At 65.6% G+C, this 41,293-nt stretch carries 20 protein-coding genes; 6 read left to right on the top strand and 14 right to left on the bottom strand.

Annotated elements, in window-relative coordinates; genetic code table 11:
* Positions 1 to 201: 201 nt before the first annotated feature.
* From AB0J47_RS39190 to AB0J47_RS39140, 11 genes are all read right to left on the bottom strand, one after another.
* Positions 202 to 354, bottom strand: a complete 153-nt coding sequence (locus AB0J47_RS39190) for a hypothetical protein (protein ID WP_364358721.1) — start codon at positions 352 to 354, stop codon at positions 202 to 204.
* Positions 355 to 947: 593 nt separating this feature from the next.
* Positions 948 to 1,568, bottom strand: a complete 621-nt coding sequence (locus AB0J47_RS39185; protein WP_364358718.1) for a hypothetical protein — start codon at positions 1,566 to 1,568, stop codon at positions 948 to 950.
* A gap of 121 nt (positions 1,569 to 1,689) precedes the next feature.
* Positions 1,690 to 3,228 carry an MFS transporter gene (locus AB0J47_RS39180; protein WP_364358715.1) on the bottom strand — a complete coding sequence of 513 codons (1,539 nt, stop codon included), beginning with the start codon at positions 3,226 to 3,228 and terminating at the stop codon, positions 1,690 to 1,692.
* 29 nt (positions 3,229 to 3,257) lie between these two features.
* Positions 3,258 to 5,519, bottom strand: coding sequence for a hypothetical protein (locus tag AB0J47_RS39175; RefSeq protein WP_364358712.1), 2,262 nt, complete (start codon positions 5,517 to 5,519; stop codon positions 3,258 to 3,260).
* A 449-nt stretch (positions 5,520 to 5,968) separates the two neighbouring features.
* Positions 5,969 to 6,445: a substrate-binding domain-containing protein gene (locus AB0J47_RS39170; protein WP_364358709.1), complete on the bottom strand. Its 477-nt coding sequence runs from the start codon at positions 6,443 to 6,445 to the stop codon at positions 5,969 to 5,971.
* A gap of 70 nt (positions 6,446 to 6,515) precedes the next feature.
* Positions 6,516 to 7,160 (bottom strand): hypothetical protein, encoded by a 645-nt coding sequence (locus tag AB0J47_RS39165; protein ID WP_364358706.1) that lies wholly within the window; start codon positions 7,158 to 7,160, stop codon positions 6,516 to 6,518.
* On the bottom strand, positions 7,157 to 8,335 hold the full coding sequence (locus AB0J47_RS39160) for a cytochrome P450 (protein ID WP_364358703.1): 1,179 nt from the start codon (positions 8,333 to 8,335) through the stop codon (positions 7,157 to 7,159). Before AB0J47_RS39160 ends, AB0J47_RS39165 begins: the two co-directional genes overlap by 4 nt.
* 26 nt (positions 8,336 to 8,361) lie before the next feature.
* A complete protein-coding gene (locus AB0J47_RS39155; RefSeq protein WP_364358700.1) occupies positions 8,362 to 9,024 on the bottom strand; it encodes a glutathione S-transferase N-terminal domain-containing protein in 663 nt (220 codons plus the stop codon).
* Positions 9,024 to 12,011, bottom strand: a complete 2,988-nt coding sequence (locus AB0J47_RS39150) for a beta-ketoacyl synthase N-terminal-like domain-containing protein (protein WP_364358697.1) — start codon at positions 12,009 to 12,011, stop codon at positions 9,024 to 9,026. The genes AB0J47_RS39155 and AB0J47_RS39150 overlap by 1 nt, the downstream gene beginning before the upstream one ends.
* Positions 12,008 to 17,314, bottom strand: coding sequence for a type I polyketide synthase (locus tag AB0J47_RS39145; protein WP_364358694.1), 5,307 nt, complete (start codon positions 17,312 to 17,314; stop codon positions 12,008 to 12,010). Before AB0J47_RS39145 ends, AB0J47_RS39150 begins: the two co-directional genes overlap by 4 nt.
* On the bottom strand, positions 17,307 to 23,888 hold the full coding sequence (locus tag AB0J47_RS39140) for an acyltransferase domain-containing protein (RefSeq protein WP_364358691.1): 6,582 nt from the start codon (positions 23,886 to 23,888) through the stop codon (positions 17,307 to 17,309). Before AB0J47_RS39140 ends, AB0J47_RS39145 begins: the two co-directional genes overlap by 8 nt.
* A gap of 1,064 nt (positions 23,889 to 24,952) precedes the next feature.
* Here AB0J47_RS39140 and AB0J47_RS39135 point away from each other — a divergent pair.
* The gene (locus AB0J47_RS39135; protein ID WP_364358688.1) at positions 24,953 to 25,174 is read left to right on the top strand and encodes a hypothetical protein; all 222 of its coding nucleotides are present in this window, start codon (positions 24,953 to 24,955) and stop codon (positions 25,172 to 25,174) included.
* Positions 25,175 to 25,410: 236 nt separating this feature from the next.
* On the opposite strand, the gene AB0J47_RS39130 is transcribed toward AB0J47_RS39135, so the two are convergent.
* Both AB0J47_RS39130 and AB0J47_RS39125 read right to left on the bottom strand, forming a co-directional pair.
* A complete protein-coding gene (locus AB0J47_RS39130; RefSeq protein ID WP_364358685.1) occupies positions 25,411 to 26,679 on the bottom strand; it encodes a family 2 encapsulin nanocompartment cargo protein terpene cyclase in 1,269 nt (422 codons plus the stop codon).
* A 625-nt stretch (positions 26,680 to 27,304) separates the two neighbouring features.
* The gene (locus AB0J47_RS39125) at positions 27,305 to 27,673 is read right to left on the bottom strand and encodes a hypothetical protein (RefSeq protein ID WP_364358682.1); all 369 of its coding nucleotides are present in this window, start codon (positions 27,671 to 27,673) and stop codon (positions 27,305 to 27,307) included.
* 579 nt (positions 27,674 to 28,252) lie between these two features.
* Here AB0J47_RS39125 and AB0J47_RS39120 point away from each other — a divergent pair.
* The 3 genes from AB0J47_RS39120 to AB0J47_RS39110 all read left to right on the top strand — a co-directional run bounded on the left by AB0J47_RS39120 (position 28,253) and on the right by AB0J47_RS39110 (position 31,094).
* The gene (locus tag AB0J47_RS39120; protein WP_364358679.1) at positions 28,253 to 29,002 is read left to right on the top strand and encodes a hypothetical protein; all 750 of its coding nucleotides are present in this window, start codon (positions 28,253 to 28,255) and stop codon (positions 29,000 to 29,002) included.
* A 434-nt stretch (positions 29,003 to 29,436) separates the two neighbouring features.
* Positions 29,437 to 29,820 carry a YciI family protein gene (locus AB0J47_RS39115; RefSeq protein ID WP_364358676.1) on the top strand — a complete coding sequence of 128 codons (384 nt, stop codon included), beginning with the start codon at positions 29,437 to 29,439 and terminating at the stop codon, positions 29,818 to 29,820.
* Between the two features lie 32 nt (positions 29,821 to 29,852).
* Positions 29,853 to 31,094 (top strand): RNA polymerase sigma factor, encoded by a 1,242-nt coding sequence (locus AB0J47_RS39110; protein WP_364358673.1) that lies wholly within the window; start codon positions 29,853 to 29,855, stop codon positions 31,092 to 31,094.
* Between the two features lie 43 nt (positions 31,095 to 31,137).
* On the opposite strand, the gene AB0J47_RS39105 is transcribed toward AB0J47_RS39110, so the two are convergent.
* Positions 31,138 to 31,647 carry a CAP domain-containing protein gene (locus AB0J47_RS39105; protein WP_364358670.1) on the bottom strand — a complete coding sequence of 170 codons (510 nt, stop codon included), beginning with the start codon at positions 31,645 to 31,647 and terminating at the stop codon, positions 31,138 to 31,140.
* 1,791 nt (positions 31,648 to 33,438) lie between these two features.
* On the opposite strand from AB0J47_RS39105, the gene AB0J47_RS39100 reads away from it, so the two are divergent.
* Both AB0J47_RS39100 and AB0J47_RS39095 read left to right on the top strand, forming a co-directional pair.
* The gene (locus tag AB0J47_RS39100; RefSeq protein ID WP_364358667.1) at positions 33,439 to 39,624 is read left to right on the top strand and encodes a type I polyketide synthase; all 6,186 of its coding nucleotides are present in this window, start codon (positions 33,439 to 33,441) and stop codon (positions 39,622 to 39,624) included.
* Between the two features lie 57 nt (positions 39,625 to 39,681).
* Positions 39,682 to 41,293, top strand: a 1,612-nt coding sequence (locus tag AB0J47_RS39095) for a beta-ketoacyl synthase N-terminal-like domain-containing protein (protein ID WP_364358664.1), incomplete at its 3' end; no start/stop codon positions are given.

The following is a 41,293-nucleotide window of genomic DNA, read 5'->3' as shown; positions in this document are numbered from 1 at the left end:
GAAGTTGCGTGAGTTGTTGGCGATGAGTGAGGAAGAGCGCCAACGGCCTTGGATCGAGCATCGCGAGCAATATCATGCTGCCGCGGGTTAGCGGGAGGCTCGTTGGGTGAGCTGCGGTGGACCTGATCGTGTCGAGGTGATGATCCGCAGGGCATGGAGGATCATCGTTGTGGCCGAGCGGGCACGGTCGGCACAGGGCGCTCATTGGTCTGACGCGTAGCCGCCGTGCCACCAGTGGCGCAGTATGGCGAGTTGCCGTTCGGTGAGGGGGCCGGCGAATTGTTCTTGGATTTTGTCGAGGTAGGCCAGTTCTTCGGCGGTCCATTTGCGGCGGTGCTCGGCGTTGTCGGTCAACGGTTGCTCGCTGGTGAGGTATCCGCTTGTTGCCGATCGTGGTGGCGAAGATCGCGCTGGCGTATTGCGTTTCGGCTTCGGCTCAGTGGTGGGCCCGCCATGTGCCGGGACATCGATCCGTATCCAGCCATTGCCGGACAACCTTTCCGAGGAAAACGAGGGGGCGGTCCGTGACCTGCGAGGCGGGTTCCGCGCAGTCATCGGTGACTTCGGAGAGGCGCAGACACGAGTTCGGCGGTGGCGACACGCTCGGTGATCAATCTCTCCTGATCAGGTCATCTTCTCGATCGCCCTCCTTGCATGCCGCAAGCTCGCTCAGGTAGCTGAATAGGGCTGCGGACGCTGCCCCCCGTTCCTGCACCGACGCGGTAAGGCTGAGCATGATCAAGGTGTCGCGCTGGAAGAACTGGTGATCGGAGTAGGGAACACCGAGCAGCAGGCAGATCACCAGAGCTCGGCCGTCAACCGCAGCAATTCATCTTGACTCGGTACACCCGCCGAACTCACCCCAACATTCTGCTCGAGGCCGGGAACTCACCGCACGAAAAATACCAACCACCTAGCGTGATCGAGCAGAAGCAGGGGCCCTTGGCTCAGCCAGTGCTGTGGCGTGACTTCGTTCTCCGAACCCATTGCGCGGTGGCCGCGATGGCCGAGAACATCGCCGTCGCACCGGCCAGCAGCGCGGTATCGGTGAGTTTCGCGGTCGAGAACTCGACCTTCCGTAGCCCTGGCACTGGATATTGTCCGTTGCCCGAGGCCCATCGGATCACGTAGCCGACTTGGGTCCCCGGGTCGGTGGGCGGACCGGAGCCGATCATGGAGCGCAGCTCCGGTCCACTCCCGTTGAGATAGACCAGCGTGAGCACGATGAAGAGCGCCACAGCTACTGCGGAAGCGGTCGTCAAACCGGCAAGGGCATTGGTGCGCGCCCGGATATTGATCAACACGGCGAAGATGGTCAGGAAGATCGCGATGGTGGCGAGGATGGCCCACTTGCCGCTGAGGTTGGAGTGGGCCGGTGGATTCTTCGACCAGAGACCCACGAGCGTGGTGGTGATGTGGGTTTGGCCGAAGGCATTGCTCCAGATCGTGCCGTCGGGGCCGCCCGTGGCGAGCCACGGCTTGAACAGCAGGGTGAATGTGATGCCGCTTCCGACTGCGGCGCACAGGTAACCCCAGTTGTCACGGAGCAGGGTCGCCAGTGGTTGCACCCTCGCGCGGAGTTTGGCGAAGTCGACCCGGCGTCTCCGAGTACCGCCCGCGGAGCTTGGCGTCGACCCTGCGTGTTGCTGCCGGTCTCGACTCGCTCGCCAAGGAGTTGGCTGCATCATCTCACTGATCCCTGTTCATTGGAGCGGTATATGACGTGCCGTCAGATATCGGCTCGCTGTTGGTAGGCGCAGATTGTTCCGATGGTTTCGCCACGGACAGCGGATCCGCGATGTCCTCCAGGGACCGACCTTCGGCGTTCACGCCGAAGAACCAGGCGACCAGACCACCGAAGATCATGAACCCGGCGCCGATGAGGTACCCCACTGTGAGCGGGAACCGGTCGGGACTCGGGTTGTCGGCGCCACCTACCAGATGTCCGAAGAGGAACGGCGCTACGACCCCGCCAGCGCCCTGCGCAATGGCGAAGAAGAACGAGATGGCTTGACCGCGCAATTCCAGCGGGAAGATCTCGCTGACTGTGAGATAAGCAGAGGACGCACCCGCCGAGGCGAAGAAGAAGATGACACACCAGAAGAGAGTCTGGGTGGTGGCGTCGAGAATGCCCGCATTGAATGCCCACGCGGAAACGAAAAGCAGGAAACCGGAGCCCAGATAGGTCGCGCAGATCATCTTCCGGCGACCGATACTGTCGAAGAGCGGGCCAAGTATCAATGGGCCGATCAAGTTACCGATCGCGAACGGGAAGAAATAGTATCCCGTGTGATCGGCTGGGACATCGTAGAAATTGATCAGCACCAAACCAACGGTGAAGAAGATCGCGTTGTACAGAAATGCCTGCGTGGCCATCATCGTGAAGCCGAGGAAGGAACGCGATGGGTAGCGGCCGAAGAAGATCCGAGCCATCTGGATATAGGAGAGCCGGTCGGTATCGACGATGTCGAGAGCTTTGCTGTCGTCGACCGGAGGCAGTTCGATGCCCTGCCCGCGGACTTGCGCTTCGATCTCATCGACGGTGCGTTCGGCTTCGGCGGCCCGGCCGTGGGTGAGCAGCCAGCGCGGGCTTTCGGGAATGTGGCGGCGCACGAAGATGATGATGAGTCCGAGGGCGGGTCCGATGAAGAAGCCGAGCCGCCATCCCCATTCGGTTGGCACGAATCGCTCGTTGAACAGGATCAGGCTGGCCGCCGCGCCCATTGCCGCGCCGCCCCAATAGGTTCCGTTGATCGCGATGTCCACGCGGCCCCGATACCTGGACGGCATGATTTCGTCGATGGCCGAGTTGATCGCGGTGTATTCGCCGCCGATTCCGGTGCCTGCGATGAAGCGGAACAGATACAGCGACCAGGAACTCCAGGCGAACCCGGCGAGACCACTGCCGATCAGGTAGATCGCCAGGGTTAGGATGAACAGTCGCTTGCGGCCTAGCCGGTCGGTGAGCCGGCCGAAGACGAGCGCGCCGACGACCTGTCCCGCCAGATACCACGACGCCATCGCGCCGACCTGCCCACTCGTCAGGTGAAGGGTGCCGTCATGCTGCAGGGGCCCGCCCATACTGCTGACGATCTGGATCTCGATACCGTCCAGAATCCAGGACACACCGAGACCGACGACAATGAGCCAGTGGAACTTCGTCCACGGTAGCCGGTCCATCCGGGCGGGCACGAGGCTCCGGATTACTTCTTTTTGCGATGTTGTCATTTGGCGATCACCCAACTTGTCGAATGAAATTAATTTGTCCACGGACCTATATTGGAACCTGCTAGCCGCAGATCGACATATGCGGCCCTATTCTTCCGCTGTATCGCTTGCTCGCGAATATTTTGATCGTCCGGGGTTCGGTAGTATTGTTCTCCCGTTGCAGATAGATCCCTGGAAAGCCGGTACGCAATGTATCTGCGGGTGTCCTCATCGGCTTGCGCAAACCTATTTGGTGTTACGACATTCTGAAATTCATCGTATGTCGCGTAGTTTCGCCGCACCGTATCCCAGACCAATGGATTGGTTTCCCAATCCGCATCACTGCGATTGCGCATGGGCCGGGGGCTGAGGCGGTAGAACAGTGCCGCGGATTCTGCAAATTGGGCATTGTGGGCGTTTCGCTCGGCGACGCCGTATTGCCGGGAGTTTTCGGCCAGGTCCAAGGCGGCGGCAACTCGTTTCAGTGGACCGTATTCCATCGGGTTGTCCTCGGCGGACTGCATGGTACGGGCATGAGCCTCGGCCGCCCATCTTCGACTTTCCCTGGGAAAGCGGGCGACAGCGAGGGCACCCATGGCGTCGGCGCGGTCGGCACCGAGACTGAGGATGGTCGTCATCGCTGCCGCAGCGGCTCGCGCGTTGGTGCCGTCGAAGTCGTCCACGGCAGCCCTGGCGGCCGCATCGTGCGCATTCTTTCCCAAGGTGAGTCGGGCCATCCAGCTTCCAGCGGCCCGCTGCGGTACGTTTCCCCGAAGCAATTCGTAATTCAGATAATTCATTTCTTGCATGTGCTTCGAGTAGTACGTCAAAGGCGATGACCGACCGAACATAAAGGACGCTACGGGGTTCGCGTTGAATTCGGCGATACCACGCAGTGCCGTTCCCATGGCGTGGCCCGGTGACAGCGAGTAGCGCAGGCTCGACTCGCCGATCCCGGTGGATGGGCCGCCAGCCGGGGCCGGCCTGCCCTCGAGCGCCGCACGAATCTTCTCGGCGGTCCGGCTCTGGCCACCGAGCAGGCTGAGATCGAGACGTCGCAGCAGTACGAAGCCTGCGATCAGCACGACCCCACCGACGAAGATCGCGGCCATACCGCTGTCGGGTGCCGATCTGAAGACATGGTCCAGCACAAGGGTGTAGCAACCGAGGTATGTGGTGTAGACCACCAGCGCTCCGGCATCGCCGACCATGCCGGCCAGATTGCGCACCAGAAATGCCTGAGTGGGGCCGTATATGAACCCGCCTGCGGCGAAACCGAAAACGGTGAGGATCGCGTGGAAGACCGACGACAGTGCGGCGAGCAAGATTTTGATCGAAAGGTAGGACATGAACAGCAGGAGAATGGTGCCGAAAATAAGAAGTGTCAGCCCGGTGCCGACCTGCCCTGGGCTCGGATTCATGATCTTGGCGTGGGCATAGGCGTCGCCGCAGTCGCGCATCCCGTGTGCGACCTGCGATTCACTGCCCGCCAGGATTCCGGACGACCAGGCCGTGCGACATCTCGGCGAATCGTCAATGACATGACCGAAATTCCATAACTGCAGCGGATGTCGAGCGAAATTGTCGGCCAAGGTGCTGTTCAGGTCGGCGACAATGGATCTGGAGTCCGGGTTGGAGTCGCCGTTGAGCCCCGCCGCGACCGAGATCCCGACGTCGCGCCCCTGGGCCAGCAGGCCGTTCGGCGACAGCACAGCGGCCAGCGGATGCGCGAGAAAGCCGACGCCGGCCACTGCGACCACCAGCATGACCACCACCTGTAGTACAGCCTTGGCGTGGTATCCGCGGACGACGAACCAAGCCACGAAGAATGCGCCGATCGATGCCGCCGCGGCCAGCACGATCGGGGTCGCGATCTGATCCCGTAGGCCGTCGGCGAGTGCGTTCAACGGCGTGCTGAGCCAATCGAGCCAGCGAAAGCTCACCACGAAGCCGGTCAGCCAGATCGCACTGATCACGATGACCATGAATACCGTGAAAAGCAGGCCCAGTATGGTCGCAAGCACCGCGTCCCGCGGGTGGAAAATGCTGCCCCCGTCGGTGGCGAACAGGTAGTCCGACAACGGAATTCCGGACGAGTCGCGGATATCCGTCCAGGCCAGCCCATCGATCGCGGATGTGCTCCTGCCGCCGGTAATCGTGTCCGCGCGCCCGACGGCAGCGCCGCCCGAGAGGGGCCAGATCGCCAGCAGAATCAGCAAGCTGATGAGGAGACGGACGGTGATGCGCCGGGGGCGGGTGGCGGCGGCCCAGACCCGACATCGTCGAAGTACGGCCCGTGGCGACCAGCTCATCGGATCCCATCCCTTGGACAGGTGACGAAGGGAGTCCGAATCAAGTCTCGGCAAGTGCTGTCGCATGTGGCTTCACCTCGCGCGAGTCTGGGGTGCCAGGTTGCATATTGGTTACGTCATCGTTGACGCACCATTAAACGTGCCGTTACTTGTTGGCTCAATGTATCGCGGCGTAACGGGTACTTTTGAGCAGTGGATAAGGGGGTCGTGAGAGCCCACCTGAGCCACGGCACACCAGTCGATTTGGATGCTCGTGTTCGCCCAGGCTGCCGCGCGGAAGGTGGCTGAACGAATTGGCTTGTGCGGGCGCCACGGCCGTGGTGGGTGCCGCTGCAACCGGCACGCCGGGCGATTGCTGCAGCACCGAACTGCCACTTCACCAGATCCGGCGCCGGTGCGGCCCCCGCGGAGCTTGCCCGGCGCATGAAACCGGCCAGGAGGCGAACAAACTATCGATCGGGAAGGATCTCTCCCGACCCTCGGGCGATGAGATGCACGGGCAAGGTGCTGGTCTGGGGCGCGGAGTCGTCTCCGTTGATACGTGCGAGGAGACGCTCGGTTGCGATTCTGCCCATGGCCGTGACGTTGGGGCCCACGACAGTGACCGCTGGGAGCAGCATGTCGGCGAGTTCGAAGTCGTCGAATCCGATCACCGCTCGCTCGTTGCTGAGTTGACGCACGTGCAGAGACCGGATGGTTCCGATAGTGCACCGATTGTTGAGTGCGAAGAAGACGGTCGGCGGGTCTGCCAGTTCGAGCAACTCATCGACGACAGTTTGTGCTTCGACAGTCTTCTCTACGCCGAGGCGAATGCGGTCTGTATCGGCACGAAATCGATAGTCCTCGAGCGCCGCATGGAAACGGCGCGACGTTCTGAGACCGTGTACAGGGATGCGGAGGCTCCGACCGCAGCGAGCCTCACGCACCGCGCATGGCTGCCGTGCTGCAGAACCATCAGCTTGCTGCAGCTGCCTGCCGGGCTGATGGGGACGCGGTTCAGCCTCGAGCGGGGGCGTGCCGCACGCTCCGCACCACGATCGCGCCGTAATCGCGGCTTGGCGGGTCCGGATAGTAGTTGGGGACGATGTGGCTTCGGTCGGGCACCAGATAGTTGTGCCCTCGGTACATCTCCAAGAAGGGATCGACCAGGCAGCCGCCGAGTGTGCGTAACACGTAGTCGGGGGCGTCTATCTCGCCGAAACGGCGGCAGTATGCGTCGTAGCCGGGGATCTTTGCTCCGGTGAGGACATAATCCAGTCCGTAGCGCTCGGCCAGCTCGACTGGGGTTTCCATCATCACCGCGTATGCTGTGCCGCCGCGTGCGGTGCGCTTCAGTGAGCCGGAAGCCAGGTAGATGGCGTTCGCGGTGTCAAGATCGATGACCGGATAGTAACCGTGACCGGTCACCGTGTCCCAATCGCTGAGTTCGGAAATGCGGTCCGCCTCATACCGCATGGGGAAGCCCATCAAGGTGCCGACGACCTCGCCGTGCTGTTCGAAGATCCAGAACCCCTCGGGATACGCACGAAGGCGAGCTGTCATCTGGTCACGGCTCGCTCGCTGAGATTCCTCCCAGTCTTGCTCGACAGCCATGATCTCGTCCAGGTCGTCCAACGTCGCCTGCCGCACCAGGATCGTCATCGTATCCCCCAGGTCACGGGAAGTTGCTCCAGGCCGTGCACGAATACGCCATCCTTCCATCGCAATGTATCGGGATCGACCGCGAACTCCAGTCGGGGGAAGCGCCGCACCACGGCGCTGATCGCGACCGTCGCCTCCAGTCTTGCCAGTGCGGCCCCGAGGCAGAAGTGCGGTCCGAGGCCGAACCCCAAGTGCCGGTTCGGTGTTCGGGTGATGTCGAACCGTTCGGGTTCGGGAAACTGCGCGTCATCATGATGTGCCGACAGCAGCGACGCGACGACCAATTCCTCGGCCGGAATGACCGTGCCCCGGAACTCGACATCGGTCAGCGAAAAGGCTCCGGTGCTGTTCTTCACCGGAGGGCAGTATCGCACCACCTCTTCGATCGCCGGTTCGATGAGCGCTGGTGTGGCACGCAGCCGCATCAGTTCCGCGGGATTCCGTAGCAGCGCCCACGCCGCGTTGCCGATGAGGTTTCCCGTCGTTTCGAAACCCGCGGCGATGAGCAAGAAGATCATGCTCATCAGTTCCACCGGCGACAGCCGGTCACGATGAGTCTGCGCCTCGATCAACGCACTGGTGAGGTCGTCGCGGCGCTGTCGGCGGCGTATCTCGAGGAATTTCTCGAGATACTGCTGGAACTCGATCGCCATGGTGCGCAGCGCGTCGAAATCTCCCTCCGACGGCGGAGCGATCAGGATCCTGGTCCACTCCCGGAACCGCTCCTGGTCTTCGATCGGTATCCCGATCAGCTCGGCTAGGACGGTGATCGGCAGCCGGAAGGCCAGTGCATCGAGCAGGTCCACCGACTCCTGCTGCTCGGCCTGGTCCAGCAGCCTGTCGGTGGCTGCGGCGACGTATGGACGGAGCTCGATGATCCGGTGCGGAGTGAACGCCTTGGCGACCAGGGCACGCAATCTTGTGTGCTCCGGGGGATCGGCGTAGAGCATGTGCTTGTCCAGTTGGTCGAATTCGGTCACCCGGAAGTACCTGGATCGCGCCGCGTCGGACAGCTTCCGCTTGTCCTTGCTGAAACGATTGTCGCGGAGCAGTTCGACGACGTCGGCGTAGCGGGTCACACGCCATTCGGGTGCTTGCTGGTGCGGGTTGAACAGGCGGATGATCGGCGCCTCGGACCGCATCCGCGCCAGTGTCGGCAGGGGATCGACACGCATCTGTTCACCCCACAGGTCGAACCGGTTCACTCGGGCCGCTCCAGCACTCGTCCGACCCGGCGCCAGGTGGGCCTGTCACTGATCTCTCGCCACCAGCGCGCAAGGTTCGGTCGCGCGTCGATCAGGTCTACACCGTTGGAGGCGACGAGATACTGCAAGTAGGGCAGCCAGGTCACTTCGGCGAGCGAGAACTCGGGTCCGGCGAGGAATTGCTGCCTGGCCAGCGTGGCGTCCGCGACGTCGAACGCGGTTGCCAGCTCACCGCGCGCCGCAGCGATGGCGTTCCGATCTGGTGGTGGCGGAAGGAATTTCGCGCCCGGGCTGCGGCGGATGATCTCGTACACAGGGCCGGCGCGGACGAGGTCCCACACCGGTCCGCTGACGTAGCTCTGCTCGATGCTGATCCACTGTTCCATCAGCCCGCGCAGCCTGAGGTCGTCCGGTGTCAGTGCCGGGCCCGGCAACCGATGGTCCAGATAGCGGATGATAGCCCGCGATTCGTACAGCAGGAACCCATCGTCCTCCAGTACCGGAATCTCACCGAACGGCTGGAGTTTCCGGTGCTCCGGCGACTTGTCCTGCCCTTGGAGAACACTCACCTCGACCAGCTCGGCGTGCTGATTCTTCTCGGCCAGGACCATCAGTACCTTGTGGGTGCATGCGCTGGTGGCCGCCCCGTACACCTTCATTATGTTTCGTCCTTCGTGTACTCCGTGAGCACTTTCAACAGATACCGGGTGACCGCCCTCGGGGTCTGATGATCGAAGGCGAGCGTCGACGGCAGCGCGAGTCCGGTTCGCGCCGCGAGTTCGTGTCGCAGCTGCACGGCCATCAGGGAATCCATGCCGAGTGCCATGAACTTGCCGTCCACCGGGACGTCCGAGGGCGAAGGTAGCTGGAGTAAGGCCGCTGCGTCCCGGCGTACTGCTGCCTCGATCGCGGCCTCCCGATCGCCGTTCGGCAACCCGATCAGTTCGTCGACCCAGTGCGCCGGCACGACGGCCACCTGTTCGCTGGGCGGTGCCGGTGCGTCGAGCCAATGACGTTTGCGCTGCCATGGATAGCGTGGCAACGTCGCGACCCGGCGCCGATCCGGGTACAGGCGGGCGAAGTCCACTGGATAGCCCGCGGTGTAGAGCTCGGCAATCGAGTTGAGCAGGCTGCGTTGTTCCGGGCGCTCCCTGCGCAACGTCGGGATTGCAGCTGCTGTGCCGAGACAGTTCGCGATATGGCCGGAGAGCACGGAATGCGGCGCTATCTCGAGGAAGATCTGCTGCCTATCGCGGGCTGCGGCGTGCACAGCGTCAGCGAATCGGACCGGCTGCCGGACGTTGTTCGCCCAATAGTCGCCGGTCAATTCGCTTCCGGCGATCCGGTCTCCGCGCACCGTGCTGTACATGGGGCACGTAGTGGGGCCGCACTGTACCGCGGCGAGTTCCTTCGCGAGCTTTGTGGCCATCGGGGCCATGGAAGGTGAGTGGAATGCGTAGCCGCCCGGCAACCAGCGGCAGTGGACGTCTCGCCGCTGGAGCGGGTTGAGCACGGTGTGCAACTCGTCCACCGAGCCGGACAGTACGACGGACCGGTCGTCGTTGATCGCTGCCACCACGACCGAAGTGTTCGATCCGGCAATAACGTTCGCGATCTCATCCGGCCCCAGCGCGACTGCAACCATCGCCCCCGAACCGTCGGCCGACGCCATGAGGCGTCCTCTCGATACCACGATCCTGATGGCTTCCGCCAGGCTCAGCGCACCCGCGACATGCGCGGCGGCGATCTCACCAACACTGTGCCCGATGACTGCGTCGGGCCGAATGCCCCACGACGCGAGCAGGGCCGACAGCGCAATCTGGCATGCGAACAGCGCGGGTTGGGCGATCTCCGTGCGGTGTAACCTCGATTCGCCTTCTGGCGCAGCCAGTTCCGCGAGCAACGACAACGATGTGTGCTCCGCGACCAATCGGTCGCATTCTTCGAGTGCGGCGCGGAAAATCGGTTCACTGCCCTGCAGCTCGCGACCCATACCGATCCACTGCGCCCCCTGCCCGGAGAAGACGTAGGTGATCGTGGGTGCCGTGGCTCGCGCCCGCGTGGCACCGTCGCGCACGAATGCGTGCAGGTGCTCGGCCAGTTCGGCACCGGAGGCGCCAACTACTGCGGTCCGCCATTCGTGATGATCACGCCGGGCTCCCGCCGTATAGGCGACATCGCACGGATCATCTTCCCGCTCGAGGACATTCGCGTGTGCGATAGCCAACTCGATCAGTGCCGTCGGGCTGCGCGCCGACAGCGGGAGCAGGACCGGTCCGCCCCGCGGCGGCAGCTGCTCGACCGTGGGCGCCTCGGCGACGACGACATGCGCGTTGGTGCCGCTCATACCGAACGAACTGACACCCACGATCCGCCGCTTCTCGCCCTCCGGCCACGCGATGGTCTTCGTCGGGATGACGAAAGGTGTTCCGGTCAGGGAAATCCTCGGATTGAGCGTGCTGAAGTGCAGGTTGCGGGGGATTTCCGCGTACTGCAAGGCCAGTACCGCCTTGATCAGTCCGGCGATGCCCGCGGCGGCCTCGAGATGTCCGATGTTGGTCTTGACCGCACCCAGTACGCAACCGCCACTGTTAGCGTCCACCTCGGCGAAAACCTCCGCCAGTGCCTCGATCTCGACCGGGTCTCCGAGTGCGGTGCCGGTTCCATGGGTCTCCACATACCCGATATCGACGGGGCGCACCTGGGCATCGGCGAACGCCTGGTGCAGCAGGTCCCGCTGCGCCAATGGATTTGGTGCGGTCAGCCCGGCCGAGCGACCGTCGGAGTTCATTGCCGAACCCTGCAGGACTGCCAGTACTCGATCGCCGTCGGCCAGTGCATCGGAGAGCCTCTTCAGCACAACGATTCCGCAGCCCTCGCCGCGGACGAAACCGTTCGCACGGGCGTCGAAGCTACGGCACCGGCCATCCGGCGACAGCGCTTGTAGATCGCTGATCATCTCGGTCACCGCTTCGTCCAGAACGAGATTCACCCCACCGGCCAGGGCGAGGGAGCTTTCCCCGGTCCGCAGGCTCCGGATCGCAAGATGTACCGCGACCAGCGATGATGAGCACGCGGTGTCCACCGCGAGACTCGGCCCACGCAGCCCGAGCAGGTACGACAACCGACCCGCGCCGAAACTGTGGGCCGTTCCGGTGCCGGTATAGCCGCTCATTGCGCCGGACCGCGCGCTGAGCAGCAGGTAGTCATTGCTGCTCATCCCTACGAAGACGCCGGTTCGGCTGCCGGCCAGCCGCTCGGTCGCCACTCCGGCGTCTTCCAGCGCCTCCCAGGCGACCTCGAGCAGCAGCCGATGTTGTGGATCCAGCGCGTCGGCTTCCCGTGGGGAGATCCCGAAGAACGCCCCGTCGAATCCGTCCACCGAGGGCAGGAAAGCGCCGGTTGCTCCAGCGTCACCGGTGGCACGGTCGGGTCGTTGGGACACTGTGTCGACACCGTCGGAGAGCAGCGTCCAGAATGCTTCGGGGTCGTCGGCGCCACCCGGGAAACGGCAGCCCATGCCGATTACCGCAATAGCTTCGGTGTGCTGTCGCCGCAGCCGCACGACCTCGGCTTCCATCGTGCGCAGCGCGGAAGCGGCTTTCACGAGCTGTGTGCGATAACGTTGCTCGTCGGCGATGTTCACGTGAACTCCCCCTCTTCGAGCCGGTTTATCGAATCGTCGATCTGCGCCAGCAGATCGTCCATGTCCAGATCTCCGAGTTCATCTAGTTGGCCGGTGGTCGCCTGCGGCTCGGCCATGCCGAGCGCGTCGAGTAGCTGTCCGGTCAGCGCGAGCACTGTCGGCGCGCTGTACAGCAGCGTCGCCGACAGTCGTACGCCTAGTGCGGATTCGAGCCGATTCCGTAGTTCGAGCGCCATCAGCGAGTCGACGCCCATAGTGGTCAGCGGCGCTTTCCGGTCGATCAGAGCTGGGTCGAGGTGCAGGACCTGGCTGAGTTGTCCGGTCACGACGGTGTCGATCAAACTCGGGCGTTCGGCAGCGGCGGCCACGCGCAGCCGGTCCGCGAACTCGGTGGGCCGTCCGCTGGTGTTCCCGCGGTTGTCGTCGTCGAGTTCGGCGTACAGCGACGCACCGGCCAGAGACGGGTAGAACGCGAGCCATTGCCGCAGATCGAGATTCGCCGCCACGACCTGGCTGGCGCTGCCGCCCAGCAGGCGACCCAGGATGTCCACACCTTGCGCAGGGGTGATGGTGCCGACCCCCCGGTGCGCGAGTCGCTGCCCTTCCGACTCGCGCCTCGCCATGATTCCGTCCTGCGAGTACAGACCCCAGTCCACGCACAATGCCGTTCTGCCACTGCATTTCCGATGCCGCGCGAGCCCGCCCAGAAATGCGTTGGCGGCCGCGTAGCTCGCCTGTCCCGGTGAACCGAGCACAGCCGACGCTGAGGAGTACATGACGAAGAAGTCCAGCTCCCGGTCCCCGGTCAGTTCGTGCAGGTTCCACGCGCCGCGGACCTTGGGTGCCAGGACCCGATCGAATCGTTCGGCATCCAGTCCCAGAATGGTCCGATCGTCGAGCACCATGGCCGTGTGCAGCACTCCGCGCAGTGGTGGCATCCGGTCGTCGATATCGGCGAGCACCCTGGCGACGTCCGCGCGCTGGGCGACGTCCGCGCGCGCCACCACCACCTCGACACCATCGCGCCTGAGCTCGGCGATCCTCGCCTGTGCGTCCGGACCCGGTTCGTGCCGTCCGGCCAGCACGAGGTGCTGCGCCCCCCGGGTTGCCAGCCAGCGTGCCAGGCCGATACCGAGCCCGCCGAGCCCACCGCTGATCAGGTATGTCCCGCCGGTCAGCGCCGGCTCGGCATTCCCGTAGTCGAACCGGGTCCGTACCAGCCTGGCGAGCTTCCGCCCTTCCTCGCGCAGCGCGATTTCGTCTTCGCGATCTGATGCGACGAGTTCGGGAAGGAGTTCCGCGGCGCAACGAGTGAGCGTCCACTCCGAGTCGAGGTCCACCCGGGTGCATTCCAGTTCGGGATGCTCGACGCTCAATGTCCTTGCCAGTCCCCACAGCGGAGCTTGGGACACCGCAACCGGTTCGCCGCCTACCTGCTGCGCTCCTCGGGTGACCAGCCACAAGCGGGGATGGTCCCGCAGGCCCAGGCGAGCGAGCGCGCGGACCAGGCGCACCGTGCTGAGCCCGGTGGTGTGCTGATCCTTGGTCAGGGTATCGGCGGTGACGTATTCGGTGTCGGTGGTATTCAGGCTCCACAGGTGCACCACACCGGCACAGCCCGGTTCGCTCTGGGCGACGTTGTCCAGCAGTGCGTTCCAGGCTTCATCGTCGGCAACGTCGATGTCGTCCTTGCCGACCAGGACGCAGGTTCGGCCGCGTTGTTCGAGCAGTGCGGCCAGGGCGCTGCCGACACCGGCGGAATCGGCGAGCACCAGCCAGGTACCGGCAGCCCCGTCGCGCCGATCCGGCGCTACGAGACGTTCCCCCGCGGCCCAATCCACCCGGTAGAGCCAGTCTCGGTACGGATCCGGTTCGGCGAGCTCGGCCACCGTGAGCCCCTCGACCTCGATCAGCACGGTGCCGTCCTCGTCGAGCACCAGCAGATCACCACAGTGTTCGGTGGACCTTGCGCGCGCGTGTACCCACACCCGTCGACCGATCGGCCCGTGCACTCGAAGCCGCTCGATCCGCGCCGGAACGATTCCTCCGGTCGGCAGCCGGTCGAGCAGTACACCGCCGAGGACCTGGAAGCAGGCGTCCAGCAGGGCCGGGTGGCAGACGTACCCCGTTGACGACTCCGCAAGTTCGATCGCCGCGATGCTCTCACCCGCACCGGTCCAGATTCGTTGCACGCCACGAAAGGCCGGGCCGTAGTCGATGGTTCGCCCGGCATATCGCGCGTAGTGCTCGTCCGCAGTGACCTCGGTGTGACAGCGGTCCCGCACCGAGGTCAGCGGCTCGGCCGTAGGTGGTCCGTCGTCGGCACGGCCGATCGTCCCATGTGCACAGCGCACCCACGGCTCGGAATTGTCCGCGCGGGCATATACCTGGAAGCCGTCGGCGTCCTCGATGAGTTGGAAGTGGCCGGAGCCGTCGCTGCCGAGAATTGTCATACGTTCGAATACGAGATCATTCAGAACCGATGATCGCCCGGTGGCGTACAGCGCCATCTCCACATAGCCCGACGCCGGGAACACGACCACACCGTCGACAGTGTGGTCGGCCAGGTAGGGGAGATCCAGTTTCCGCTCCCAGATCCGAGTCCCCGGCGAGGTCGCGAGGCTGACCGGCTCGCCGAGAAACGGGTGTCCGCGTTGCTCTGGGTGGACCGGAGTCCGGTCCACCCAGTAACGTTCGCGCCGCCAGGGATAAGCGGGTAGCGGTACGCAGCGCCCGCCGCCGGGGTGCAGCGCGGGCCAGTCGACCCGGCTGCCCCGGACATACAGCGCGGCAAGCGATCCGAGGAATATCTCACGTTCGTCGTGTCCGCGACGACCTGACGCGACGACCGTACCGCCGTCCTCTTCTATCGAAGTCAGTAGGATCGGGTGCGGACTCAACTCGACGAATATCGTCGGGCCCGCCGCAATCTGTTCGCGGACCGCCTCGGAGAACAGCACGGGTTCTCGTAGATTGCGGACCCAGTAGGCGGCATCCAGTTCGGCGCCGCCGCAGAAGCTTCCGAGCACGGTGGACCACATCGGCACCGCGGCGGCCTTCGGTTCCAGTACACCCAGTTCACGGCCGAGCTCATCGGTGATTGCGTCGACTTGCGGGCTGTGCGCGGCGACCTCGACCTTGATTCGGCGGCAGAACACCCCGGCATCGGTCAGCTGGGCCACGATCTCGTCCAGCGCGTCTGGAGCACCAGACAGGACCGTCGAACGCGCACTGTTGCTCGCCGCGATCGACACCCGGTCCGCCCACTCCGAAAGCGCCGCGTTCGCCTCCTCGAACGGCAGCTCCACCTGCGCCATCGCGCCGCGTCCGGTCAGTGTGCGCAGTAACCGGCTGCGGCGCACGATGATTCGCGCCGCGTCCGTCAGGGAGAGCGCGCCGGCCACGTGCGCGGCGGCCACCTCGCCCAAGCTGTGGCCGATGACCGCGTCGGGCTCGATGCCCTTCGATCGCCACAACGCTGCCAAGCCGACCTCCATCGCGAACAGCACAGGCTGGACGATGTCGATCCGGTTCAGCCGGGACTCGGACGGATCGGCGGTCAGTTCAGCAATGACCGACCATTGCGCTTCGTCGCGGATCGCGTCGTCGCACGCCTCGACAGCCGAGCGGAACACCGGCTCACTGTCGAACAGCGCGCGGCCCATACCGAGCCACTGCGAGCCCTGTCCGGGAAATACGAACACGGTCCGGTGCCGTTGGGCAGGTTCGGTACCCGACACCAGCTGCGGTTGTCCGTCTGCGGACACCACCAGTGCGGCACGGTGTTCGTGATGGTGTCTACGGACGGCCGCGGTGTAGGCGATATCGGCGATCTCGGCCTGCCTGTCGGCCAGCGTCGTCCGGAACGCTGCGACAAGTTCGATCAGCCCCTGTGCGTCGCGCGCGGAAATCGGTACCAGGGCGGACCCAGAGGTGGGCGTAGCTACGGGAGGTTCGACTCGCTCCGGCGGATCAGCGACGATGACGTGTGCGTTCGTCCCGCTGATACCGAACGAGCTGACTCCCGCCATCCGCGTCACACCGTCGCGTCTCGGCCACGGGACCGGTTCTCTCGGCAGCACCAGAGCGGTTCCGTCGAGGTCGATCCGGGGATTCAGCGTGTGCAAATGCAGGTTCGCCGGAATACGCTCCCAGCGCAACGCGAGCACGGCCTTGATCAACCCGATCACCCCGGCAGCCGCCTCGAGATGACCGATGTTGGTCTTCACCGCACCGAGCACGCAGTGTGAGCCGTCCTCCCTCGGCTTTCCGATCACATCGATGAGCGCGTCCACTTCGATCGGATCACCCAGGGGCGTTCCGGTGCCGTGTGTTTCGACATAGCCGATATCCGCCGCGTCGGCGCGCGCGTTGCGCAATGCCTGACGTAGCAACGCTTTCTGCGCGGACACGTTCGGCGCGGTCAGCCCGGATGAACGGCCGTCGGAGTTCACCGCGGACCCACGGATCACGGCGAGCACCGGATCGCCATCTGCCACCGCGACGGACAGACGTTTGAGGACCAGCATCCCGCATCCCTCACCACGGACGTAGCCATCGGCCAACGCGTCGAAGGTCTTGCACCGCCCGTCGTCGGACAGTGCGCGAGAGCTGGCCATCATGTCGGTCATGTCTCTGGCCAGCATCACGTTGACACCACCGGCCAGCGCCATCGTGCTCTCGCCGGATCGCAGGCTCTGCACCGCGAGATGCACCGCGACCAGCGACGACGAACACGCCGTGTCCACCACCATGCTCGGCCCCTGCAACCCGAGCACATACGACAGCCGTCCGGCGGGGAATGAGTGCCCGTTGCCGGTCACGGTGTAGATATCGCGCTTGCCGACGCTGAGCCGGTCGTAATCGGTGACGACGACGCCGGCGAACACACCGGTTCGCGAGCCGTTCAACTGCTCCGGCAGGGCCCGTCCCGCCTGTTCCAGCGCCTCCCAGGTCACTTCCAGCAGCAGGCGTTGCTGGGGGTCCATCGCCTCGGCTTCACGAGGCGATATACCGAAGAAGGCCGGGTCGAATCGGTCCACACCGGACAGGAAGCCGCCCCAGCGGCTCGCGGTGGCGCCGTCGTCGGCTGCCCACCGGTCCGGGGGCACGTCGCTGATCGCGTCGACGCCACCGTCGATCAGCCGCCAGAACTCGTCCGGGCTAGTGGCGCCGCCGGGCACCCGGCAACTCATGCCGATGACGGCGATCGGCTCGGTCTTCGCCAGCAGTTCGCGGTCCAACCGTGCCTGCAGCGTTCGGATGGCCGTCAGAGCCTGCTTCACCGACGCCTGCTCAGTCATTGCCCAGTTCCTGTTCGACCAGCCGGATACTGTCCAGCAGCATGGCCTCGGCTTCGGCGTCCGAGAGTAGATCGAGGTCCGTCATCAGGGATGGCTCGTCCTCCGATTCCGAATCCGGTTGCCGCGCTGAGGGTTGCGTCACCGCGAGTTCATCCGCAATGAACTCCGCGAGCGCGGCGACGGTGGAGTAGGTGAACAGCAGCGCGACCGACAACCGGATGCCGAGCGTGGACTCCAGCCGGTTGCGTAGCTCCACCGCCATGATCGACCCCATGCCCATGCCCTGGAACGTCGCCCTCCGGCTCAGGTTCACTGGATCTCGTTGCAGCGTCAGGGAAAGCTGGTGCGTCAGGTGCTCCTCGAGCAGCGCGCCTCGTTCGGAGACACTGGCCGCGGCCAGCCTGGCGGCGAATGCGGTAGGTCTGTCCGGGGCCCTGGTTTCGACCGCATCGAAAAAGGGCGCGCCGGCCGCTCCGGGGTACGACTCGAACCAGTGTCGGAGGTTCGGATTCATGACTGCGAGCCGACCGAGATTCGAGCCGATACCACGATCCAACGCCCGCGTGAGACTCCTCGCGGGCGCTTCGGCGATGCCTTGTGCCGCTGTGTCTGCCCGCGCGACATGCAAGCTCAGTGCGGGCAGGCCCAGGGCGCGGCGGTGGTGGGCGATGGCATCCAGCCGAGCACTGTCCGGTGCGTCACCCGGGCGACCGAACAATGCGGCGACCGAGGAGCAGAGGATAAAGAAATCGAGCCTGCGATCGAGTGTGTGCTGGTGCCACCGCCATGCGCTGTCACCATTCCCCGTGTGGATCAGCCCGCGCAATGGGCCTGCGGCGGTTTCGATCTCGGCGATCAGGGAGCTCATCTCATGATCGCCGAGATCGTCTGTGTCGACGGTCAGCACCCGGGCCCCCGGGACGTCGATCGGCCCGATGGCAGCGGCCCGGCCCAAGATCACGATGTTGCGCGCGCCGCAGTCGGTCATCCACTGGGCATACGGCTCGGCTGATGCCGTGGCCCCGCAGACAATCAGATATGTGCCGTCTGACTGCAACTGCGCCGCCCGCTCAGCGGCCTCGGGCACCCGAACCAGCCTGGCGACGAACCGGCCGTGGGGACGCAGGGCCACATCGGTATCCCGGTCGTCGCTGAGCAATTCTGTTGCCAGTGTGGCCACTTCATCGGGCGTCGGCCGCGCTGTGAGGTCCACTCGCGTGACGGACAGGGTAGGACAGTCGAGCCCTATCGCCCTGCCGAGTCCCCACAGGGACGCTTGGTCGACGCTGACCGCAGTGGTATCCGCGCCGACTGCCTGTGCGGCACGGGTCAGCAGCCACAGTCGTGGCCGATCCCGCCATCCCATTCCGGTCAAAGCCTCGGCCAGCGCACTCGCGCTGGAGGCGCCGAGACTGCCGATGTGCACCACCCCGGCAGGTGGTTGTCCGGGAAGAACGGTGCGCAGCGACTCGGTCGTGGCGGAGCTGAGTGCCCGGTCGGTCTTCAGATCGCAGGGAATGTTTCGCGCACGTAACGCGTCGGCGAGTTCGGTGCCGAGGGCGTCCTCACCCGCGAACACGATCCACGGCCCGATCCGCTCTCGCAATGATTCTCGGTGCGGGACTTCGCGCCATTCCACGGTGTAGAGGCAATCGGCAGCCGGATCCGGATCGGTGGGCGCGAGCGAACTCAGACGCACGCCCTCGACTTCCACCAGCACCCGGCCGTCGTCGTCGAGCAGGTAGAGGTCACCACCCGGACCGGCCGATCGGCCGTGCGCCCAGACCGGGCCGGTCGGCGCCCGATACACCCGCAACCGGCCGATCTCGGTCACCACATAACTGCCTGACGAACCGTTGCACAGGGCGATCAGCGCCTGCAGACCAGCATCGAGCACCGAGGGATGGACGCGGTAATCGGCACGGCGAGACGGTGTCGGCGGGATAACCCGCGCCAGCACCTCGTCCTGGCCCAACCACAACTCGCAGACCCCACGCAGGTGCTCGCCGATATCCAGTCCCGCCCTGGCCAGTGCCCGATAGTGCTCGGCGCCGTCCCGGCGCGTCGTGCAGCGCTTCCGGATCGAAGCCGGCTGTTCGTGCACGTGCGGCGTACCAGTGTCTGGGCCGACGGTGGCCAGCGCATGCCGCACCCAGTCCGGACCACGGCGGCTGAACATTTGGAAGAGTTCGTCCCGGGTGCTGATCACCGTCTGGGTCGTGGGCGACACCGCGGCGGTCAGCTCCAGCAAGCGTTCGAACGTCAGCCGAGTAACGGCGATATCGGTGGTCTCATAGGCCTCCGCGGCCGCAGCCAACGCCATTTCGGCGAAGGTGGCCGCGGAAAGCACAACGCTCCCGCCCACCGTGAGGTCGGCCAGATACGGCAGGTGTGCCGGGTCCAGAGCGCGGTGCCAGTACCAGGTTCCGTGCTCGACCGCCGAGACCAGACCGGGACCCAGCAGCGGGTGACCTTCGGCAGTGCGGGACAGGACAGCGCGCCGGTCCGCCGCGAGCCAGTACCGCTTTCGCTGCCACGGATACGCGGGCAGCGACACGACTCGACCGGTACCCAGGAGCCGATCGAAGTCCGGCGCGCAACCGGCCGCATACAGCGCGCCCGCGGCGCGCCGCAGCGACGACAGGTCGTCCTCGTCCCTGCGCATTGAACCGAAGACGTAACCATCGATGCCGCGGGCGGCAAAACATCGCTGGATATTTTCCATCAGGACCGGATGCGGGCCGATCTCCAGGAAAACTCGGTACCCGTCGGAGATCGCCGCGTCCACCGCATCCGCAAACCGCACGGTTTGCCGGACGTTTCGCCTCCAGTAGTCCGAGTCGAATCGCTGATCGGCAGCGAGCTTCCCGGAAACTGTGCTGTAGACGGGCAACCGGTTCGACTCGGGCGCAAGTGTGCCGAGTGCCTGGGACAAGTCATCCGCAGCCGGATCCATCTGCGCGCTGTGGAAGGCGTAACCGACCCGGAGTTCACGGAAAGCGACGCCGTGGCGACGCAGCCGTCCGAGCAAGTCCGCCAGTGCGGAGTCACTGCCCGAGACGACCGTCGAATACGGATCGTTGACCGCTGCGATCGCCACTTCCCCCCGGTATTCCCGCAGCATGCCGCGCAACCGCTCGGCAGGCAGTTCGACCGAAGCCATGCCGCCCTCCCCGGGCACCACCGCGGCGTGCATCGACCGGCTGCGGTGATATACCACCTCGACCGATTCGGCGAGAGACAGCGCCCCGGCCACATACGCTGCGGTGACCTCGCCGACACTGTGGCCGATAACCGCGTCCGGCACGAGTCCCCATGCCTGCCACAGCCGAATGACCCCCACCTGGATTGCGAACAGCGCGGGTTGCGCGACCGCGGTGAGGTGCAGGCGGCTGTGTTCCGGCGATGCGGTGAGCTCGTCGGTCAGCGACCAACGGGTCAGTGGCCGCAGCAATTCGTCGCATTCCTCGACGGCGGCGCGGAAGACCGGTTCGGTCAACAGGTTTCGGCCCATTCCGATCCATTGCGAACCCTGACCGGAGCACACGAACACCGTCCGGCGCCGCTCGCCATGCTCCACAGTGCCCATCCACGTGTTGCTCGGCATGCTGCCCCCGACTGTGGCGCGCAAGGAGTCGGCCAGCTCATTCGGCGACGAACCCGTCACAGCGAGGCGGTGTTCGTGATGGTCCCGCCTGGCGGCCGCCGTATAACACAGGTCACCCAGGGCGGTTCCATCGTCGCTGATGAGCTTGCGCGCCATGTCGTTCGCCGATGCGAACAGGGAATCACGCGATCGAGCGGAAAGCACCAGCAACTCCGTCCGGCCGTGGTCCGGCGCGGGGGGCCGGGCGGCGCCTCGGACGTAGAGCGCGCCAAGCGAATCGATCAGCGTCGAGCAGTCACGGTCGCCTCGTCGCAATGTCGGCAGCGCCCGGCCACCGTTCTGCTCGACCACCGGGGCGAGAATCGGATGCGGGTCGACGTCGATGAAGATGTGACTGTCGTCGGCAAGCAAGCATTCCATCGTGTTTCGGAATCGCCACGGCTCGCGTTCGGTGCGCACCCAGTGCTCGGCGACCAACTGCGTGCCCTCCATCCGCTCACCGGTGACCGAGGAATAGAACGGTATTCGGGTCTCGCCCGGCCGCACATTCGCGAGCGCGTCCCGCAAACCGGGCAGTATCGGATCCACATAGGGACTGTGCGAGGCGTAGTCGACCCTGATCAGAGCCGACCCGATCGATCGCCCAGCGAGTTCGTGCCGCATTGCCTCGATGGTCTCTCGGTTACCCGAGACCACAGTGGATTCCGGTCCGGCCTCGCCTGCGACCCACACCCGGCCCCTGTGTCGGGACATCAGTTCGTTCGTGTCCGCAACGGACAGATCTAGTAGGGCCATAGCGCCGTGACCGGAGAGGTTGCCCGCCAACGTGGCGCGCCGACACATGATCAACACAGCGTCGTCGAGGCTGAGCGCACCGGCGACGTGCGCGGCGGCCACCTCACCCATGCTCATCCCGGCGACGGCATCGGGCTCGACTCCCTTTGATCGCCACAGCTCGGTCAGCGCGACCTGCATCGCGAAAATTGCAGGTTGGGCGAGCTCGGTGCGCTCGATCCAGCTCTGGTCGGCCGAGGTCAGCAACTGGGTGAGGGACCAGTCGACGTGCCGGCGCAGCGCGGTCTCACACCGGTTGATCGCTGACCGGAATGTGGGCTCACGTAGCAGCCACGCGCCCATTCCGGTCCACTGTGATCCCTGCCCGCCGAACAGGAATGTGATTCTCGGCGGGTCTTTTTCGACTGTTCCCGTGCTGATTCCGGCTCCGGTGTAGCCGCTGTAGAACTTCTCGCTGGCAGCCGCGAGATCATCGGGGTCGCGCACCGACAGCGCGAGCCGGTGCGAGCCTTCTGCCTTCGCCGAGGGGGAAGCACACAACCGGGCCAGCGATGCCCGGTCCCGAACGGTCGCCAGGTCACGCACGGCGACACGAAGGCCGTCCTCGCTGTCCGCGGCGAGCGGCAGCAGGTGGATCGGAGCGTTTTCGCCGCTTTCGAGGATCACGTGACAGTTCGTCCCGCCGAACCCGAATGCACTCACCCCAGCGAGGAGGCGGCCTCCGGCGTCGCCTCGCCACTTCTCCGGCCGCGAAAGTATCCGCAAGCCCCATTCCTCGAAGGGGATGTGCGGACTGGCTTGCGCGAACTGGCCGGAGGGCGGCAGCGTGCGATGCCGCATCGCCAGCAGCACCTTGATCAGCCCGGCGATCCCGGCCGCCGGTTCGAGATGCCCGATCGCGCTCTTGACCGACCCGATCGGCAGCAGCCGGTCAGGCGCCCGCTCCGCGCCGAGCACAGTGGCCAGCGCGCTCGCCTCGATCGGATCACCGAGCGCCGTTCCCGTCCCGTGCGCTTCAACGTACCCGACCTCGGACGGCGCAACGCCCGCTCGCCGATACGCGCTGCGCAGCAAGGACTCCTGGGCCAGCAAGCTCGGCGCGGTCAGGCCATTGGTGAACCCATCGTGATTTACTGCGCTGCCCTTGATGACACCGTGAATCGGATTGCCGTCGGCCAACGCCCGGTCCAATGGCTTCAGCACGATCATCCCGGCGCCCTCGCCACGGCCGTACCCATCGGCGCGCGCATCGAACGCCTTGGAACGCCCGTCCGGTGCCAGCGCCCCGAGCCGTGCCAGCGCATGCACCGTATCCTGCGCCAGCATCAGACTCACACCACCGGCCAGCGCGATGTCACACTCGCCCGCCCGCAGGCTCTGCGCCGCGAGGTGCACGGCGACCAGTGACGATGAGCACGCGGTGTTCACCAGCAGGCTCGGTCCGCGTGCACCCAGCGTGTACGACAATCGGGCGGGAATGATGCTCGGATCGCCTCCGGCCAACGTGTGTTCGGTGACCAGATCCGGGTCGGCGCGAATTCCCGCCCCGTACTCGCCCCACATCGCGCCGACGAACACACCGGTCGCGCTGCCGCCGAGACCGCCTACCGGAATACCCGCGTCATCAAGGGCTTCCTGCATCAATTCGAGCATCAACCTTTGCTGCGGATCGACGTGTGGAGCCTCGCGCGCAGAGATGCCGAAGAACTCGGGATCGAACTTGTCTATCCCATCGATGAACCCGCCGCGTGGGGGACTGTCCTCGGCCCACCGCCCGTCCGGAGGTTCGGTGAGCGCGTCCGAACCGGTGCTGAGCAGTCGCCAGTACGCCGCCGCGTCCGGAGCTCCGGGGAAGCGGCAGGCGAGACCGACGATAGCGATCGGCTGTGGCTCCGAACCCGGTGCCTCATACTGTTGCAGTGGCTCCGACCTGGTCCCGATCAGCCAGCGTGCCAATGCAATCGGTGTCGGATGCGCCCACATTTGGGTCGGCGACACCGGTTGGCCGGTTGCCGCACTCAGCTCACCCGCAAGCATGGTCAAAGTCCGCGAATCGAGCCCGTAGCGGGTGAACGGCTCGCGTCCGTCGATCGCGGCGGGGTTCACCTGGCTCAGCTCGCCCATTCTGGCAATGAGCCAGTCCCGCACGTCCTCCATAGACCGGGACCGCATAGGCCGCCCACCTCCAACACGCAAAATCCTCATCATTGCGTGGCCGTGTGCTGCGCCGTCGGCACGCGCACGGATCATACCGTGGGTATATACCGAACAGTCTTCTTTGCGGTTGCTCCCCCTGACCGCCCAGGTGTCGAAGCGTCCGCAACGTTCAGCGCGGATTCATATGACAACCCTCGAAGCCGTGACAGGTGACGTATTGCCTCTGCCCGCGCGGTTCCCGGCAGTGAGAAACCAGTGAAGACAACATCGGCGTTCTGGGGCAACACTTCTCGACCTGCTAGTGGATCCGAGCGATTGCGGCTCGGCGACGGCATCCATTACTCGGCCACTGATCGAATCCGGCGTCCGCGCTACCGCCGCGGCCGACTCGGTGATGCGAAATATATTGTGGTGCAACACATCTGATATCTACTGACACCCCTGCTGGCGACTTCGAGACACGTGGACCACGGCTTGGTCACTGGCAGACCGAATGGTGCACCAAGCCGCCATCGCAGCCTCGATTGCCATCGGCTGCGGCTATTGCCTTGCAACGGTGAGCATCTCAATGCCATGAATAGGGTTGCTGGCGGCGTGCGTGCTGGCCGGGATCGACTTCGAGTCGGCGAACCTTTCGACCTGCACCCCGAGCCCACGATCGCTTCACATGGCGCTGAGCGCCCTTGCAGATAGAGCATTCTCACATCAAATGTTCCCAACAATGGCAAACATCGAACGGGTTCCCGTCCGCGGCAATGAAGGTCAGTCGTTGCGGGTGACGCCTGCCGCACCGTGCGGTCCGAGGAGCAATTCACTCGCCTAAACGGCGTCGGCGTCCTCGACACGGAATGAGCGTCGTGACCAGGGTCCGTGGCCCTTCCCAGCCGATACGCCGCTACGGCGCGCTGGCACATCTCGCCACGGTGTTCCGGTGCGGGTGTGCCACCGGATACCGTCGATGAGCTGTCGTTTTTCGGCGGGCATCCCGCCTTCTTACCGCAGGGCAGCAACGGTTCCAGCCACCAGTTACAACAAGATCAGCGAGCGCGCCCGCGCCGCCACCGAGAGAGCGGACCGCAATGCCTGATCCTAACGAATCGGTCAGCCCGCCCGCGTGCAAAGGCAAGACGATTGTCGAAGTCGTCGAAGCGTTCCAACGCAATTGGCCGCACCTCAAACCCCCGATCTTCCGTGCCGCGGACGTTCTGCCGCTGCTGCAGGGCAACGACCGCGAGTTCGCCGCCGCGTCGCTCCTCATCGACGGCGGACGCGTCCACTACCCGGACCGAGCCCCCGAATGACCCGATCCCGCCGCAGCGCGAAAACCACTGGCACCGCCACGAATCGGCGACCGCTGCCTACCTCGCCGAGCACGTCGACGACCGCATCGAACGCGCGAAGAACGGCGCCAAGGACCGCGGCGACTTCGCCGGAATGCGTATCCATGGCAGACGTCTGGTCGGCGACTGCAAGGAGGGTTGGTGGGATGTGTGCCGCGCAGGCGGTATCAGGAGGCTACTGCCAGGGTACGACCGACCTAGCGGTAGCGCGGGTTCGTGTTGTGCCATTCGAACGAGCCGCCCATCCAATCGCGAACGCCGCGCATGAACAGCTGGAGTTCGGGGGAGGGGATGGCGTGCAGGGCGCGATGGTCGGCTTCGAACTGGTGCACCATCCGGTTGTGCAGGTCGACGGTGACCTCGGTCGCTTCGGCCAGCGAGCACCCACGATCGGCGGCGATCTGCAGCACCATATTGCTGACGGGTACTTCGTCGGCGGCATCCTTCTTGATCGAGAACAGGTCGTTGACCAGGACGGCGGCGGTACCCGCCCGGAACACGGCCTGCCGGACCCGATCGTCGTAGAAGAGGTTCGCGGGCAGCTCGTACCCGGCGACGGGGTCGATCAGGGTCATCGAGGTGTAGAAGGTGTCGTGCTGGCGGGCGGCGAGATATTCCCACGCGGAAGGTGATTCGCCGGTGTGTCGCCACGCGGCGTAGGCGGTCCAGGACACGAACATCGTGAACGTCGCGTAGCAGGCGCGCTGCACCTGCCTCGGGGTGGCGTGGGCGCGCAGATTCGCGATCGCGGAACCGAAAGCACGCAGCACCTTGTCTTCCCGCAGCACCTCCTCCAGCGGAGTGGTGAACTCGCCCGCGTCGGGCAACGGATCCAAGGCCGCCATCGCCAAGGTGAGTCGTTGCGGCAGCCGGGTCGGGTCCGCGCCGAGCGCCGAATCGTCGGCGTAGTAGTCGTCGGCCATCCACCAAGCGGTGTTCATCTGGGCGGGGACCAGCAGTCGGTCGGGGTCGTCGGAATCGGTGTGGGTCAGCATGACCAGCCGTCCGTAGCCGGTCCGGCGCAGCTTCTCGAGCTCGTCGTCGGTGAACCCGATCGACTCCGCCCATGTGGTGAGGCGATCGTCGATCCGGTCGGCGAGATTGTCGTCGATCCGGGTAGCGGGCGGGCAGTACAGTGGCGGCGCGGAACCGTCACCCCAGGCAAGTTCTCGGTAGGGCTCGATCTCGGCCGTCGCGTGCCGGACCGGTATCCGAAACGCGCTCTCGCCCAGGGGAGTTCCAGTGTCGCGAAGGTGCCGTAAGCCGGTGCTGGGCAGTGTGGCCGCCGGCATCGCGCCGGGCGCGGGCGGTGGCGCTGGTTCGGGCTCGGCCCGGGTCATCGTCGAGAAGCGTGCGGCGAGTTCGGTGCCCAGGCCGTGAGGCCCAGCCAGAAGGTGCGTGAGTCGTTCGCCGGTGTCGGTAACCGTGTCGCGGTGGCTGGTCTGGTCGTTGTCGAGACTTGTCACAGCACTTCTCCCGTCGCAGGGGTCCATAGATGGAGACAGCACGATGCACTCAAACGACTATCGGCCGTCTCGCTCAGTGCCGCAGGCGATTGCGTGATTTCGGTCGATTCGACACGCTGATCTCCGACATCGGGCCTTCGTGCCGAGGTGAGAGCATTCGACCGCCCTCACGGGACCTGCCCATGAAGTTTGCAGCACTGTGCGGTCGAGCTTCTGACGGTGACTCTGAACGACTGACCGGAATGCGAGAAGCGAAGCGTCACTTGGCATATAGCGGTGTTCGACAGCGCAAGAGAATGATGGAATGAGCTGGTATCTCGGGAACTGTGCTGTGAGATCGGTGTGCCGGACGGGTTCGGATCGTCGAGTGGAGGGCAAACGTGAACTGCGAGAGCGTCCCACCGGGCACCTGGACCAGATCCTGGCCGGGATCCAGCCCTGGCACCGGTGTTGAGTAGCCGCCTATCGGCCGTTTGGTGAGGCGGCGTCCGCCATTCAGCAATGTGATAACCCGTTTCACTTCCGGCCAGCTGTCGGTGGTCCCACGAGCGGCAACGTAGTGGCCCCACGACGGGGCACCGACACTCCGTCAGCGAATCCTGCCTCGAGGTGCGTCATCTATGGACTACAAGACCTCGATCTGCGCGGGCTCGGGCAGCGTCTGTGGACGCACGTCCGTGTACCAGGCGTACTCGATTCCACTGAGCCTGCCGTGCTCGACCCATAAAATGACCTCGCCGATCGGTGCTCCGTTGCGGTCGGTGACGGCTCCATTGGCGAAGATTCCGTCCGTCGAACCGGATGCGGTCTCCACGCCAGAGGGCACCACCACATCGACGCTGGGCGAACCGACACCCCAGGTGGCGTTGACCTGTGTAAACGGAATCTGCGCCAGATAGTCGCCAGCACCGGCCTTGCCGGAGGACAGCAGTTTGGTGACGACTCCGGTTTCGAGCTCGGTCATGGCCCGCGGCTCAATCGGTGTACTATTCATCGGCTCTCCTCGGTTCTCGCGCCACGTCACGGAATGTACGCGGTGCCGATCTTGAAGACACCGTTGATCATGGGACCGCGAATTTCGACGGTCTGGCCGTTGATCGTGCGGACCAATGGCTTCGTACGTCGCCGTCCTCGCGCGCTGGCTATACCTGGGACGAGTGGCCTCTCATGCCGGATGGTGCGCATTTCTCGTGTGCGACAAGGCTGTTGATAGGTAGGCTCACACCCGGTACGAGATACGGGCATCGGGGCACGATGACGCCAGCGATCTTGGCAGCGGCAGCGGGAATATTCGGAATCGCGATTGGTCGTTTCTGGGGCACCAGAACAGAGTCCGCACGATTGCGCCGAGATGCCCTGCAGGTCAGGGCATCCTGTAGTGCCGAATTTCAATTCAGCCCGAAATATCTGGCTCGATAGGCTGGCGGCCATGAATCGTCCGGACTCGAACTCTCCGCTGACCTACGAGGAAGCGCTGCGAATCGCGCGCGATCTGGCCCAGGATCCCGGCACTCTGGTCCCCTACACCCATCAGGGGCTCGAGAATGCCCGCTACGGGCGAGGTTTCGCCTTCTTGCAGACGCTGCGCGGCGAGATGGACGGCTATGTCCTGGTGACCACGACCGGTTACGGCAGCGGGGTACTGTCGGTGGACGGAAGCACCATCGACACGGTGATCGCCGAACACCTGGCTCGAGCCGATCATGCCAACAGACAAATCCCCGACAGTGAACTCTCGGTGGCGCACCGAGTGGCGCTCGATGCCTACGATGCCGGCCTCACGCGCATCGACGAGATACCCGGGCGCGCAGCGATCGACACCGAGACAGCCGACTACGCCGAGTTCGTTCTGCTGGTCCTGTGGCGCAACCGCAACCAGGAAGACTCCGGTCGTAAAATCCTCGCCCGCAACGATTTCCTGTTGCAAAGCCCAATCCCTGGGCGTCGATACACCCAGCCCTGCCCGCATTGCGAGCGGCCGACGATCTACCAGGAACGCTACCCCCGCGCGGTCTGCGATCCCTGCCGGGACCGCACTACCGACCGCGCCGGGCGCCGAGTGACCGGTTTCAACGCCAGTTTCAGTGGCGGAATGATCGCCTACTACACCGACACGCTCGAGCGCTCGGACAACTCTGGCTCCCAACAGGAAGAATGCGTCGAGGTCAGCCGAACCGGTGTGTGTTTTATCGACGCACACCCAGCGACCATGCAGGAGGTACGTCTCGGTGGGATCGTCGTCCAAATAGCATCCGCCCACGGAGACGGCTCAGGCCAACCGAACGGCGCCGTAAGCCGCTTACGTCGCGTTTTCCGCTGGTAGCGGTGACGGTAGGACATCGCACGAGTATTCAGCCGCCGACCAGTTGGCGCGCGACGAGCGCCGATCATCAACGATCCACCGAACCCGCAGGTCATGTCTTGGATGGCGGTGACCGCGCTCGACAACTGTTGTCGCACCGCCGTACCCCGAGCGCTGCCGGTCTCGCAGCGAGTCGCATTCGTGCTGCGGAACCGTGCTCGACGGTCAGCTGATGACCGACCACTGACGGCGAAGCCGAGATCGGTTTCGCCGATCGAGGGACGCGGCTGGGCTGGCGTCGATGCCGGACTTGGGAAGTGGTGTCTACTTGCCGCGCAGAAATTTCTCGGTGTCGATGTCGAAACCGCGGCTTGCCGTTCGACGTAGGGGTGAGTCAGGGTGGAGACGGTCCGCGAACGGTGGGTCGGCCCCGGCGACGGCTAAGGAGCAACAACATGCGAGTCATGATTCTGGGGAAGGCGACCGAGGACACCGAGCGTGGGGTTCCGCCCACCGCCGAGGAGTTCGCCGCGATGGAGGCATTTAATGAAGAGCTTGCCAAGGCCGGCGTGGTGCTGGCCGGTGACGGCCTGAAGCCGAGTTCGGCCGGCAAGCGGGTGGCTTTCGACGAGAAGGGTGGCTCGTCGGTGCTCGACGGGCCATTCGCCGAAACCAAGGAGCTGATCGCCGGCTACCAGATCTGGGAGGTGTCCTCGCTCGAGGAGGCGCTCGAGTGGGTCCGCCGCGCCCCGATCCGCAATGGTGTCGTCGAGGTGCGGCCGTTGTACACCGCCGAGGACTTCGGCGAGGCGTTGACGCCCGAGCTGAGCGAGGCGTGAGACGACCGGGCTTGTAGGGCCGAGGGTATCGGGTGACCAGTGCGACCCGGCGGACCGTGGAGGCGGTCTGGCGGATCGAGTCGGCGCGGTTGATCGCCTCCCTGGCGCGAATCGTGAACGACCTGGGCTTGGCCGAGGACTTGGCCCAGGATGCGCTGATCGCGGCGCTGGAGCAGTGGCCCGAGTCGGGCGTTCCGGACAAGCCGGGCGCCTGGCTGCTGGCTGTCGCCCGCCGTCGCGCGGTCGACACAGTCCGCCGCCAGGTGAATCTGGAGCGCAAGCTCGCACTGCTCGCCCGCGAGACGCCTGAGGGCGAGGATCCGATGGACGCGATCGAATTCGACAGGCAAGTCGACGATGATGTCCTGCGGTTGATGTTCACCGCGTGCCACCCGGCGCTCGGCCGCGACGCCCGGGTGGCGCTCACGCTCAAGACGGTGGCGGGACTGTCCACCGACGAGATAGCCCACGCCTTCCTGATCCCGCCCACCACGCTCGGTCAGCGGATTTCGCGGGCGAAGAAGACGTTGTCGAACGCGGAGGTCCGGTTCGAGGTTCCGGTCGGCGACGAGCTGACCGCACGGCTGGCCTCGGTGCTCGAGGTCGTCTACCTCGTCTTCAACGAGGGATACGCCGCCACCAGCGGCGATTCCTGGATGCGTGCAGAGCTGTGTGCGGAGGCCATGCGGCTCGGTCGGATGCTCGCCGCGCTCGCACCCGACGAACCGGAGCCGCACGCACTGGTGGCGCTGATGGAGTTCCAGGCGTCGCGGCTGCGGGCCCGAACCGACGCCGGCGGCCGACCGGTGCCGCTGGACCGTCAGGACCGGACCCGCTGGGACCGGTTGCTCATCACCCACGCCGAGGGTGCGCTGCGGCGGGCCGAACACCTCGGCGGACGCGGGTCCTACGTGTTGCAGGCCTCGATCGCCGCCTGCCACGCCCGCGCGATGAGCGCCGCCGTTACCGACTGGCACCGCATCGCCGAGCTCTATCACGAACTCAGCGCACTCACCGGCTCGCCGGTGGTCGAGCTGAACCGGGCCGTCGCGGTGTCGATGGCCGATGGACCCACAGCCGCGCTGGCCATCGTCGATGAGCTGTCCGCCCTCACCGCGCTGCGCGGCTACCACCTGCTGTCTGCCGTCCGGGGTGATCTGCTGCTCAAGCTCGAACGTCGCGACGAGGCACGCTCGGAGTTCGAACGGGCCGCGGCGATGACCGGCAACCAAGCCGAGCGGACGCTGCTGCTCGACCGGGCCGCGTCCTGCTGAATCGGCCGTGATGACGGATGGAATCGTAGAAAGGCCCGGGAAGTCAGCTGCAGGAGACGAATTGCTGGACGAAGATGCCCGCGGGGTCGCTGGTGTCGAAGCCGGGGCGGGCGGCGCCGGCACGGACACCTACACCGAGCTTGGTGACGTTGCGGTCGAGGATGTTGGCCTTGTGGGTGGGGCTGTTCATCCACCAGGTGAGGGCTGCTCGGGCGGTGGTCAAGGTGTTCGAGCCCCAGCCTGCGTAAGTGTTCTCCGACCAGCGGTTCACGTCGGGGGCATCGCCCTCGTAGTAGGTGCAGGGGTTGTAGGACTTCACGCGGCGCTGGATCTGGGTGTCCACCGGCACACCGGCGAGGTCGGGATCGTCGTGAGAGTTCGCCCCGTCGGTCCACCATTGACGTCCCTCGGCGTGGCGGGCGAAATCCGCTGCGCTGTTTCGTAAGTCGTCGCTCCATTTCAGTTCGGGGACACCGGCATTGGCGCGTTCGATGTTGGTGAGGCAGAAGACGGCGCGCTCGATCTTGTCGAACTGGTCGTTGAGGGCGAACATGGCGCCGAGGCCATTGTTGGGGTACTTGTTCGCGAAGTACTGGTAGCCGTGTACAGGGTCGTCGGCGCGTCACGGCACAGCCCGAGCCTTTCATCTCCACCAGCCATCGGCCAGGGTGTGACGCCGCGCCAGGTTCGGCAGCGCGAGGCACACCATGTTGAGCGAGCCTTGGCTGGTATACGGATATTTCGGCCCGGTATGGCGGATGTTTCGATACATACAACGCCATAGCATCCGGTATGGAGGCCGAAGCTCGATACGCCACGGGCCGAAACCCCTGCACCCGCACTGAATCCCGCCAGAGCTTTGGGGCCGCATGATCACAACTCCGCCCACTGGTTCGAAACCGTCCGGCCATACCGCGGGCCGTTCGGCTTGGAAAGTCCGAAGGCGCGGCCCGGCGCGCGGGGGTGGGATCCGGCAGACCCCCGTGCACAAGACGTGGGCCCTTCCGTGACGCCGTCTCGATCGTGATCCGGCCCGCTCCGAGTGGAATTGCCCATCACCACGCTTCAGCCGTCGAATTCGATGAACGGTCGGCATCCTGTCGGTGCACCCGCGCGCCGTCATCGGTTGGTTCGCGAAAGTCTATCGAATTCGCGCCGGGGCCAGAAATAGGTATGTCGTATAGGTTTCAGGGGTGCTGCCTCGAAAACTGTGTGAATGGTCTTGCCGGTACGCTGCTAGGTTGCTGCGATAGCTAAATGGAATTGCAGATTCGGAATGACGGAAGATCGGTTCGGTCATCGCACGGTTACAATTCCAAAGTATTGTGTTTTGTTCGTAAATATCACGTACATCGGTAGAAGCCGTTCGCTCTGCGGCATTAGATTCGACCATCCAGGCGCTGGGTCCAGACGTTCATGCGCTCCGCGGAAACGGCTGGACGCAATGGGTGGAAAGAAGGAGGTGGATCTCGATTCGATGGGTAATGCATAGTGGCATGGACGTGTTGGGCGGATCGCTGATTTCTACGTGACCGAGTGAGGCTTCGGCGCGCATTTGTAGAGCGACGGTTGGCGGTGATACCGCATTTGCATCGACGTCGCTGATGTCCGGTATGGAACGCGATGCTGTTTCCAGCGTGACTGCGACGAGTTTTCGGCCTGCCCAACGGCCGTCTGGCCGCCGAATATAGCCGATCGAAGAAATGTCAGCAAAAGATCGCCCATCGGTTGCGGGAACCTAACCATGTTGCCCGTGTGAAGAGCGAGATCTGGCATGTATGGATCCCAGCGTCTATTCCCAATGTTGGGAACGCCTGATACTCGGGACATATCGCGGTGCGTGGCCGATTTCTGCTGAATGAGGCTTCGAATTAACGGCCATTGATTGACCGGAGCGGCGATGTCAAAAGGGTATGAACGGTGGCAGTCGGCGACATTGTTGTGAGTCGGCTGGCGTCGGGAGTGTGTGAGAGGTATGTCGATGAGGGACATAGCGATGGCGGCACTGTGTGCCGGAAAAAAGCAAACGTCCAGTTCGTGTCGATCGGCCTCGGCGAACGTTCGCACGTCATGGAGCGGCCGGGAATTGGTGCCCGCATGCTCGGACGGGGACCGGTACCGCAGGTGGTCTGCGGGCGGATCCGTCGCTTCGCCCCCGCCCAACGTTGCCGAGGGCAGTCACGACGGCTGGATTCAGCCGTAACGCCACCGGCCGTCTGCCGCCGATTCGCCGAATCACCGCTGCGCCACTCGAAGCTCGAGGACGGCGTCGGTATCCCCTGTCCGATAGCGCCGGAATTCTTCCGGCGTCTTCGGCAACCCCGATCTACCCCTGGATGTGAACGTGGACACGAACACTGGTGACTCGTCCGACCGGATGTTGGAGTACCTCAAAAAGGTCACCGTGGAGCTCATGTCGAGTCGCGACGAGCTCACCCGACTGCGGGAGCAGAGCGTCGAGCCCATTGCGATCGTGGGCATGAGCTGCCGGTATCCGGGCGGTGTGGAGTCGCCGGAGCAACTGTGGGATCTGGTCGCCTCCGGCTCGGACGCGATCGGGGAATTCCCGGCCGACCGGGGCTGGGATGTGGCGGGATTGTTCGATCCCGATCCGGACCGGTTCGGGAAGGTGTATACGCGCGAGGGCGGTTTTCTTTCCGGCGCCGGTGATTTCGATGCGGGGTTTTTCGGCATCGGCCCGCGTGAGGCGGCGGCGATGGATCCGCAGCAGCGGTTGTTTCTGGAGGCCTCGTGGGAAGCCCTGGAAGACGCCGGTATCGACCCGACCTCGCTGCGAGGCAGCGACACCGGCGTGATCGCCGGAGTGATGTACACCGACTACGAGCACACGGCCAAGGCCGCCGGCCCGGCAGCGGAGGGGCACGCGGGCACCGGATCGGTGAGCAGTGTGGTGTCGGGGCGAGTGGCCTACACGCTGGGGCTGGAAGGTGCGGCGCTGACGGTCGACACGGCATGCTCGTCGTCGCTGGTGGCGATCCATCTGGCCGCCCAGGCACTGCGCCGCCGGGAGACGTCCCTGGTGCTGGCCGGCGGTGTGACCGTGATGTCGACACCGTCGCTGTTCGTGGAGTTTTCGCGGCAACGGGGCTTGTCGCGTGATGGGCGGTGCAAGTCGTTCTCGGCCGGCGCGGACGGGGTGGGCTGGTCCGAGGGCGTGGGCGTGCTGGTGCTGGAACGGTTGTCGGACGCGCGGCGATCCGGGCACGAAATTCTGGCCGTCATTCGAGGATCGGCGGTGAATCAGGATGGTGCGAGCAATGGTTTGACCGCGCCGAACGGTCCGTCGCAGGAGCGGGTGATCGCGTCCGCGCTGGCAGCTGCCGGACTCGAGCCGGCGGATGTGGATGTGGTGGAGGCGCACGGGACGGGAACGCCGCTGGGTGATCCGATCGAGTCACAGGCGTTGATCTCCGCATACGGACAGCGGCGCGGCGCGCCATTGCGGCTCGGGTCGCTGAAGTCGAATATCGGGCATTCGCAAGCGGCCGCGGGCGTGGGCGGGGTGATCAAGGTCGTGCAGGCGTTGCGGCACGGAATGCTGCCCAGGACGCTGCACGTGGGTGAGCCGTCGCCGCATGTGGATTGGTCGGCGGGATCGGTGCGATTGCTTACCGAGGCGGAGCCCTGGCTCGCGGGTGAGCGGGTGCGGCGGGCCGGGGTGTCCTCGTTCGGGATCAGCGGCACCAACGCTCATTTGATCGTGGAGGAAGCGCCCGCGTCCGTCCCTTCGCCGGTCGAGGAGACCGCCGCGACCCCCGCTGCCGCGGCGGATGTGCTGCCGTTGCTGGTATCGGCCAAGTCCGATGCGGCACTGCGCGCCCAGGCGGATCGGTTGCGGCAGTGGCTGCTCGACAATCCAGATGCGGACCTGTGGAGTGTGGCGTCGTCGCTGATCGAGAACAGGACGCAATGGGACCGGCGCGCCGTGGTGGTGGGTCGCGATCGCGGACAGCTGGCGTCGGAGTTGGCGGACCTGGCGTCGGGGTCCTCGGCGGCCGGTGCGTCTGTCGCGGGTGGGACGGCATTTCTGTTCACGGGGCAGGGAACTCAGCGGGTGGGGATGGGGGCGGAGCTCTATGCGGCCTTCCCGGTTTTCGCGACGGCGTTGGACGAGGTCTGCGCGGAGTTCGATCCGCATCTCGGCGGGTCGTTGCGGGAGGTGATGTTCTCCGGCAGCGCTGCGACACGGCCGCCGGGGGTCGGCGCAGCCGATGTCGCACTGGATCGGACGGAGTGGACGCAGCCCGCGTTGTTCGCGTTCGAGGTGGCGTTGTTCCGGTTGATCGGGAGTTTCGGTGTGACCGCGGATGTGCTGGCCGGACATTCGATCGGCGAGCTGACGGCCGCCTACGTCGCGGGGGTGTGGTCGCTGGCGGACGCGTGTGCGCTGGTGGCGGCGCGGGGCCGCTTGATGGGTGCGTTGCCGGCGGGCGGCGCGATGCTCGCGGCCGCCCTGACCGAAAAGGAAGCGCTCGAACTCGTTGCGGTACACGGTGATCGGTTATCGGTCGCGGCTGTGAACGGCCCTTCGTCGGTGGTGCTGTCCGGCGCTGCCGGCCTCGTCGAAGCGGCGGAGCGCGAGCTGTCCGACGCGGGCGTGCGGACATCGCGATTGCGGGTCGGTCACGCGTTCCATTCGGCGTTGATGGAGCCGATGCTCGACGAATTCCGTTCCGTGGCAGCGGGTCTGACATATCGATCGCCGACCGTTCCGGTGGTGTCGAACATCTCCGGCGGTGTCGCCGGTGCCGAGGTGACCGATCCGGAGTACTGGGTGCAGCAGGTACGCGGCTGCGTGCGATTCGCGCCCGGCGTCGATGCTCTCGTCGCGGCCGGGGTGCGGCGATTCGTGGAGGTGGGCCCGGATGCGGTGCTGGCATCCATGACTCGCCAGTGCCTGGCCGAATATCCGGAGGTCGAGGCGGGGGCGATGGTTGCCGCCGGGGCGCGGCGTTCGGTCGACGAAGTGACGCAGTGCGTGACGATGCTGGGGCAGCTGCACGCCTGCGGCGCCGAGGTGGATTGGCAGCCGATCTTCGCGGGCCGTCCGCTGCACCGGGTGTCGTTGCCCACGTACGCATTTCAGCGTCAGCGGTTCTGGTTGGAGCCGTTCGCCGCCGATGCCTCCGCGGTGTCGTCGGATCATCCGATCCTGACCGGCGTCGTCTTCGTTGCGGGCAGGGACGAATGGCTGTTCACCGGACGGATGTCGTTGCGGACCCACCCGTGGCTCGCCGATCACGCGGTCTTCGGCTCGGTGTTGCTGCCCGGGACCGGATTCGTGGAACTGGCGTTGACCGCCGGCACTCGGCTCGGCGCCGAGGTCGTCGAGGAACTGCTGCTGGAAGCGCCGCTGCTGGTGCCGGACGACACCGCGGTCGATATTCAGCTCGGTGTCGAGCCCGCCGATGGCGCGGGCAGGCGTCGGTTCGCCGTGCACTCCAGGGTGTCCGGTCAGCATTCCGACGGCGCGGAGTGGGTCGCGCACGCGACAGGGGTGCTGGCGCCCGTGGCCGGCGCGGCGAACGCGGTGTGGGACGGACGGGTGTGGCCGCCCGCGGGCGCCGAACCGGTGGACTCGGCGCGGCTGTACGAGCGGTTGGCGGACATGGGTTTCGGGTACGGCCCGGCATTCCGGGGTGTGCGCGCCGCGTGGATGCGCGGTGCCGAGGTGTTCGCTGAGCTGTCGTTGCCCGAGAACGCGGACGCGCGGCGGTTCCGGGTGCACCCGGCCTTGCTGGACGCCGCTTTCCACACCGCGATCGACCGTCTCGCCGATACCGGCGACGGCCGGGTGCCCTTGCCGTTCTCGTTCGCCGGAGTGCGCGTCTACCGGGAGGAAGCCACGGCCCTGCGGGTGCGTGTCACCCGCACCGACGACACCATCCGAGTAGATGCCGCCGACACGCACGGTCTACCCGTAGTAGCCGTCGACACCCTCGTCGCGCGCCCCGTCGATGCCCGCACCCTGCGCCGTGATCGCGCAACCTCGCACCCGCTCTACACCCTCCGGTGGACTCCGGCATCCACCTCGATCTCCGTGAATCGTTGTGCTGTAGCGGTATTGGGCTCCACGACGATGCCGGGCGCCGAGGCACACACGGATCTGGACGCTCTGCTCGCAATGCCGTCCGTACCCGAGATCGTCGTCTGGCACTGTGACGACGTCCCCGCGACGGGTGATGCCGCCCAGGTGGCCAGGCTGCGGGTATATGCGGCGCTGACGATGTTCCGGGACTGGATCGCCGACGAACGATCCGAGAAATCCACGCTGGTCGTCGTGACCCGCAACGCCGCGGAAATACCGGGCGAATTGTGTGATCCCGCGGCAGCGGCGGTATCCGGTCTGATCGCGTGTGCGCAGTCGGAACATCCCGGCCGGGTCGTCCAGATCGACCACGACGACGCCACCGCGGTGACATCCGGCACGGTGGTGCGAGCCGCGGATCTCGGTGAGCCGCAGGTGGCAGCGCGTGACAACACGCTCCTGGTACCCAGGCTGATACGGGCCGCCGCGCCGGATGCGGCACCGGTCTCGTTCGGCGGCGGGACGGTTCTGATCACCGGTGGCACCGGAGGTCTGGGTGCGCTGACGGCGCGACATCTGGTTGCGGCACATGGCGTTCGGAGCCTGCTGCTGGTTTCCCGGCGGGGACCGGATGCCCCGGGCGCCGCGGATCTGGTCGGCGATCTCGAGGCCGCGGGTGCGCAGGTCCGGGTGGCCGCCTGCGACGTCGCCGACCGAGATGCGCTGCGAGATCTGCTGCGGACCATCCCGGAGCAACACCCGCTGACCGCCGTGATCCACACCGCCGGCGTACTCGACGACGGCACCGTCGAGACGCTGACCACCGCGCAGATCGACCGCGTCATGCGGCCGAAAGTCGATGCGGCACTGCATCTGCACGAACTCACCCGGGATCACGACCTGTCGGCGTTCGTGCTGTTTTCCTCCGCCGCCCCGCTACTCGGTGGTCAGGGCCAGGGCAACTACGCGGCCGCGAACCGTTTCCTCGACGCACTCGCGCATCGTCGTCGCGAAACAGGCCTGCCCGCGCACTCGCTGGCGTGGGGGCTGTGGACGCTCGGTATGGCAGGCGTGCTCGATCGGGAAGATACCGAGGACATAGCCCGCCGTATTCGCACCCGGCTCGGGCTGCTACCCATCACCCCCGAGCCGGGATTGGCGATGTTCGACAAGGCGCTGGCCACCGGCCACTCGCTGCTGATGACCGCGTCGCTCGATAGGGACGCGCTCGCATCGCTCGCTCGCTCCGGCGTGCTGCCGCCGGTGCTGCGCGAGATCGTGCGCGCACCCGTGGCAGCGCAGCCCGGCAGCGAACGCGGCTCGCTGGTACAGCGTTTGGAGATGCTGCCTGAGGACGATCACTACGAGGTCATCCTCCAGGAGATACGCTCGCTGGCCGCCGTCGTCCTCGGACACAAGTCGGCCGCCGCGGTGGCCGCGGATGTGCCGTTCGCCGAACTCGGATTCGACTCGTTGGGCGGCGTCGAATTCCGTAACAGGCTCGCCGCCATCACGGGTCTGTCTCTGCCGTCGACGCTGGTGTTCGAGCATCCGACCGCCGCCGCGGTCGCGCAGCTGCTGCGGTCGCGGATGGGGGCCGTCGAGGTTCGGCACGAGCCGCCGCCCGCCGCATCGGGAGTACGTGGCCGGTTGACGGAGCTGGTGATGGCGGCGCATCGGCGCGGGGACGCGACCGAGGCGATGCCGCTGTTGATCGAAAGTGCCAGACTGAGCGTCGCTTTCGATGAGCCGGCCGCCGCGAATGGCCCCTCGGGGCCCATGCTGCTGTCGCGCGCCGGCGCCGGACCCAACCTGATCTGCATCCCGTCGTTCCTGGTCGGCAACGGACCGCACCAGTTCGGCCGCTTGGCGCGCGAACTCGGCGCCGAATTCGGTGTGTCCGCGTTGCGACTGCCGGGGACCCGAGTCGGTGAACCGATGCCGCCGACCTGGGACGCGCTGCTCGACCACCTTGCCGTTGTCACCGAAAACGCCACGGGCGAGCATCCGTTCGTACTCGTCGGCTACTCGATCGGCGGAGCGGTTGCGCACGCGCTCGCCGAACGGCTCGACGAGCGTGGTCGTGGCCCGGTCGGTGTCGCGATGCTCGACACCTATTCGCCGGATGGTGAAGACCTCATCGGCACCGTTTTCGCCGGCGCGCTCGGCCTGGTGCTCGATCGCGGTCACGAACTGATCGATATCGACGACCACGCACTGGTCGCCATGGGCAATTATGTGCGGATCTTCGGCGAGCGCGGCACGCGGTCCATTGCCGCGCCCACGCTGAATCTGCGAGCCACTGTCGGGCTACCGGGCCTCGATATTGCTGCGCCGGTGCCGGATTGGCAGCACCGCGGCGACACGATCCACATATCCGCCGACCACTTCTCCCTCATCGAAGACGCGGCACCGGCTGCGGCAGAGGGGATTCGGCGATGGCTCCACTCGATTGCGAGCGACGTCGTGGGCAACCGATGAACCGCGTGATCGCGAAAAACACATGCTTGGAATCGAATAAGGCGAGATAGAGGAATCATGGTCGACGCGAATGAGATCGCCATTGTCGGAATGTCGTGCCGGATGCCCGGCGCTTCCGATCTCGAGAGCTTCTGGCGGTTGTTGCGCGATGGGCGCGAGGCTATCGGCTCCGCTCCCGCAGACCGCCCGCGAATCGAGGAGAAGGCCGGATTCCTGGCTTCGGCATCGGAATTCGACGCCGACTTCTTCGGGGTGGCGCCGAATGAGGCGCGTGCGATCGATCCGCAGCAGCTGCTCGGTCTCGAGCTGAGCTGGGAGGCGCTCGAAGACGCGGGCTACCGCGATCGCGACGGTGCCCGCGCGGGAGTGTTCCTGGGCAGCACCGGAACCGATTTCGCCGAAATCGAGGCGTCGAGGGGTAAGTCCGGCGTCGGCAGGCATTCGTTGTCGGGCGTCGGGCGCGGCGTCGCCGCCAACCGGATTTCGAATTACTACGGGTTCACCGGTCCGAGCATCGTGGTGGACAGCGGGCAGTCCTCGTCGCTGGTCGCGGTGCACCTGGCGTGTGAATCGTTGCGCGGCGGCGAGTGTGATGTGGCCTTGGCGGGCGGGCTGAATCTCATCCTGTCGCCGCTGGGTGGTGAGCGCTACGAGCAGTTCGGCGCGCACTCACCGTCGGGACGGTGCTATACCTTCGATGAACGTGCGGACGGCACGGTTCGCGGCGAAGGCGGCGGCATCGTCGTACTCAAGCCGCTGGCGCGCGCGGTCGCCGATGGTGACCGGATCTACGCGGTGATCCGCGGCAGTGCTATCAACAGCGGCAATGAGCGTCAAGTGCTGAGCGCGCCCAGTGTGTCCGCGCAGACCGCGGTGATCAGGGCCGCGCTGGCGGCCGCCGATGTGGAACCCGCGTCGGTGGATTATGTGGAGCTGCACGGAACCGGTACACCCGCGGGCGATCCGGTGGAAGCGCGGGCCCTCGGCGAGATCTATGGCGCCGGGCGGTCCGGGAGCGCACCGCTGGCTGTCGGTTCGGTCAAGACGAATATCGGGCATCTGGAGGGTGCCGCCGGGATCGCCGGCCTGATCAAGACCGTGCTGAGCCTGCGGCATCGGGAACTGGCGCCCAGCTTGAACTTTCACACCGCCAATCCGCAGATTCCACTCGAAGCGCTGCGATTGCGGGTGCAGACCGCGACGGAGCACTGGCCGGGCGCGGCACAGCGCCGGGCGGGCGTGTCGTCGTTCGGAATGGGTGGCACGAACGCACATGTGATTCTGGAGGAGGCGCCGGCGCCGGTCGCGGGTGATGCGGGTGTGGCCGCCGCCGACTGCCCGGTGACCTGGGTGTTGTCCGGGCAGAGCCCGGAAGCGTTGCGGCAGCAGGCTGTTCGATTGCAGGAGTGGCTGGCCGGACATCCGGCCGGTGATGCCGCCGATGTGGCGTATTCGCTCATCCATTCGCGCACGGCGTTGGACTGGCGGGGCGCGGTGATCGGACACGACGCCGACGCGATGGGTGTCGCGCTGGCCGCACTGGCCGATCCGGCGGCGCAGACCTCGGAAGAGGCTGCCGTGGTGTCGGGTCGTGTGGTGCCGCGTCGGGTGGCGTTTGTTTTTCCGGGGCAGGGGAGTCAGTGGGTGGGGATGGGTGCGGGGTTGTTGG

It is taken from the genome of Nocardia sp. NPDC049737 (genome assembly GCF_040674755.1).
Taxonomy (GTDB): domain Bacteria; phylum Actinomycetota; class Actinomycetes; order Mycobacteriales; family Mycobacteriaceae; genus Nocardia.
The sequence above is the reverse complement of the archived record's forward strand: the minus strand, read 5'-3'. Positions and strand labels throughout refer to the sequence as shown.

Excerpts from the sequence above, each read along its gene's own strand:
- AB0J47_RS39180 (WP_364358715.1), bottom strand. The coding sequence starts at position 3,228 with ATGACAACATCGCAAAAAGAAGTAATCCGGAGCCTCGTGCCCGCCCGG.
- AB0J47_RS39175 (WP_364358712.1), bottom strand. The coding sequence starts at position 5,519 with ATGAGCTGGTCGCCACGGGCCGTACTTCGACGATGTCGGGTCTGGGCC.
- AB0J47_RS39165 (WP_364358706.1), bottom strand. The coding sequence starts at position 7,160 with ATGACGATCCTGGTGCGGCAGGCGACGTTGGACGACCTGGACGAGATC.
- AB0J47_RS39160 (WP_364358703.1), bottom strand. The coding sequence starts at position 8,335 with ATGCGTGTCGATCCCCTGCCGACACTGGCGCGGATGCGGTCCGAGGCG.
- AB0J47_RS39155 (WP_364358700.1), bottom strand. The coding sequence starts at position 9,024 with ATGAAGGTGTACGGGGCGGCCACCAGCGCATGCACCCACAAGGTACTG.
- AB0J47_RS39145 (WP_364358694.1), bottom strand. The coding sequence starts at position 17,314 with ATGACTGAGCAGGCGTCGGTGAAGCAGGCTCTGACGGCCATCCGAACG.
- AB0J47_RS39140 (WP_364358691.1), bottom strand. The coding sequence starts at position 23,888 with ATGCGGTCCCGGTCTATGGAGGACGTGCGGGACTGGCTCATTGCCAGA.
- AB0J47_RS39135 (WP_364358688.1), top strand. The coding sequence starts at position 24,953 with ATGCCTGATCCTAACGAATCGGTCAGCCCGCCCGCGTGCAAAGGCAAG.
- AB0J47_RS39125 (WP_364358682.1), bottom strand. The coding sequence starts at position 27,673 with ATGAATAGTACACCGATTGAGCCGCGGGCCATGACCGAGCTCGAAACC.
- AB0J47_RS39115 (WP_364358676.1), top strand. The coding sequence starts at position 29,437 with ATGCGAGTCATGATTCTGGGGAAGGCGACCGAGGACACCGAGCGTGGG.
- AB0J47_RS39105 (WP_364358670.1), bottom strand. The coding sequence starts at position 31,647 with ATGTTCGCCCTCAACGACCAGTTCGACAAGATCGAGCGCGCCGTCTTC.